At 60.9% G+C, this 56850-nt stretch carries 54 protein-coding genes and 1 pseudogene (2 of these 55 cut by a window edge); 30 read left to right on the top strand and 25 right to left on the bottom strand.

Annotated features, from left to right (window positions below; genetic code table 11):
* The 16 genes from MRY17_RS00535 to MRY17_RS00460 form a co-directional block, all read left to right on the top strand.
* A protein-coding gene (locus tag MRY17_RS00535; RefSeq protein ID WP_181285397.1) for an NAD(P)(+) transhydrogenase (Re/Si-specific) subunit beta crosses the window boundary here: on the top strand, positions 1–1419 show its 3' portion. Its footprint begins 18 nt before the window's first position; only the last 1419 of its 1437 coding nucleotides appear in the window; the start codon falls outside the window, past its left edge; it ends in the stop codon at positions 1417–1419.
* A gap of 234 nt (positions 1420–1653) precedes the next feature.
* Complete coding sequence (locus MRY17_RS00530; RefSeq protein WP_124356471.1) at positions 1654–3147, top strand: acetyl-CoA hydrolase/transferase family protein; 1494 nt, start codon at positions 1654–1656, stop codon at positions 3145–3147.
* A 318-nt stretch (positions 3148–3465) separates the two neighbouring features.
* Complete coding sequence (locus MRY17_RS00525) at positions 3466–3681, top strand: DUF1127 domain-containing protein (protein ID WP_003187413.1); 216 nt, start codon at positions 3466–3468, stop codon at positions 3679–3681.
* A 332-nt stretch (positions 3682–4013) separates the two neighbouring features.
* On the top strand, positions 4014–4334 hold the full coding sequence (locus MRY17_RS00520) for a DUF2388 domain-containing protein (RefSeq protein WP_181285396.1): 321 nt from the start codon (positions 4014–4016) through the stop codon (positions 4332–4334).
* 92 nt (positions 4335–4426) lie between these two features.
* Positions 4427–4735 (top strand): DUF2388 domain-containing protein, encoded by a 309-nt coding sequence (locus MRY17_RS00515; protein WP_181285395.1) that lies wholly within the window; start codon positions 4427–4429, stop codon positions 4733–4735.
* A 38-nt stretch (positions 4736–4773) separates the two neighbouring features.
* Positions 4774–5094: a DUF2388 domain-containing protein gene (locus MRY17_RS00510; RefSeq protein ID WP_243353102.1), complete on the top strand. Its 321-nt coding sequence runs from the start codon at positions 4774–4776 to the stop codon at positions 5092–5094.
* Positions 5091–7052 (top strand): DUF4105 domain-containing protein, encoded by a 1962-nt coding sequence (locus MRY17_RS00505; RefSeq protein WP_243353101.1) that lies wholly within the window; start codon positions 5091–5093, stop codon positions 7050–7052. The genes MRY17_RS00510 and MRY17_RS00505 overlap by 4 nt, the downstream gene beginning before the upstream one ends.
* Positions 7053–7420: 368 nt before the next feature.
* Complete coding sequence (locus MRY17_RS00500; protein WP_181285393.1) at positions 7421–8728, top strand: CitMHS family transporter; 1308 nt, start codon at positions 7421–7423, stop codon at positions 8726–8728.
* 67 nt (positions 8729–8795) lie between these two features.
* Positions 8796–9563: a TerC family protein gene (locus tag MRY17_RS00495; RefSeq protein ID WP_181285392.1), complete on the top strand. Its 768-nt coding sequence runs from the start codon at positions 8796–8798 to the stop codon at positions 9561–9563.
* Between the two features lie 278 nt (positions 9564–9841).
* The gene (locus MRY17_RS00490; RefSeq protein WP_243353100.1) at positions 9842–11500 is read left to right on the top strand and encodes a Na/Pi cotransporter family protein; all 1659 of its coding nucleotides are present in this window, start codon (positions 9842–9844) and stop codon (positions 11498–11500) included.
* A 58-nt stretch (positions 11501–11558) separates the two neighbouring features.
* Entirely contained in the window at positions 11559–12941 is a 1383-nt protein-coding gene (locus MRY17_RS00485) for a M16 family metallopeptidase (RefSeq protein WP_243353099.1), read from the top strand.
* 70 nt (positions 12942–13011) lie between these two features.
* Positions 13012–14043 carry a DUF5924 family protein gene (locus MRY17_RS00480; protein ID WP_181285389.1) on the top strand — a complete coding sequence of 344 codons (1032 nt, stop codon included), beginning with the start codon at positions 13012–13014 and terminating at the stop codon, positions 14041–14043.
* Positions 14044–14097: 54 nt separating this feature from the next.
* Positions 14098–15246, top strand: coding sequence for an ABC transporter permease (locus tag MRY17_RS00475; RefSeq protein WP_243353098.1), 1149 nt, complete (start codon positions 14098–14100; stop codon positions 15244–15246).
* A complete protein-coding gene (locus tag MRY17_RS00470; protein WP_181285387.1) occupies positions 15243–16046 on the top strand; it encodes an ABC transporter ATP-binding protein in 804 nt (267 codons plus the stop codon). Before MRY17_RS00475 ends, MRY17_RS00470 begins: the two co-directional genes overlap by 4 nt.
* Position 16047: 1 nt before the next feature.
* Positions 16048–16986: an MlaD family protein gene (locus MRY17_RS00465; RefSeq protein ID WP_191953630.1), complete on the top strand. Its 939-nt coding sequence runs from the start codon at positions 16048–16050 to the stop codon at positions 16984–16986.
* The gene (locus MRY17_RS00460; RefSeq protein ID WP_191953631.1) at positions 16983–17594 is read left to right on the top strand and encodes an ABC-type transport auxiliary lipoprotein family protein; all 612 of its coding nucleotides are present in this window, start codon (positions 16983–16985) and stop codon (positions 17592–17594) included. The genes MRY17_RS00465 and MRY17_RS00460 overlap by 4 nt, the downstream gene beginning before the upstream one ends.
* Before the next feature lie 93 nt (positions 17595–17687).
* On the opposite strand, the gene MRY17_RS00455 is transcribed toward MRY17_RS00460, so the two are convergent.
* The 5 genes from MRY17_RS00455 to MRY17_RS00435 all read right to left on the bottom strand — a co-directional run bounded on the left by MRY17_RS00455 (position 17688) and on the right by MRY17_RS00435 (position 22061).
* Positions 17688–18917, bottom strand: a complete 1230-nt coding sequence (locus MRY17_RS00455) for a nucleoside recognition domain-containing protein (RefSeq protein WP_124421863.1) — start codon at positions 18915–18917, stop codon at positions 17688–17690.
* 98 nt (positions 18918–19015) lie between these two features.
* Positions 19016–20347, bottom strand: coding sequence for a glutamate/aspartate:proton symporter GltP (gene gltP, locus MRY17_RS00450; RefSeq protein WP_181285384.1), 1332 nt, complete (start codon positions 20345–20347; stop codon positions 19016–19018).
* Positions 20348–21063: 716 nt separating this feature from the next.
* Positions 21064–21531 (bottom strand): inhibitor of vertebrate lysozyme family protein, encoded by a 468-nt coding sequence (locus MRY17_RS00445; RefSeq protein WP_181285383.1) that lies wholly within the window; start codon positions 21529–21531, stop codon positions 21064–21066.
* 2 nt (positions 21532–21533) lie between these two features.
* Positions 21534–21698 (bottom strand): DUF1328 domain-containing protein, encoded by a 165-nt coding sequence (locus MRY17_RS00440; RefSeq protein WP_003187386.1) that lies wholly within the window; start codon positions 21696–21698, stop codon positions 21534–21536.
* Between the two features lie 78 nt (positions 21699–21776).
* Positions 21777–22061, bottom strand: coding sequence for a hypothetical protein (locus MRY17_RS00435; RefSeq protein WP_191953633.1), 285 nt, complete (start codon positions 22059–22061; stop codon positions 21777–21779).
* A gap of 401 nt (positions 22062–22462) precedes the next feature.
* On the opposite strand from MRY17_RS00435, the gene algB reads away from it, so the two are divergent.
* Together algB and MRY17_RS00425 are read left to right on the top strand one after the other, a co-directional pair.
* Complete coding sequence (gene algB, locus MRY17_RS00430) at positions 22463–23809, top strand: sigma-54-dependent response regulator transcription factor AlgB (RefSeq protein WP_181285381.1); 1347 nt, start codon at positions 22463–22465, stop codon at positions 23807–23809.
* A gap of 10 nt (positions 23810–23819) precedes the next feature.
* Entirely contained in the window at positions 23820–25607 is a 1788-nt protein-coding gene (locus MRY17_RS00425; RefSeq protein ID WP_181285380.1) for an ATP-binding protein, read from the top strand.
* Positions 25608–25643: 36 nt separating this feature from the next.
* Here MRY17_RS00425 and MRY17_RS00420 read toward each other — a convergent pair whose 3' ends face one another.
* The 6 genes and pseudogenes from MRY17_RS00420 to MRY17_RS00395 form a co-directional block, all read right to left on the bottom strand.
* Positions 25644–26420 (bottom strand): N-acetylmuramoyl-L-alanine amidase, encoded by a 777-nt coding sequence (locus MRY17_RS00420; protein ID WP_191953634.1) that lies wholly within the window; start codon positions 26418–26420, stop codon positions 25644–25646.
* Positions 26421–26508: 88 nt separating this feature from the next.
* On the bottom strand, positions 26509–28575 hold the full coding sequence (locus MRY17_RS00415) for a diguanylate cyclase (RefSeq protein ID WP_181285378.1): 2067 nt from the start codon (positions 28573–28575) through the stop codon (positions 26509–26511).
* Complete coding sequence (locus MRY17_RS00410) at positions 28572–29450, bottom strand: endonuclease/exonuclease/phosphatase family protein (RefSeq protein WP_181285377.1); 879 nt, start codon at positions 29448–29450, stop codon at positions 28572–28574. Before MRY17_RS00410 ends, MRY17_RS00415 begins: the two co-directional genes overlap by 4 nt.
* 10 nt (positions 29451–29460) lie before the next feature.
* Positions 29461–30096: a thiol:disulfide interchange protein DsbA gene (gene dsbA, locus MRY17_RS00405; RefSeq protein ID WP_057725687.1), complete on the bottom strand. Its 636-nt coding sequence runs from the start codon at positions 30094–30096 to the stop codon at positions 29461–29463.
* 167 nt (positions 30097–30263) lie between these two features.
* Positions 30264–30875 (bottom strand): c-type cytochrome, encoded by a 612-nt coding sequence (locus MRY17_RS00400; protein ID WP_181285376.1) that lies wholly within the window; start codon positions 30873–30875, stop codon positions 30264–30266.
* Between the two features lie 33 nt (positions 30876–30908).
* A pseudogene (locus MRY17_RS00395) lies at positions 30909–31010 on the bottom strand (cytochrome); the annotation flags it as partial.
* Between the two features lie 211 nt (positions 31011–31221).
* Between MRY17_RS00395 and yihA the strand changes: the two are divergent.
* Positions 31222–31863: a ribosome biogenesis GTP-binding protein YihA/YsxC gene (gene yihA / locus MRY17_RS00390; protein WP_042943980.1), complete on the top strand. Its 642-nt coding sequence runs from the start codon at positions 31222–31224 to the stop codon at positions 31861–31863.
* A gap of 269 nt (positions 31864–32132) precedes the next feature.
* Here the strand turns inward: yihA and polA are convergent, their stop codons facing one another.
* Complete coding sequence (gene polA / locus MRY17_RS00385; RefSeq protein ID WP_243353097.1) at positions 32133–34928, bottom strand: DNA polymerase I; 2796 nt, start codon at positions 34926–34928, stop codon at positions 32133–32135.
* 74 nt (positions 34929–35002) lie between these two features.
* Between polA and MRY17_RS00380 the strand changes: the two genes are divergently transcribed.
* Both MRY17_RS00380 and MRY17_RS00375 read left to right on the top strand, forming a co-directional pair.
* On the top strand, positions 35003–35293 hold the full coding sequence (locus MRY17_RS00380) for a DUF2782 domain-containing protein (RefSeq protein ID WP_057725690.1): 291 nt from the start codon (positions 35003–35005) through the stop codon (positions 35291–35293).
* Positions 35294–35349: 56 nt separating this feature from the next.
* The gene (locus tag MRY17_RS00375) at positions 35350–36303 is read left to right on the top strand and encodes a homoserine kinase (RefSeq protein WP_191953637.1); all 954 of its coding nucleotides are present in this window, start codon (positions 35350–35352) and stop codon (positions 36301–36303) included.
* Positions 36304–36446: 143 nt separating this feature from the next.
* Here MRY17_RS00375 and MRY17_RS00370 read toward each other — a convergent pair whose 3' ends face one another.
* Positions 36447–37376 (bottom strand): zinc ABC transporter substrate-binding protein, encoded by a 930-nt coding sequence (locus MRY17_RS00370; protein ID WP_243353096.1) that lies wholly within the window; start codon positions 37374–37376, stop codon positions 36447–36449.
* A 58-nt stretch (positions 37377–37434) separates the two neighbouring features.
* On the opposite strand from MRY17_RS00370, the gene MRY17_RS00365 reads away from it, so the two are divergent.
* Genes MRY17_RS00365 through MRY17_RS00350 form a run of 4 tightly spaced genes read left to right on the top strand, consistent with a single transcriptional unit; the run spans position 37435 to position 40234 of the window.
* Entirely contained in the window at positions 37435–37917 is a 483-nt protein-coding gene (locus tag MRY17_RS00365) for a Fur family transcriptional regulator (protein ID WP_057725693.1), read from the top strand.
* Positions 37917–38696, top strand: coding sequence for a zinc ABC transporter ATP-binding protein ZnuC (gene znuC, locus MRY17_RS00360; RefSeq protein WP_181285425.1), 780 nt, complete (start codon positions 37917–37919; stop codon positions 38694–38696). Before MRY17_RS00365 ends, znuC begins: the two co-directional genes overlap by 1 nt.
* The gene (gene znuB / locus MRY17_RS00355) at positions 38689–39477 is read left to right on the top strand and encodes a zinc ABC transporter permease subunit ZnuB (RefSeq protein WP_181285424.1); all 789 of its coding nucleotides are present in this window, start codon (positions 38689–38691) and stop codon (positions 39475–39477) included. The genes znuC and znuB overlap by 8 nt, the downstream gene beginning before the upstream one ends.
* Positions 39478–39514: 37 nt before the next feature.
* The gene (locus MRY17_RS00350; protein ID WP_181285423.1) at positions 39515–40234 is read left to right on the top strand and encodes a PA5502 family lipoprotein; all 720 of its coding nucleotides are present in this window, start codon (positions 39515–39517) and stop codon (positions 40232–40234) included.
* 100 nt (positions 40235–40334) lie between these two features.
* Here MRY17_RS00350 and katE read toward each other — a convergent pair whose 3' ends face one another.
* Positions 40335–42476, bottom strand: a complete 2142-nt coding sequence (gene katE, locus MRY17_RS00345) for a catalase HPII (protein WP_181285422.1) — start codon at positions 42474–42476, stop codon at positions 40335–40337.
* Positions 42477–42741: 265 nt separating this feature from the next.
* On the opposite strand from katE, the gene MRY17_RS00340 reads away from it, so the two are divergent.
* From MRY17_RS00340 to MRY17_RS00330, 3 genes are read left to right on the top strand one after another with little or no spacing between them, the layout of a single operon-like run.
* Entirely contained in the window at positions 42742–43749 is a 1008-nt protein-coding gene (locus MRY17_RS00340; RefSeq protein ID WP_124356446.1) for a methionine ABC transporter ATP-binding protein, read from the top strand.
* Positions 43749–44441: a methionine ABC transporter permease gene (locus MRY17_RS00335; RefSeq protein WP_038851116.1), complete on the top strand. Its 693-nt coding sequence runs from the start codon at positions 43749–43751 to the stop codon at positions 44439–44441. Before MRY17_RS00340 ends, MRY17_RS00335 begins: the two co-directional genes overlap by 1 nt.
* A 51-nt stretch (positions 44442–44492) precedes the next feature.
* Positions 44493–45263 carry a MetQ/NlpA family ABC transporter substrate-binding protein gene (locus tag MRY17_RS00330; protein WP_243353095.1) on the top strand — a complete coding sequence of 257 codons (771 nt, stop codon included), beginning with the start codon at positions 44493–44495 and terminating at the stop codon, positions 45261–45263.
* 183 nt (positions 45264–45446) lie between these two features.
* Here MRY17_RS00330 and MRY17_RS00325 read toward each other — a convergent pair whose 3' ends face one another.
* Genes MRY17_RS00325 through MRY17_RS00305 form a run of 5 tightly spaced genes read right to left on the bottom strand, consistent with a single transcriptional unit; the run spans position 45447 to position 49370 of the window.
* A complete protein-coding gene (locus MRY17_RS00325) occupies positions 45447–46082 on the bottom strand; it encodes an SCO family protein (protein WP_181285420.1) in 636 nt (211 codons plus the stop codon).
* Positions 46079–46978, bottom strand: a complete 900-nt coding sequence (gene cyoE / locus MRY17_RS00320; protein WP_243353094.1) for a heme o synthase — start codon at positions 46976–46978, stop codon at positions 46079–46081. The genes MRY17_RS00325 and cyoE overlap by 4 nt, the downstream gene beginning before the upstream one ends.
* Positions 46966–48045: a COX15/CtaA family protein gene (locus tag MRY17_RS00315; RefSeq protein ID WP_243353093.1), complete on the bottom strand. Its 1080-nt coding sequence runs from the start codon at positions 48043–48045 to the stop codon at positions 46966–46968. The genes cyoE and MRY17_RS00315 overlap by 13 nt, the downstream gene beginning before the upstream one ends.
* Positions 48046–48055: 10 nt before the next feature.
* Entirely contained in the window at positions 48056–48640 is a 585-nt protein-coding gene (locus MRY17_RS00310) for a hypothetical protein (protein WP_243353092.1), read from the bottom strand.
* Complete coding sequence (locus tag MRY17_RS00305; RefSeq protein WP_243353091.1) at positions 48606–49370, bottom strand: SURF1 family protein; 765 nt, start codon at positions 49368–49370, stop codon at positions 48606–48608. The genes MRY17_RS00310 and MRY17_RS00305 overlap by 35 nt, the downstream gene beginning before the upstream one ends.
* Before the next feature lie 31 nt (positions 49371–49401).
* Between MRY17_RS00305 and MRY17_RS00300 the strand changes: the two genes are divergently transcribed.
* Positions 49402–49605, top strand: coding sequence for a twin transmembrane helix small protein (locus tag MRY17_RS00300; protein ID WP_124356439.1), 204 nt, complete (start codon positions 49402–49404; stop codon positions 49603–49605).
* A 6-nt stretch (positions 49606–49611) separates the two neighbouring features.
* Here the strand turns inward: MRY17_RS00300 and MRY17_RS00295 are convergent, their stop codons facing one another.
* The 4 genes from MRY17_RS00295 to coxB form a co-directional block, all read right to left on the bottom strand.
* Positions 49612–50499, bottom strand: a complete 888-nt coding sequence (locus MRY17_RS00295) for a cytochrome c oxidase subunit 3 (protein ID WP_065886763.1) — start codon at positions 50497–50499, stop codon at positions 49612–49614.
* Between the two features lie 35 nt (positions 50500–50534).
* Complete coding sequence (locus tag MRY17_RS00290) at positions 50535–51086, bottom strand: cytochrome c oxidase assembly protein (protein WP_065933599.1); 552 nt, start codon at positions 51084–51086, stop codon at positions 50535–50537.
* 126 nt (positions 51087–51212) lie between these two features.
* The gene (ctaD, locus tag MRY17_RS00285) at positions 51213–52799 is read right to left on the bottom strand and encodes a cytochrome c oxidase subunit I (RefSeq protein WP_191953703.1); all 1587 of its coding nucleotides are present in this window, start codon (positions 52797–52799) and stop codon (positions 51213–51215) included.
* A 58-nt stretch (positions 52800–52857) separates the two neighbouring features.
* Positions 52858–53985: a cytochrome c oxidase subunit II gene (gene coxB, locus MRY17_RS00280; RefSeq protein ID WP_181285413.1), complete on the bottom strand. Its 1128-nt coding sequence runs from the start codon at positions 53983–53985 to the stop codon at positions 52858–52860.
* Positions 53986–54353: 368 nt separating this feature from the next.
* Between coxB and MRY17_RS00275 the strand changes: the two genes are divergently transcribed.
* Positions 54354–55001 (top strand): hypothetical protein, encoded by a 648-nt coding sequence (locus MRY17_RS00275; RefSeq protein WP_181285412.1) that lies wholly within the window; start codon positions 54354–54356, stop codon positions 54999–55001.
* Positions 55002–55138: 137 nt separating this feature from the next.
* Here MRY17_RS00275 and MRY17_RS00270 read toward each other — a convergent pair whose 3' ends face one another.
* Positions 55139–56686 (bottom strand): SulP family inorganic anion transporter, encoded by a 1548-nt coding sequence (locus MRY17_RS00270; RefSeq protein WP_181285411.1) that lies wholly within the window; start codon positions 56684–56686, stop codon positions 55139–55141.
* Positions 56687–56771: 85 nt separating this feature from the next.
* Positions 56772–56850, bottom strand: partial view of a carbonic anhydrase gene (locus MRY17_RS00265; protein WP_065895266.1) — the 3' portion only. It continues 653 nt past the right edge of the window; 79 of the gene's 732 nt are visible here — the last part of the coding sequence; its start codon lies beyond the right edge, outside the window — the gene reads right to left on this strand; its stop codon occupies positions 56772–56774.

Raw genomic sequence — 56850 nt, 5'->3', positions numbered from 1 at the left:
ACGACGCTCTACCTGATTGCGTCGATCTGTTTCATCCAGGCCCTCAAAGGCCTCTCGCATCCGACCACCTCGCGGCGCGGCAACCTGTTCGGCATGCTCGGCATGGCGCTGGCGGTACTCACCACCGTGGGCCTGATCTATAAGCTCGGCGCCGAGCTGGCGACGGCCGGTATCGGCTATGTGATCGTCGGCCTGCTGGTCGGCGGCACCGCCGGTTCGATCATGGCCAAGCGCGTCGAAATGACCAAGATGCCGGAACTGGTGGCGTTCATGCACAGCATGATCGGCCTGGCCGCGGTATTCATCGCCATCGCGGCGGTCGTCGAGCCGCAATCCCTGGGCATCGTCAAACACTTGGGCGACGCCATTCCTGCGGGCAACCGCCTGGAACTGTTCCTCGGCGCCGCCATCGGTGCAATCACCTTCTCCGGTTCGGTGATCGCCTTCGGCAAGCTGTCCGGCAAATACAAGTTCCGCCTGTTCCAGGGCGCACCGGTACAGTTCGGTGGCCAGCACAAGCTCAACCTGGTGCTGGGCCTTCTGACACTGGGCCTGGGCCTGGCCTTCATGTTCACCGGCAACCTCACGGCCTTCGCCATGATGCTGGCCCTGGCCTTTGTACTGGGCGTGCTGATCATCATCCCGATCGGCGGCGCCGACATGCCGGTGGTTGTGTCGATGCTCAACAGCTACTCCGGCTGGGCAGCGGCGGGGATTGGCTTCTCGCTGAACAACTCGATGCTGATCATCGCCGGCTCCCTGGTGGGCTCCAGCGGCGCGATCCTGTCGTACATCATGTGCAAGGCCATGAACCGCTCCTTCTTCAACGTGCTGCTCGGCGGCTTCGGCAATGCGCCGGACGCCGGTGCTGCGGCAGGTTCCAAGGAAGCACGCCCAGTGAAATCCGGCTCGGCCGACGATGCCACCTTCCTGCTGACCAACGCCGACACGGTGATCATCGTGCCGGGCTACGGCCTGGCCGTCGCACGGGCGCAACACGCGCTCAAGGAACTGACCGAGAAGCTGACGCATCGCGGCGTAACGGTGAAGTACGCGATCCACCCCGTGGCCGGCCGCATGCCGGGACATATGAACGTACTGCTGGCCGAGGCCGAGGTGCCGTACGACCAGGTGTTCGAGATGGAAGACATCAACTCCGAGTTCGGCCAGGCCGACGTGGTGCTGGTGCTGGGCGCCAACGATGTGGTCAACCCGGCGGCCAAGAACGATCCGAACTCACCGATCGCCGGCATGCCGATCCTTGAGGCGTTCAAGGCCAAGACCATCATCGTCAACAAGCGCTCGATGGCCAGCGGCTATGCGGGCCTGGACAACGAGTTGTTCTACCTGGACAAGACCATGATGGTCTTCGGTGATGCCAAGAAGGTCATCGAAGATATGGTCAAGGCCGTCGAATAACACTGCGCCAGCGCAATACCCAAGACCCCGGCCTTCGATAGGCTGGGGTTTTTTCGTTCCCATGCTCTGCGTGGAAATGCAGCCAGGGAAGCTCTGCGTCCCGCTTTGCACGCTCCTATGAAACCCGACCAAAGGCTCTACATCGCGGCCGTGCATTCGACCATGGTAGCGCGCCGAAACTTTTTGAAATCACTACACTGCCCCACTTGCTTCCGTAGCCTGAGATAACCATTCATGTACCGTGATCGTATCCGCTTGCCTTCGTTGCTGAACAAGGTCATGAGCGCGGCAGACGCCGCTGCACTGATCGAGGACGGCATGACCGTCGGCATGAGCGGCTTCACCCGCGCCGGTGAAGCCAAGGCCGTCCCCCACGCCCTGGCCGAACGCGCCAAGACGTCACCGCTGAAAATCACCCTGATGACCGGCGCCAGCCTGGGTAACGACCTGGACAAGCAATTGACCGAAGCCGGGGTGCTGTCACGCCGTATGCCGTTCCAGGTCGATAGCACCTTGCGCAAGGCCATCAACGCCGGCGAAGTGATGTTTATCGATCAGCACCTGTCGGAAACCGTCGAGCAACTGCGCAATAACCAGCTCAAGCTGCCGGACATTGCCGTGATCGAGGCCGTTGCGATCACCGAACAAGGCCATATCGTGCCCACCACGTCCGTGGGCAACTCCGCCAGTTTCGCGATCTTCGCCAAGCAAGTGATCGTCGAGATCAACTTGGCGCACAACCCGAACCTGGAGGGGCTGCACGACATTTATATCCCGTCCTACCGGCCAACCCGCACGCCGATTCCGCTGGTCAAAGTTGACGACCGCATAGGCAGCCCGGCGATTCCCATCCCGCCCGAGAAGATCGTCGCCATCGTGATCACCAACCAAGCCGATTCCGCCTCCACGGTGACGCCACCCGACAGCGACACCCAAGGCATCGCCAATCACCTGATCAACTTTCTGAAACAGGAAGTTGATGCGGGGCGCATGACCAACAAGCTCGGCCCGCTGCAGGCCGGGATCGGTAACATTGCCAACGCGGTGATGTGCGGCTTGATCGACTCGCCGTTCGAAGACCTGACCATGTATTCGGAAGTGTTGCAGGACTCGACGTTCGACCTGATCGACGCCGGCAAGCTGAGCTTCGCCTCCGGCAGCTCGATTACCCTGTCGGAGCGGCGCAATGCCGATGTGTTCGGCAATCTTGCGCACTACAAGGACAAGCTGGTGCTGCGCCCGCAGGAAATCTCCAATCACCCCGAAGTGGTGCGTCGCCTGGGCATCATTGGTATCAACACCGCGCTGGAGTTCGATATCTACGGCAACGTCAACTCCACTCATATTTGCGGCACGCGGATGATGAACGGCATAGGCGGTTCCGGGGACTTTGCGCGCAATGCGCACCTGGCGATTTTCGTCACCAAATCGATTGCCAAAGGCGGCGCTATTTCCAGCGTAGTGCCGATGGTCAGCCATGTGGACCACACCGAGCATGACGTCGACATCCTGGTGACCGAAGTCGGCCTGGCCGACCTGCGCGGCCTGGCGCCACGGGAGCGGGCCCGAGTAATCATCGACAACTGTGTGCACCCGGCGTATCGCGACGCACTGAACAATTACTTCGTTGCCGCCTGTGCTATCGGCGGACATACCCCGCATATCCTGCGCGACGCACTGAGCTGGCACATCAACCTGGAAGAAACCGGACACATGCTCAAGGCTTGATGGCTATACAACCGGGTTGATACCAATACAGTTTTATCGGCCCGGTTGTTTGATCGATACTTCCAGCAAAAACTGTACTGCTGTACCGGTCATTTCCTACCGAAATATCCCACAATCTTAAGCAAAAAAGTCTATTTCGCACTCATTCAGTGCGAACAGGTACAGTTGCCCCAATTTCGTACCGTACAGCCTCTATAAACAGTTAACTGGACCCTCACAATACAAGTGAACTGTATCTAGAGAGTCTTGCGTGCGAGGAGGATCATTGGCATCAGTTAAACCACTACCTAATCCCGCCACAAGCGGAAGGATGTCATCATGGAACGTACACTCAGTTCCGAACTGTTCTTCGAAGAAAAAGCTGTCAACACCCAGGCTTCCCTGCCTCTGCGCGTTCTCGCCAACCTGATGTTGTGGCAGCGCCGCATCTCCAGCCGCCACCAATTGGCACGCCTGGATTCGCGTTTGCTGGCTGACGCCGGTATCAGCGAAGCTCAACGCTACGAAGAGCTGAGCAAGCCGTTCTGGCGCTGATTGGCGCTCGCTGGCCCTGACCCGCGCGGTCCATCGCCAGCACTCTGATTTGTCAAGCAAAGCCCGCCCCGGGTAACCGGAGGCGGGCTTTGTTGTATCTGGGTAAATGAACCTGAAAACGGCAGGTTCTGCGGAACAGGTACAGTTTTTATATTTTATAATACAACCATAACAGTTAACCTCAGGCTTCCGAATGATCAAGCGGTGACCTAATATCCAGTCACCACGTGGCGAACCTTGTAGAACGGGCGTCAGATGCCCAATTGCCCAACGTCCGTTTCACTGTGGCCGTTCTGTGCCACCTTAATTTGCTGATCTACAGGAGTTATCCCATGTCCCGTCTTCGCCTGCTGTGCACCGCCGCCCTGTTGGCCGTTGCTGCCAGCGCCAACGCGAGCAGCTTTATCGTCACCACCGATTCGATCGTTGGCGCACTGAAAGCCACCTCCGACGCCACGTCCGATGCCACATCCTCCCTGCGCGACAACAAGGTGGTGCGAGCCGCCCGTGACGACGCGGCCAGCTTTGTCGCCAGCGAAGGCGCCATTCGTGGCGTGAAACTGGAGAGCGCCCTGGCACAGATCCGCCAACAGGCGCCGCAATTGAACACCGCCACTGACGCTCAATTGGCCCAGGCGATCCTGGCGATCTAACGCCAGGAGCAGCGAGCAAGAGCCAGTCACTGCACTGGCTCTCACCCCGTCATTGCGCTAGCCTTGGCGCTCGTTTTCAGTTGTCGAGTGCCATGGCTTTTTCATACCGCCTGTTGATTGTCCCGTTACTGTTCTGTGCCTGCTGGGCACCGTTGGCTTCGGCCTTTGACGTCTCCGTTCAGAGCACCGTTGTCAGCGCGTATGCCACCAGCAAGGTGACGTCCGCGCCGTTTGATAACAAGTTGGTCCGGGTTGCCAGGGATGATGCTGCCGCTTTCATTGCCACTGACGGCCAATGGCGGGGCGCACGCCTGGAGTCCGCGCTGGATTACCTGCGCCGTACCCGGCCAAAACTTCATGCAAGCGACCTTGAACTGGCGCAAGCAATTCTCGTCCAATAATCATCTTTGTATGTCCCTCTTTGTCTTGGAGTCACCCCATGCGTAGCCCGTTGATCATCGCCGCCCTCGGCCTGCTGTTTCTGGCTGATGTCGCCCAGGCGCAAACCCTGAAAGCCACCAGTAACATCGTCGTTCGCGCTTCGGCGCGCACCATTGATTTCACCTCCGACACCACCACCTCGATCCGCGATTCCAAGATCGTGCGCGAAGCCCACGATGATGCCGCCAGTTTCGTCGCCACCAATGGCGAGATCCGTGGCGCGCAACTCGAAGCCGCCTTTGACACCCTGCGCACCCGCGTACCAGAAGCCCGTGATGCCAGCGACCAGACGCTCGCCGAAGCTATCCTCGCTCTGTGAGGCGCGTCAAAGCCTGGCTCCTGGCCGGGGCTATGCTGCTGTGTGCCGGTGCGGCCCAGGCCAGCCTGCAACTGCAGCTCAAGACCGATGGCCTGAGCCCGACTGAACAGCAGGCCAGCCAGGCATTGCTCGATGAAGCGATGGGCGCCCTGCCGCCGCGCTTCATCGAGCAACTGGACCGTCGCATCGAAGTCGGCTGGACCGACAAGATGCCTGCAAACGCTTACGGCCAGGCCTCCCTGGTGTCCGAACTGGACCTCAACCGAAACCTGCTGGCCAGCCTGACCGACGGCAGCGCCGCGACTCGTAAGACCAACCGCCCCCACGGCACCGTGCGTCAGGAAATGCTCGCCACCGTGCTGCATGAACTGACCCACATCTATGACCGTGCGCGCCTGTGGTCCAAAGACGAGCGCGCCCTGATCCAGCGCTGCAGCCGCCAGAACAACATCACCGGCCTGATCGGCCTGCCCGACCAATGCCGTGGCCAGAACAACCGTCGCTTCACCCTGAGTGACGACCCTCGCCTGCTGGACCTCGCCGGCTGGCCGCAATACGTCGGCCGTCGCGGCGAACGCGAACAGCACAACAACCAGGTCGTTCGCAGCCCGGACATCTACGAAACCACCAGCCCGCTGGAGTTCGTCGCGGTCAACATGGAGTACTTCCTCCTCGACCCCAGCTATGCCTGTCGCCGTCCCGCGCTGGCGCGCTATTACACGGAACACTTCGGCTGGGCGCCGCCCGGGCAGGACAAGTGCGGCAATACCTATGCTTTTCTGAACGCCGGCAACGATTTCGCCAAGACACCGTTGGGCCATATCGACCCGGAGCGCGTCTATGAAATCGACTACCTGCTCGCCGAAGCCAACCAGAATCTGGTGAGCCGCTGGGGCCATAGCATGCTGCGCCTGGTGATCTGTGCGCCCGGCCGTCCTCGCGGGCCGGATTGCCGGCTGGACCTGGATCAGCACCTGGTGTTGTCCTACCGCGCTTTCGTCGGCGACGTACAGCTGTCGAGCTGGGATGGCCTGGTGGGCAAATACCCGTCACGTCTTTTCGTGCTGCCGCTGGCACAAGTCATCGACGAATACACCAAGACCGAATTGCGCGGCCTGGCGTCGGTGCCGCTCAAGCTCAACCGCCAGGAAATCAACGACACGGTCGAACATGCCGCCGAGATGCACTGGAGCTACGACGGCAACTACTTCTTCATTTCCAACAACTGCGCGGTGGAAAGCTTGAAGCTGCTGCGCAGTGGCAGCGCGAATCCACAACTGACCGGCCTGGACAACATCACTCCCAATGGCTTGCTGGAAGTACTCAGCGCGCGTGGGCTGGCCGACACCAGCGTACTGGATGACAAGCGCGAAGCGTTGCGCCTGGGCTATCACTTCGACTCGTTCCGCGAGCGCTACCAGGCGATGTTCGATGTACTGCGCAAACGTCTGCCGATCAAGCAGACCCAGGTCGAAGACTGGCTGTCGCTGGATGCGCAGGAGCGCCGCCAATGGTTCAGCCAGGCTGACTTGCGAACCAGCGCCGCATTGCTGTTGCTGGAACAGGCCAGCTTTCGCAAACAATTGATGCTCGCCCAGGACGAAGTCAAACAACGCTACCTCAATGCCCGGGAGCTGAAAAACGGCGGCATGGAACACGCCAACAACACATTGCAGCAAATCCTCGCCAACAGCGGTTTCCTCAGTCGCCCGGCCGAGTTGCTCGACAGCGGTGGCTATGGCCTGCCACAACCTTCGGAGGCCAAGCGGCTGGAATCGGAAAGTGCCGAGCGCCAGAAACAACTGCAATCGCTGACTGGCGAGCTGGATAAACAGGTGAGGGCGCTGCTTGATCCGGCCCGCGCTGCCGAGATTGCCGCCTGCGAGGCCAATCTCAAGCAGATGGGTGAGCACCTGCGGGCGTTGCATAAAGCGGCCGGTGGCCTCGAACTGCCGTAAACACTCAGCGAATCAAGTGATCCCAATGTGGGAGGGGGCTTGCCCCCGATAGCGGTAGGTCAGCTAGCCATAAGCTGCCTGATCCACTGCAATCGGGGGCAAGCCCCCTCCCACATTTTTTATCCGCATAGGCCTTAGGACCGAGTGTCATCTGTTTTCCCGGCGAAAGCTGGCTGAAAGCTTACCCGTCTAGGATCACCTCCACTGTCGGCAATAGACCGACTGTTAACAACAACAATGGTGATTCCCGATGTCCGCCCGTACCCGTCTGTTTACCCCAACTCCCCCCGTACGCCTCGTGCCTTTCGTTCTGCGCTGACCCCACCCGGTTCGCCATTCCCTAGCCGCGCTACGCCTGGAGTATTCCTATGCTGACTTTCCTTGGCTTTGCCATGGTCATCACGTTCATGTTCCTGATCATGACCAAGCGCCTGTCTGCGCTGATCGCCTTGATCATCGTGCCTATCCTGTTCGCGCTGTTCGGCGGCTTTGCGCCGAAGATCGGCCCGATGATGCTCGAAGGCATTACCAAACTCGCGCCGACCGGCGTGATGCTGATGTTCGCCATCCTCTACTTTGCCCTGATGATCGACTCCGGCCTGTTCGACCCGGCCGTGCGCAAGATTCTCAAGATGGTCAAGGGCGACCCGTTGAAAGTCTCGGTCGGCACCGCCGTGCTGGCCCTGGTGGTGTCCCTCGACGGTGACGGCGCCACCACCTACATGATCTGCGTCGCCGCGATGTTACCGCTGTACCAGCGCATCGGCATGAGCCCGCGCATCATGGCCGGCTTGATCATTCTTGCCGGCGGCGTGATGAACATGACCCCCTGGGGCGGCCCGACGGCCCGCGCCGCCAGTGCGCTGCATGTGGACCCATCGGACATCTTCGTGCCGATGATCCCGGCCATGGCAGCCGGCGTGGTGGCGATCCTGGCGATTGCCTATATGTACGGCAAGCGCGAGCGCGCACGCCTGGGTGAGCTGCACCTGCAAGGCGACGAGATCGACCACAGCGAAATCAGCGTGTCGCAGTTCCCCGATGCTCGCCGTCCGAAGCTGATCTGGTTCAACGGCGCGCTGACGCTGGCCCTGATGTGCACGCTGATCGCCGGTCTGCTGCCGCTGCCCGTGCTGTTCATGGTGGCATTCAGTATCGCGATGATCGTCAACTATCCGTGCCTGCAACAGCAGAAAGACCGCGTCGCCGCCCACGCCGGCAGCGTATTGGCGGTGGTCGGGCTGATCTTCGCCGCCGGCATCTTCACGGGCATCCTGTCGGGTACCGGCATGGTGGATGCCATGTCCAAGAGCCTGCTGGCGGTCATCCCTGAAGCCCTGGGCCCGTACCTGGCGGTCATCACCGCGCTGGTGAGCATGCCGTTTACCTTCTTCATGTCCAACGATGCGTTCTACTACGGCGTACTGCCGGTGCTGGCCGAGGCCGCCAGCCACTACGGCATCACTGCGGTGGAAATGGCGCGTGCGTCAATCGTCGGGCAACCGGTGCATCTGCTCAGCCCGCTGGTACCCTCGACCTACTTGCTGGTCGCCCTGGCAGGTATCGAGTTTGGCGATCACCAGCGCTTCACCTTGAAGTGGGCAGTGCTGGTATGCCTGTGCATAATGTTCGCCGCGCTGCTGATGGGGATTTTTCCGCTGTTCAGCACTCTATAATCGTACCGACTCACCCACCGCGCGGCGCTGCAGCTTGCGCGGTTAACATTTGCTCAAAGGAATACACATGGAATGGCTGACCAATCCGGAAATCTGGATTGCCTTCTTCACCCTGACGGCGCTCGAGATCGTCCTGGGCATCGATAACATCATCATGATTTCGATCCTGGTCAGCCGCATGCCCAAGCACATGCAGGCGCGCACCCGGATCTTCGGCCTTGCCCTGGCGATGGTCACGCGCATCCTGTTGCTGCTGTCGATCACCTGGGTCATGCAACTGACCGCCGACCTGTTCGTGGTCCTCGGCCAGGGCATCTCCGGTCGCGACCTGATCCTGTTCTTCGGTGGCTTGTTCCTGCTGTGGAAAAGCTCCCAGGAGATGTACCACGCTCTGGAAGGTGAGGACGAAAGCCACGACGAGCCCAAGGGCGGCGGTGGCAAGTTCATCTACACCATTATCCAGATTGCGATCATCGATATCGTGTTCTCCCTGGACTCGGTCATCACCGCCGTCGGCATGGTTTCCCATGTGCCGGTCATGGTCGCCGCCATCGTGGTTGCCGTATTGGTGATGATGCTGGCCGCCGGCACCATCAGCGAATTCATCGACAAGCACCCGTCGCTGAAGATGCTGGCGCTGTCGTTCCTGCTGGTGGTGGGTACCGTGCTGATCGCCGAATCCTTCGACGTTCATGTGCCCAAAGGCTACGTCTACTTCGCCATGGCGTTCTCGCTGGCGGTGGAAGCGGTGAACATCAAGATGCGCACCGCCATCGCGAAAAAGAAGAAGCAGCAGGATCCGGTGAAACTGCGCAAGGATATTCCGGGTCAGTAAATTTGATCCGCTGTCGATCATTCCCACGCTCCGCGTGGGAATGCCGCCTCGGACGCTCCGCGTCCTGCCGCAAGACACTGACGCAGAGCGTCACGGGATACATTCCCCCGCAGAGCGTGGGAACGATCTTCATGACAGTTTTGTTTCAATCCCGCGATCAGCTATGCGATGCTGGCGCAGAGCCCATTCGCCAACTACAGCTTAAGTACAAGACGTAGAACGGCACGCGGCAACTTTCCTTCGCTCCTGCTGGAGCTCACCTACACGGGGGGCCGAGCATGCTGACCTTGCTCAATCTGCTTTCCGCCGTGACCCTGCTGATCTGGGGCACGCACATCGTCCGTACCGGCATCCTGCGGGTCTACGGCTCCAACTTGCGCCAAGTCATCGGGCAGAACATGTCCAAACGCTGGCTGGCGTTTGTCGCCGGTATCCTGGTGACGGCCATGGTGCAGAGCAGCAATGCCACGGCGATGCTGGTGACGTCCTTTGTCGGCCAGGGGCTGATGAGCCTTACGCCCGCCCTGGCCACCATGCTCGGCGCCGACGTCGGTACCGCGTTGATGGCGCGGGTGCTGACCTTTGACCTGTCGTGGTTGTCGCCGCTGTTGATCTTCCTCGGGGTGATTTTTTTCCTCTCGCGCAAACAGACGCGGGCAGGGCAGCTGGGCCGAGTCGGGATCGGCCTCGGGCTGATCATTCTGGCCCTGCAATTGATCGTCGAAGCCGCCGGGCCGATTACCCATGCCCAGGGCGTAAAAGTCATCTTCGCTTCGCTGACCGGCGATATCTTGCTCGACGCCCTGGTCGGCGCGCTGTTCGCGATGATTTCCTACTCCAGCCTCGCCGCAGTGCTGCTGACGGCAACCCTGGCCGGTGCCGGCGTGATCGGTTTGCACGTGGCCATCGGCCTGGTGATCGGCGCCAACATCGGCAGCGGCATACTGGCCTTTCTCAGCACCAGCATGCAGAACACCGCCGGGCGGCAAGTCGCCCTGGGCAGCCTGTTGTACAAATTGATCGGCCTGCTGCTGATCATCCCAGTACTCGACCCACTCGTCCGCTGGATGGACGGCCTGGACTACAGCACCCAAGGCATGGTCATCACCTTTCACCTGCTCTACAACGTCAGCCGCTGCCTGATCCTGTTGCCCACTATCGGCCCGATGGCGCGGCTGTGCGAATGGCTGCTGCCGGAGCGTCCCGAGACCAACGGCAAAGCCAAGCCGCGCCATCTGGACCTGGCCTCGCTGAACACGCCGAGCCTGGCGCTGGCCAACGCCGCCCGCGAAACCCTGCGGCTCGGCGACCTGATCGACAACATGCTCACCTCGATGCAGGAAGTGCTGCGCGGTAACCAAACCGCCATTACCCAGCAAATGCGCAGCCTCAGCGATGACGTCGAGGCGCTTTATAGCGCGATCAAACTTTACCTGGCGCAAATGCCCCGTGAAGACCTGAGTGAGCAGGACAATCGACGCTGGGCAGAAATCATCGAACTGTCGATCAACCTGAAGCTGGCAGGCGACCTGATCGAGCGCATGCTGCGCAAAGTGCAGCAGCAGAAGACGTCCCAGCGCCGGCAATTTTCCGATGTCGGCCTGGAAGAACTCAGCGGCCTGCACAGCCAGTTGATCGCCAACCTGCGCCTGGGCCTGTCGGTATTCCTCAGCGGCGACCCGGAAAGCGCCCGCCAATTACTGCGCGAGAAACGCCGCTTTCGCGCCCAGGAGCGTCGCCTGGCGCACGCCCACGTCAGCCGCTTGCAACGCAAGATTGTGCAAAGCCTGGAGACCAGCTCCCTGCACCTGGAGCTGATCGCCGACATGAAGCGCTTGAACTCGTTGTTTTGCAGCAGTGCTTATGTAGTGTTGGAAACGTCCGACACCGGCGCACTCTCCACCGATGATATTGCCGACATCACCCATTCGCCCTGAACGTACGCCAGCGAGCGAAGTCAGTTAACAACGGACCTCATTCGCCAGGAAGCTTGTTATGCGTCGCCTGTTACTCGCCTGCCTGCTCATGGGCTCGGCACACACCTTTGCCTTTGACCGCCTGCAAGTCGAAGGCTACACCTTGCCCAACGGCCTGCAATTGCTGCTAAAACCGGGCACCGAGCGCGGGCATGTGGCCATCCGCCTGGTGGTCGGCGTGGGCCTGGACGATTTCAGCTGCGATCAGAAAGAACTGCCGCATTTGTTCGAGCACCTGCTGTTCAGCGGCATCGACGGCGGTGATGAAGGCGACCTCGAAGACCGCATGCAGGCCCTGGGCGGCGAGTGGAACGCCTACACCAGCAACGCCGATACCACCTTTGTCATCGAAGCGCCCGCGCAGAACCAGCGCAAGGTATTGGACCTGCTGCTGGCTATCATTACCCGCACCCAGCTGACCGACGCCAATATCAACGCCGCCAAGCAGGTGGTCGAGCGCGAGGACGGTGGTCATTACTCCCACTTGCAACGCCTGCTGGACCGCCAGGATCTCGGCCACAACGCCAGCAACCAGTTGGCCGTCGAGTTGGGCCTCAAGTGCACCGAACGCGCCGAGGTCAACCACCTGACCCGCGACCAGCTGGAGGCGCTGCGCAAAAACTGGTACGCACCGAACAACATGACCCTGATCGTCGTCGGCGACCTGGACAAACTGCTGCCGGCCTACCTGGAACGCACCTATGGCCAACTCGACCCGGTAGAGCCGAGCGAACATCGGCCGTTGCCGCAAATCCAGCAGGCCGCCGCCAGCCACCGTGACCTGATCCACGGCTGGGTCGGCGACAATGCCAAGCTGCATTGGCTGTTCCCGGAGCCGATGCTGGACGACCAGCACGATGAAACCTACGACCTGCTCAAGGACTACCTCGACTGGGCGCTGTACCGCCAATTGCGCCTCAGGCACGGCCTGTCCTACGGGCCGTGGAGCGAACGCGAAGTGCTCGGCGGCGTCGGCTTCCTGAGCCTGAACGCCGACCTCGAACGGGACAACCTCGAGGAAGCCGAGCAGGTATTGCAAGACCTCAAGACCCGTCTGCTCAAGGACGGCCTCGATCCGGCGGTGTTCGCGCGCCTGCAGCAAGCCGCCATCGCACGTCAGGCCTGGGCCGTGCAGGGCAACAGCGCGCTGGCCGACTATTATTGGAGCGCTGCCGGGGAATATGCCAACGGGCGCTTCAGCGACCCTGCCAAACGTATCAAGGCCGTGAGCCTGGCGCAGACCAATCAGGCCATGCGCCAGGTTCTGGAGCAGCCGGGCTACTGGCGCATCGAAAAACCGCTGTTGAGCTATAACGCCCTGAGCTGGATAGGCGCGGGCGTGCTGGGACTGATCGTTCTTGTGTGGGTCGTCCTACGGCTTTATCGCAAACGGATCGCGTAACGAGGCACCGAACAGCGGACTAAAACGTTATTCTGTCTAAGATTTTTCCCACACACAGTGCGAACCGCCCATGCCGAATCTGCCGCCCCTTGTCCAGCGCGTTATAGAACTGATCAAGCGCTACCCTGGGGTGATCGCACTCGGCGGCTTCATCTCGGGTGTCGGCAGCTTCATCCTGGTGGACCGCCAGCAGGGCATGGCCAGTTGGATCGCCGTGATCATGCTGGTGAGCTGGTTGTGGCTGATGCTGGAAAACAGCTTCACGCAACTGTTCACCAAGCTGTTCAACCGCGAAATACCGGAACCGCTGCTGCGCTACGCCACGCAGATGATCCATCAGGAAAGCCTGTTTTTCGTGTTGCCGTTCTTTTTCGTGACCACCGCCTGGAACAGCGGCCAATCGGTGTTTACCGGCCTGCTCGGCGCGGCGGCGCTGGTGTCGATCATCGACCCGCTGTATTACAAATGGCTGGCGCCCAAGCGCTCGCTGTTCCTCGCCTTGCATACGCTGACACTGTTCGCCGCACTGCTGACCGCACTGCCGATCATCCTGCACCTGACCACTGCCGAAAGTTACAAGCTGGCCCTGGGCGTCGCCATGGCGCTGTCGATTCCGAGCCTGGCCGTGAGCCTGCCGCTGCGCAGCGTCAAAGGCTGGGTAATGCTGCTGGGGGTGACGGCCGCTATTGGCTGCGCCGGCTGGCTGCTGCGTAGCTGGGTACCACCGGCCACCCTGTGGATGACTGAAGTGGCCATCAGCACCCAGCTTCAGGACCGCACCCCGGGCGACGACCTTAAGCAAGTCAGCGCCGCCCAACTGCGCAGCGGCGGGCTGTACGCCTACACCGCGATCAACGCGCCGCGCGGCCTCGATGAGCGGATCTACCATGTGTGGAAATTCAACGGCAAGGAAGTCGACCGCATTGCCCTGGATATCCATGGCGGCCGCAAGGAGGGCTACCGCGCCTGGACCCACAAGCAGAACTTCCCGCCGGATGCGGTAGGCCGCTGGCAGGTACGGGTGCTCACCGAAGACGGGCAAGTCATTGGCGTGCTGCGCTTTAACGTCACCGACTCAGCACAAACGGACAACCCGCAGTAGTCCCGATCATGCTATTACGTAGCAATTGTGGATAGCCAAACAAGCTCGGAGCTTATGACCACTCCCCCGACGGCCGGTGCGGCCCAACTCGATACGTCCAGCACACCGCCGTTGCTGCGCATTTCCGGTGACTGGACGCTTGCCCACTACGCGAAGCTGAAGAAGCTGTCGAACACCCTCGACGGCCAATACGATGCCGGCGCGCACATCGACCTTAACGGCCTTGGCGCCCTGGATACCGCCGGCGCGTCGCTGCTGGTGGAGTTGCTGGGGCCCGAGCGTATCGAGCGCTCCGCCGAGCAGACCGATTGCAGCCTGTCCGCCGCCGACCGCGCACTGCTCAAGACGGTCTACCGCTCGCTCAACGATTTCTGTGTACCACTCAAGGAGCCGGAAGAGGGCGCCGGCATCCAACTGTTGGCGCGCATCGGCCGCGCCGTGGACACCGTCTGGCAAGACGGGATGAAACTGTTGGGCTTCATCGGCCTGATCCTCGAAACCTTCGTGCGCGGCATCCTGCGGCCCAAGCGCTGGCGCCTGACACCGGTGGTCGCGCATATTGAACAGACCGGCCTGGATGCCGCGCCGATCGTCGCGCTGCTGACCTTTCTGGTCGGCGCCGTGGTGGCTTTCCTCGGCGCCACGGTGCTCAAGAGCTTCGGCGCGACGATCTTCACCGTGGACCTGGTGGCGTTCTCATTCCTGCGCGAATTCGGCGTGTTGCTCACCGCCATCCTGATCGCCGGTCGCACGGCCAGTGCGTTTACCGCACAAATCGGTTCGATGAAGGCCAATGAAGAAATCGACGCGATCCGCACCCTGGGCCTGGACCCGATGGAGCTGCTGGTGCTGCCGCGGGTCCTGGCATTGCTGGTGGCGCTGCCGATGCTGACATTCCTGGCGATGCTCTCGGGGATTGTCGGCGGCGGCGTGGTGTGTGCGGTGGCCCTGGATATTTCGCCGGCGATGTTTCTGTCACTGCTGCAATCGGACATCGGTGTGCAGCATTTTCTGGTGGGCATGGTGAAAGCACCGATTTTCGCGTTCCTGATCGCCGCGATCGGTTGTCTGGAAGGCTTCAAGGTCAGCGGCAGTGCCGAGTCGGTCGGTGCACACACCACCTCAAGCGTGGTGCAGTCGATCTTCGTGGTGATCGTGCTGGACGCGGTCGCCGCGATGTTTTTCATGGAGATGGGCTGGTGAGTCGTGTACATCGAGCGCCCACTGAGGCGGTGATTGAGGTTCGCGGCCTGTGCAACCGCTTTGGCAACCAGAGCGTGCACGAGCATCTCGATCTGGATTTGTACAAGGGCGAGATCCTGGCGGTGGTCGGCGGCTCCGGCAGCGGCAAGTCGGTGTTGCTGCGCAGCATTGTCGGCCTGCGGCGGCCCAGCGAGGGGCAAGTGCGGGTATTCGGCAAGAACCTGCCGAGTCTGTCCGAGCATGAACGCTCCCTGGTGGAGCGACGTTTCGGCGTGCTGTTTCAGAAGGGCGCCTTGTTTTCCTCGCTGACCGTCACCGAGAACGTCGCCTTGCCGTTGATCGAGCACGCCGGGCTCAGCCGCGCCGATGCCGAGCATCTGGCCGCAGTCAAACTGGCCCTCGCCGGGCTGCCGTTGTCGGCGGCCGACAAGTATCCGGCCTCGCTGTCCGGCGGCATGATCAAGCGCGCCGCCCTGGCGCGTGCGCTGGCCCTGGACCCGGACATCCTGTTTCTCGACGAGCCCACCGCCGGCCTTGACCCGATTGGCGCGGCGCAATTCGACCAACTGATCCTGACCCTGCGCGATGCGCTGGGCTTGAGCGTGTTCCTGGTCACCCACGACCTCGACACGCTGTACACCATCACCGACCGCGTGGCGGTACTGGCGCAGAAGAAAGTCCTGGTGGCGGACGCCATCGATGTCGTCTCGGAAACCGACGACGCCTGGATCCACGAATATTTCCACGGCCCCCGAGGCCGCGCGGCATTGGATGCCGCTCAATCGCTCAACGAGGTATGACATGGAAACCCGAGCCCATCATGTGATGATCGGATTGTTCAGCGTAATGGTGGTGGTCGGCGCGATGCTGTTCGGCCTGTGGCTGGCCAAGTCCAGCGTCGACAGCGCCTTCCAGGATTATGAGGTGGTGTTCAACGAGGCGGTCAGCGGGCTGTCCCAGGGCAGTTCGGTGCAGTACAGCGGGATCAAGGTGGGCGACGTCACCAGCCTGCGCCTGGACCCCAAGGACCCGCGCCGCGTGCTGGCGCGCATCCGCCTGGCCGGGCAAACGCCGATCAAGGAAGACACCCAGGCCAAACTGGCACTGACCGGCATCACCGGTACCTCGATCATCCAGCTCAGCGGCGGCACCCCGCAGAGCCCTGAACTCAAGGGCAAGGATGGCAACCTGCCGGAAATCATCGCATCGCCATCGCCCATCGCCCGTCTGCTCAACAACAGCAACGACCTGATGACCAGCATCAACCTGCTGTTGCATAACGCCAACCAGCTGTTCTCCCGGGAAAACGTCGAACGCTTGAGCGCCACCCTGGACAACCTGCAGCAAACCACCGGCGCCATCGCGGAACAGCGCGGCGAGATCAAAGTGGTGATGCAGCAATTGATGCAAGTGAGCAAACAGGCCGGCGGCGCGCTGGAACAGACCACCGTGCTGATGCGCAACGCCAACGGCTTGCTCAACGACCAGGGCAAGCAAGCCTTTGGCAGTGCCGAGCAGGCGATGAAATCCCTTGAGCAAAGCACCGCCACCATCAATACGTTGCTGGCTAACAACAAGGACTCGGTGAATAGCGGCATGCAGGGCCTTAATGAGCTGGCGCCAGCCGTGCGCGAACTGCGCGAAACCCTCGGTTCGCTACGCGCCATCTCACGCCGTCTGGAAGCCAACCCCAGCGGTTACCTGCTGGGCAGTGACAAGAACAAGGAGTTCACGCCATGAAGCGTGCTTACCGAATGATCGCACCCTTGGCCTTTGCGTTGATGAGCGCCTGCTCGATCCTGCCCAAGGCGGACCCGTCCGACGTGTACCGCCTGGCGTCGGCCCAGCCCGTCAGCCAAGGCGCGCCGGTGAGCTGGTCATTGCGCGTGACCAAGCCGCAGACCAGTGAGTTTCTCGACAGCCCACGCATCGCGGTGGTGCCCAATGGCGATCTGATCAGCAGCTATGCCAATTCGCGCTGGAGCGATCCGGCGCCGGTGCTGTTGCGCAATCGCCTGCTGGATGGCTTCCAGCGTGACGGGCGGGTGACGCTGCTGAGTACCGACGAGACCAATCTGCAAGCCGACTATGAGTTGGGCGGGCAATTGCAGGCGTTTCAGAGCGAATACCATGGCACAGCAGTGGAAGTGGTGATTCGCCTGGATGCTCGGCTGGTGCGCGGCAGTGATCAAAGGATCATTACCAGTCGGCGGTTTGAGGTGAGGCAGCAGGTGGGGGATACCAAGGTGCCGGCGGTGGTGGCTGCTTTTGGGCAAGCCGGCGATCAGCTGAATAAGCAGGTAGTGGATTGGGTCGTGGCGCAAGGCAACACTACACCTAAAGGTTGAGGGCCTCATCGGGGGCAAGCCCCCTCCCACAATTTGAATGCATTCACAGATCTAAATGTGGGAGGGGGCTTGCCCCCGATAGCAATCTAAGCCTTAACCAAAGAACCAGTAGCACACCGCAATAGCCGCCACGACCCCGGCAAACTCCGCCAACAACGCACACCCCACCGCATGCCGCGCCCGCTGGATGCCCACCGACCCGAAGTACACCGCCAACACATAAAACGTGGTCTCGGTGCTGCCCTGGATCGTCGCCGCCACCAACGCCGGGAAGCTGTCCACACCCTGGGTCTGCATGGTCTCGATCAGCATCGCCCGCGCCGCGCTGCCGGAGAACGGCTTGACCATTGCGGTCGGCAGCGCGTCGACAAACCGCGTGTCCATACCGGTCCAGGCCACCACATGGCGAATCCCTTCCAGGCCGAAGTCCAGGGCGCCGGAGGCACGCAACACGCCCACCGCACAGAGCATCGCCACCAGGTAGGGCAGCAGGTTTTTGGCAACGTCAAAGCCTTCCTTGGCCCCTTCGACAAAGGCCTCATACACCTTGACCTTGCGCAAGGCGCCGATCACCAGGAACAGCATGATCAAGCCAAACAGCGTGAGGTTGCCAAGGATCGACGACAACCCGGCCAACGCCGTGGCGGACAGGGTCGCCAGCAACGCCATGAAGCCTCCCAGCACCAACGCGCCGGGAATCAGGTAGGCCAGCACGACAGGGTCCCACAAGCGCAGGCGCTGCATCACCGCCACCGACAGCAGGCCCACCAGCGTCGACGCGCTGGTGGCCAGCAGGATCGGCAGGAACACCAGCGTCGGGTCGGCAGCGCCTTGCTGGGCGCGGTACATGAAGATGGTCACCGGCAACAGCGTCAGCGAGGACGCATTGAGCACCAGGAACAGGATTTGTGCGTTACTCGCCGTATTGGGGATGGGGTTGAGTTCCTGCAGCGCCTTCATGGCTTTGAGGCCGATGGGCGTGGCGGCGTTGTCCAGGCCCAGGCCGTTGGCGGCGAAGTTGAGGGTGATCAAGCCGATGGCCGGGTGGCCGGCCGGCACTTCCGGCATCAGGCGACGAAACAGCGGGCCCAACGCCCTGGCCAGCCAATCGACGATCCCGGCTTTTTCGGCGATACGCAGAAAACCCAGCCACAGTGTCAGGGTGCCGAACAGCAACACCATGACCTCTACCGACAATTTGGCCATGGCGAAAATGCTTTCCACCATCGCTGCAAAAATCCCGGCGTTACCGCCCACCAGCCATTGCGCCAGTGCTGACACCATTGCCACGACAAAGAAGCCAAGCCACAGGCCATTGAGCATCAGTTAAATCCCCCGAAAGATGGGGCGAATGATAACGGGGCTGGCAGAAACGACAAACCCCGGAGTTATCCGGGGTTTGTGTCAGCGCAATCGAGCGATCAGCCGCGAGTGATCTCGCCGGCCGGCAGCGCTTCTTTGCTGCGCCAGTGCGGCAGCGAATTCCAGTAGCGCTCGCCCTTGGCGTCGTCGTACATGCCTTCCCAGCGCGAGATAACCAGTACGGCCAAGGCGTTGCCGATCACGTTCAGCGCGGTACGCGCCATGTCCATTACACGGTCGACACCCGCGATAAACGCCAGGCCTTCCAGTGGAATGCCCACGCTGCCCAGGGTCGCCAGCAGCACTACGAAGGACACGCCCGGCACACCGGCAATGCCTTTGGAGGTGACCATCAGCGTCAGCACCAGCATCAATTGCTGGCCGATCGACAGGTCGATGCCGTACAGCTGGGCAATGAAGATCGCGGCGATGCTCTGGTACAGGGTCGAACCGTCGAGGTTGAACGAGTAACCCGTCGGCACCACGAAGCTGCAGATCGCCTTTGGCGCACCGTAGGCTTCCATCTTCTCGATCACGCGCGGCAGCACGGTTTCGGAGCTGGCGGTGGAGTAGGCAAGCACCAGCTCATCTTTGAAGATGCGCATCAGCTTGAGAATCGAGAACCCGAACAGGCGGGCGATCAGGCCCAGCACCGCAAAGGCGAAGAACAGAATCGCGACGTAAACCAGGATCACCAGCTTGGCCAGTGGCAGCAGCGAGGCAAAGCCGAAGTTGGCGACCGTCACCGCGATCAGGGCAAATACACCGATAGGGGCGTACTTCATGATCATGTGAGTGACTTTGAACATGCTCTCGGACACGCCCTGGAACATGGTCACCAGAGGTTCGCGCAGTTCCGGCTTGAGGCTCGACAAGCCCAGGCCGAACAGCACGGAGAAGAAGATGATCGGCAGCATATCGCCACGGGCGACGGCCGCAAAGATGTTCGACGGGATCAGGTTGAGAATGGTCTCGATGAACGCATGCTCATGCTGCACTTCGGCCGCGGTGGCCTGGTACTTGGAGATATCGACGGTACCCAGGGTACTCATGTCGATGCCCGCGCCCGGGTGGAACAGGTTGGCCAGCAACAAACCGACCACGATGGCGATGGTGGTGACGACTTCAAAGTAGAGAATGGTTTTGACGCCGATGCGACCCAGTTTTTTCGCGTCTCCCACACCGGCAATACCGACGATCAGCGAGGAAATCACGATTGGGATAACGATCATCTTGATCAGGCGGATAAAGATATCGCCCGCCGGCTGCAGCACGTTGCTGATCCACCAGGCCTTTTCAGCACTGAAATGGTTGAGCACTGCACCGATTGCGATCCCCAACACCAAACCGATGAGGATCTGCCAGGCGAGGCTTAGCTTTGCCTTCTTCATGTCATTACCCTTACTTCAAGTGAACTTAAGGCAAATGCGCCAGCTGGACCGCTCGAAAGCGAAAAAGTGTGAGCATCTGCCTCCATGGAAGGTCACCGCAGCGTGGCCGAAATGGCTTACTGGCAGGCGAAAAAAGGCGCAACTATTCCCATGCAAGGCAGCGACGTCTAATGCCGTAAACGCCTACCCTATGCCGAATCGGCATGGCTTTTTTTGAAAATAATTGTCTGAACGGTCAGTTCGAATGCGCCATACAAGCGGGCGAACCTGCCGTGAAGCTGCCAATTACGGCTTGCGCAGAGGTATCGGAGGACTTGGGGTATTGGGTAGAAATGCCTGGAAAATCCGCAGCCTGCCTGCCGAAAACGGCCTGTGGCGTCAGGAGAAATTTCTAGATGGATGGTCGCATCGACATACTACGTAATAATTAGCGAGAGGCAGAAACGAAGAATGCCAGCTATGGGCGGCATGACGCACCGGCCATCAGAGTCATAAGCCCGCCGCAAGTTCAGCAAGCTTGAGGACTTGTGAACTTGCGTCGCAGCTTTTCACCTGACCCGGCCCTTGCGCAGGCACTCCCTGTACCCGTAGGTCGCGCCGATCTTCTCGATCAGAGCAACCCAGCCCCCTGGTCATGCATCGCCCTTGGCGAGCAATGCAAACAGAAAGAAGCAAAGTGGCTTCTTTCTATGGACGCCAGCTCCGTAAGACGGAACCTAGTACCAATTCGGATCTTTCTTGAGCTGCTCCATCAGCAGCTTCTTCATGCCTTCGTCCGGCTTACCGAGAAAGCGGTAATCGGCGTGCCGCGTCGGGGATTTGTCCGCCGGCAGACCGGCCGGGACTTCCACCAACATGGCGAAGGCGTCTTCCTTGTCGAAGCTGAAGGCGACGATCAGGCGCTTGTTCAGGCAGGTATCTGCCGTTTCACACAGCGGCCCTACCAGATACTTGTCGCCATCCTCTTCGACAGCGTTCATCTGCTCGGCCGTACCCGACAGGTTCATCACCCATTCGGGCAGGCGCTCTTCTTTCTTCACCACGCCTTGCCAGGTTTCACGGTATTGCGGGTCCGCGCTGAGCAATTCATTGGCCCGTGATTGGCCGTCGTTGGCGGCCATCACCAAGCCGCTGCCGCCCAACAACAAGGCGGCGGCAATGGCTTTAAAAGACAGAGTGGTCATATTCAGCCTCGGCCTTTACGACCAAAGAAGAACGAAGCGATGAACATCACCAGGAAGACCACGAACAGAATCTTGGCGATACCCGTAGCCGTACCGGCGATACCACCGAAGCCCAGGACTGCAGCCACAATGGCGATGATCAGAAACGTGATTGCCCAACTCAACATGGTGATTCTCCTTAAGCTTTCATAGGGGATACAGCGGTGATGCCATGCGGCCGCTCGGCATGAGCGACGTTGTATTGCCTAGAACACCCAGCGTTCCTGAACCGGCAGTTCGCTCAGGGTGGAATCCTGGTCTGCCACTCTCAATTGCGGGGCGGTTGCATCGGCAGTCGTGCTGGCGACGGAACGGAAATGGGTCTGGGTCATGACGGGACGCTCGAACTGCGGGGCCTGCTGCTGACTCTGCTGCCAATGCTGCATCTGCTGGCCGACGATCAGCGTGACCATCAACGCCAGGCTGGCGAACAGACCTTGCTGCAGATGCAACGGCGATACACGCAATTGGCTGAGGCTTTGGCGAGTCATACTGCTTTCTCCCGCATTCTGATTATTCGTTCATGACGCTTTATGCAGTACCTATTGCAGAGCGCATGCCAGCTTTTTTACAAAATAAAACTCAATAAAATCAATTAGTTACAAATTAAACAGCGGAGCACGGCACAGCATCCTGCACGATGCCCGGTCCAGGGCCGTGCGAAATGCACGATGGTCAGTGGTCGGATCGAGGGATCGAAAGCGAAAAGGCGATTGCCGAAGCGGCGGGAAGATATGAAAACGCCACTAGCTCGGGCCTTTTACCTGGGTGTGTAGGAAGATATGCAGATAGCTACGCGATGCTTCCTTTTATCGATCAGAATAAACCATGCAACTTGCCCGATTATTCCGGGACTAAACACCAACATTCATAGTTAAGGAGCGCGGGACAGATGGAATCAGCCAAGGAACTTCAAGGCCGCATTCTTTTAGTGGATGACGAGTCCGCGATCCTCCGTACCTTCCGCTATTGCCTGGAAGATGAAGGCTACACCGTTGCCACCGCCAACAGCGCAGCCCAGGCCGATGCCTTGATGCAACGCCAAGTGTTCGACCTGTGCTTTCTAGACTTGCGCCTGGGCGAGGACAACGGCCTGGATGTATTGGCGCATATGCGTATTCAAGCGCCATGGATGCGTGTCGTGATCGTTACTGCCCATTCGGCGGTGGACACAGCGGTAGATGCCATTCAGGCCGGCGCCGCAGACTACCTGGTCAAACCCTGCAGCCCGGACCAGTTGCGCCTGGCCACCGCCAAGCAGCTGGAAGTACGCCAGCTCTCGGCACGCCTGGAAGCCCTGGAAGGCGCGGTGCGCCAGCCCAAGGACGGGCTCGACTCCCACAGCCCGGCCATGATGGTGGTATTGGAAACCGCACGGCAGGTAGCCGGTACCGATGCCAATATCCTGATCCTCGGCGAGTCGGGTACCGGTAAAGGTGAGCTGGCGCGGGCCATTCACGGCTGGAGCAAACGCTCGAAGAAATCCTGTGTGACCATCAACTGCCCATCGTTGACCGCCGAACTGATGGAGAGCGAACTGTTCGGCCACAGCCGCGGCGCATTTACCGGCGCCAGCGAAAGCACATTGGGCCGCGTCAACCAGGCAGACGGCGGCACGCTGTTTCTCGACGAGATCGGCGACTTTCCCCTCACCCTGCAACCCAAACTGCTGCGCTTTATTCAGGATAAGGAATACGAGCGGGTGGGCGACCCGGTTACCCGCCGCGCAGATGTGCGCATTCTTGCCGCTACCAACCTGAATCTGGAAGACATGGTGCGCGACGGCCGCTTCCGTGAAGACTTGCTGTATCGCCTCAACGTCATCACGCTGCACCTGCCGCCGCTGCGCGAACGCAGCGAAGACATCCTGACCCTGGCCGACCGCTTCCTGGCGCGCTTCGTCAAGGAGTATGCCCGTCCGGCGCGGGGCTTCAGCGATCAGGCGCGCGAAGCGCTGCTCAATTATCGTTGGCCCGGCAACATCCGTGAGCTGCGCAACGTGGTGGAACGCGCCAGCATCATCTGCCCTCAGGAGAAGGTCGAGATCAGTCACCTCGGCATGGCGGAGCAACCCACCAACAACGCACCACGCGTTGGTGCGGCGCTGAGCCTGGACGAACTCGAAAAAGCCCACATCGGCGCGGTGCTTGCCACCAGCGACACGTTGGATCAAGCCGCTCGTACTCTCGGCATCGACGCGTCGACCCTGTATCGCAAACGCAAACAGTACAACTTATGAGCTGTACCTCATGAAGCTTGCGATGAAACTGCGCACCCGGTTATTCCTGAGCATCTCGGCGTTGATCACCGTAGCGCTGCTGGGGCTGATCCTGGGCCTGGTCAGCGTCATGCAGATGGCCAAGACCCAGGAGTCGTTGATTCGCAGCAATTTCGTCACCCTCGACCTGGGCGTGAAGTTGCGCCAGAGCCTGGGCGATCAACTGATCATGATGCTCGAAAAGCGTCCTGATCCGGCTGCCCTGGAGGCCTCCAAACAGCGCTACTTTGACCTGTTGGACCAGGGTATAGCCCATGAACAGCGTGACGGCCATACCCACGGTTTCGATCAGGCACGCAAGGACTACCAGAACCTGCTGCAGGCATTTGACGAATCCCAGCAGAACCCGTCTCTACCGGGCAGCAAGGAAAAGCTCACTGAAACCTTCAATACCCTGCGCAACGGGCTGATCGTCCACCACAAACTGGCGCTGGAAAATATCAGCACGAGCGAGCATAAATCCCGAGAGCGTGCGCTGTTAATCGCCAGCTTGCTCGGGCTGGTGGGCCTTGCGGTGTTGATCATCGGTTTTGTGACCGCCCATGGCATCGCCCGGCGATTCGGCGCGCCCATCGAAGCGCTGGCCAAGGCTGCCGATAAAATCGGGCAAGGCGATTTCGAAGTGACATTGCCGATATCGACGGCGGCGGAAATGAACCAACTGACCCGTCGCTTCGGCATCATGGCCGAGGCCTTGCGCCAACATCAGGCCACCAATGTCGATGAGTTGCTTGCGGGGCAGCAGCGGCTGCAAGCGGTGCTCGACAGCATCGACGATGGCTTGCTGATGATTGACCGCGAAGGCCACCTTGAACACCTCAACCCCGTCGCGCAACGCCAGCTGGGCTGGGACGAAGAGCGCCTCGGCCAGGGCCTGGGCGAAGCACTGGGCCGCCCGGAAATGGATGAGCAACTGCATCTGGTGCTGCGCGGCGGCAACCTTGAGCGGGCACCGGAGGACCTGGAGGTGGAAGTCGAAGGCGAGCTGCGCCTGCTGACGTACAGCCTCACTCCCGTCAGCCACACACAGGGGCATATCCTGGGCGCGGTGATGGTGCTGCATGACGTCACCGAGCAGCGTGCCTTTGAGCGGGTGCGCAGCGAGTTCGTATTACGCGCCTCCCACGAGTTGCGTACACCGGTGACCGGCATGCACATGGCGTTCGGGCTCTTCCGCGAACGCGCCAAGTTCCCGGCGGAATCACGCGAAGCGGACTTGCTGGATACGGTCAACGAAGAAATGCAGCGGTTGATGCAGTTGATCAACGATTTGCTCAACTTCTCGCGTTATCAGAACGGCCTGCAGAAACTCACGCTGGGGCCGTGCGATGTCAATGATCTGCTGGAACATGCCCAGGCCCGGTTTGTTGAACCTGCGAACGCGCAACGTGTTGAACTGGTGATCGAGGCCCAGCCCGACCTGCCACGCCTGTACGCCGACCAGGCGCAACTGGAGCGCGTGCTCGATAATTTGCTGGGTAACGCCCTGCGACACACGGCGCAGGGCGGGCAGATCCGCTTGCAGGCACGACGTCATGGCGAACGGGTGATTATCAGCGTCGAGGACAACGGCGAAGGTATAGCCTACGGCCAGCAAGGGCGCATCTTCGAGCCTTTCGTGCAGGTAGGGCGCAAGAAAGGCGGCGCCGGCCTCGGGCTGGCGCTGTGCAAGGAGATCGTGCAATTGCACGGCGGCCGCATGGGGGTGTATTCACGACCGGGGCAGGGAACGCAATTCTATATGGCCTTGCCTTTGTAAGAACCAGCTCCCTGGCCACAAAGGGCTCGCTACCCTTCAGCGCTGGTTCAAGGCGCGCAGGATCGCCGCACTTTGCGCATCAGGCGTTCCGTCGAACAGCGATGGACGGAAATGCATCTGGAACGCGGCGATCACATGGCGCGTGGCCACATCCAGCTCACCGGTTTGCGGTGTCGGGTAGCCCAGGCGCGCGAGTTCTTCCTGGAACCAGGTGATGCTCGGCAGTTGCGCGGCGTACTGCTGCTGGAGTCGAGCCACTGCCTGGGCATCCGGCCAGACCCCCAGGCCCTCATCGGCCAGACGCTTCCAGGGAAACAACGGGCCCGGGTCCAATTTGCGCAGCGGCGCGATGTCGCTGTGCCCGATGATGTTCCTGGGTTCGATACCGTTACGCTTGCTGATGTCCTTGAGCAACACCACCAGTGATTGCACCTGCGCTTCGGAGTACGGGTACCACACCCGGCCAGTCGGGGTATCGCTATAGCCAGGGTTGACGATCTCGATGCCGATGGAGCTGGAGTTGAGCCAGGTGCGCCCCATCCATTCGCTTTCCCCGGCATGCCAGGCGCGCCGGCTTTCATCAACCAGCTTGTAGATCGTGCCCGAAGCATCGTCGCCGATCAGGTAATGACTGCTGACCTGACCATGAGTCAGCAGCGCCAGTGAGCGCTCAAGATTGGCCGAGGTGTAATGCACCACAACGAACTGCACGCGGTTGTCGTGGTTCACCGAAGGATGGCTGGTATTAAGGCGCGGACCGCTGGAACAGCCGGCGAGCAGAACAACTGCAACGGCAATGAAGAAAGATTTCATAGGAGAAGGCATTACACAAAGGACGATAATGCAACAGTGTAACGTAACGCTGATGGGCAGGCGCTCAAATTACATAATCAGAACATCTTTACCCCGCCTGCACCTGATTACGCCCCGCTGCCTTGGCCCTGTAGAGCGCTTCATCGGCACGCTTGAGTGCCAGGTCACTGCGCTCGCCCGGCTGGAACTGCGCGATACCCATCGATACCGTGACGGTCACCGGCTCGCCCTTGAAATGGAAGGGGCAAGCCTCGACAGCCATTCGCAGCACCTCACCCAAGGCCAGAGCATCCGACAAGGCCGAGTCGGGCATCAACAGCACAAATTCTTCGCCGCCGAAACGCGCAATGAAATCGGTCGGGCGCAGGCGCTTGCGCAACACATTGGCGATGATCTTCAGTACTTTGTCGCCGGCCAAGTGACCGTAGCCGTCGTTGATGCGCTTGAAGTGGTCCAGGTCCAGCATGGCCAGTGAAAGGGCGTTGCCCTGCTGATGCCAGGCATTGACCTCATGGTCCAGGCGTTCACTCCAGGCCGCGCGATTGTGCAGGCCGGTGAGCGGATCAAGCAGCGCCTTCTGGCGCTGGATCTCCAAATGCTCACGATAGCCCTGGGCTTCCTGCTCCATGTTCGCCACCCGCTCGGCCAGGCCCTGGAGGCGCGCCGCCACTTCGCATTCGCGCTGGTCGCGCTGTTGCTGGTGTTGGTCCATGGTGCCGAGCAAGCCTTCAAGGTGGCTTTCCAGCACCTGCTTGAGGCTGTCCAGATCGGCCGCGTCCTGCACGCTGCTTTGCAGGCCGTCCACTTGTTCGCGAATCTGCGTGTCCAGCTCCCGAGCGGCGGAGCGGCTGTCGGCGTGCTCGTCGCTGGCAAACTGCAAATGGCCCTTGAATGCCTCAAGGCGCTCGTTGAGCTGTTTAAGGTAAGCCTCGAACTCATGCTGACCGCTATCGGTGAGGGCCAACATCAGCACCGCCAAATCGTCGAGGATCGGCAGCAGTTCGTACCAATTCAGACCATGGGCCAGACGCTCGCGCATGGCTTCGGCCTGAGGCCAATAGCGCTCGGGCAGGGACAGTTCTTCGAGCAGGCCGAGCAAAGTGTCTTCAATATGCTTGGCCACCGAGCTGTAGGAAGGCTCCGGCGAATCGGGCAGGGCGTAGAGACCGTCCTGTTGCAGCGCGTCGGGGTCGGGCTCTGCGGTATCCAATACGGGCGGGAGTGAAAGGCTGCCGATCAGCGTTTCCTCAGGCGCATCGACGGGATCTTGTGGCGCTTCTATAAAAGCCGCGAGTGCGCTTTCGGGAGCGGCTTCTTCGGCTGGTGTTTCAGGCGCCTCGGGGTCGAGGGTTTCGTCAGGCTTGGGTGTGGACGTGGCCGCGGGTGACGCTTGAGCAGGCGCTTCGAACTCGAATGTTACGCTGGCCGGCGCCTCTTTGACGGGGGCCGCAGGCTCAGGCATAGAGGCGGCCGTGGTAGGCGGTAACGGCGCAAAAGCCCGCAATGCCTGGGTCAGCTCCTCGGATTGCGCGGGCTCTGGAGATTCAGGCGCAGCAGGTGAGGACGCGACGGGTTTTGACGCAGCGGGCGTCTCGGGCGCGGGCGCCGGCGCTTCGTTCGAGTGCTCCTTGGCACCAAACAAGCGCTGCAATAACCCAGGCCCCGAGCGCGGCGTTTCGCCATCCGGCTCCAGGTTATGCAGCGCCTGCTCCTGCAGGCTGCTCAACTCGCTGAGCAGCAGCGGTATTTCCCGTGCCTGCCCGACTCGACCGTCAAGCTGCTTGGCAAACGTCTTCAGCGGGCGCGCCACTTCACGGGGTAGCGGAAGTTTCTGCAACTGCGCGACCAGGGCGGTGAGGGCGGTACTGATCTGGTCGACCCGGGTTTCGCGGCGCTGCTCGGAGTCGAGTACAGCCTTTTCCAGACGCGGCAGCAGGGCGGCGAGGGCAGCGTCCATGTCGTCGGTGCGCACGACATCGCGCATTTCCTTCATGCATTGATCGACTGCGCGGTCAGTGCCTTCAGCCGCCAGCGTGCTGCGCACCAGCCCTCGGCGCAACAGGTCGAGGCGGGCGGCCCAGCGGCGCTCGAGCTGGTCTTGTTGCTCAACGCTTTTAAGGTACTTTTCTTTCCAGCGCTGGGCGTCGTCGCTCATGCAAGGGGTCCGCCGGGGTCTGGGCTCAACGCAGGGAACGCATCAGCCGTCAGCGAACCCGGCAGACGAATCTCTACCGCGACCGGCAGGTGATCTGAAATGGGCTGCGCCAGGACTTGCACACTTTCCAGTGTGAGGGTCGGGCTGAGCAGGATATGGTCCAGGCAGCGCTGCGGGCGCCAACTGGGAAACGTGGCTTCGACCTGCGGCGCCAGTAAGCCGAGGTCACGCAGCGGGGAATTCTGCAGCAGGTCGTTGGCGTGGGTGTTCATGTCACCCATCAACACCTGATGCTTGTAGTTGCCAATCAAGTCGCGCACATAGGCCAACTGAAGATTGCGTGTACGCCCGCCGAGCGCCAGGTGCATCATCACCACCACCAGGGCTTCCGGGCCTTCGCCAAAACGCACCAGGATCGCGCCACGCCCCTTGGGGCCTGGCAACGGGTGATCCTCGATGACGGTCGGCTTCAAGCGACTGAGCACACCATTGCTGTGCTGCGCCAGACGCCCGAGGTTGCGATTGAGTTGCTGGTACCAGTAGGGGAAGGCACCGAGCTGGGCAAGGTGCTCCACCTGGTTGATGTAGCCGGAGCGCAGGCTGCCACCATCGGCTTCCTGCAGGGCGACGAGGTCGAAGTCGCTGAGCAGGTCGCCGATTTTCTGCAGGTTGCCGGTACGCCCCTTGTGCGGCAGCAAGTGCTGCCAGCCACGCGTGAGGTAGTGCCGATATTTCTCGGTACTGTTACCCACCTGAATATTGAAACTGAGCAGGCGCAAGCGGCTGTCTGCCGGCAGGCCTGTGGACTCCAGGTGATGTTCGTTGACCTGCGGGTCATGCAGGCCTACGACACGTTCGGTACCCCAACGACGCATGGCGAGCCCCTTACTTGGCCGCGCGCTCTTTGGCGATCAGCTGGTCGGCAACATTGAGGGTCGCTTCAGGACCACCGGTAGTACCCAGGTCGAAACGGTATTTGCCGTTGACGATCATGGTGGGTACGCCCTGCACACCGTACTTCTGCGCGAGTTCCTTGGCCTGCTTGATCTGGCCCTGGATGGCAAAGGAGTTGAACGTGGCCAGGAACTTGTCTTTGTCGACACCCTGGGTGGCGACGAAGTCAGCCATTTCGTCCGGCTTGGTCAGGCGCTTGCCTTCTTTCTGGATCGCGTTGAATACCGCGTTATGGACCTTGTGCTCCACACCCATGGCTTCCAGGGTCAGGAACAGTTGGCCATGGGCATCCCATGGGCCGCCGAACATGGCCGGAATGCGCTTGAAGTTCACGTCCTTGGGCAGTTTTTCAACCCAAGGGTTGATGGTCGGTTCAAAGGCGTAGCAATGCGGGCAGCCGTACCAGAACAGCTCCACCACTTCGATCTTGCCGGGCACCGAAACCGGGACCGGGTTAGTCAATTCAACGTAGGTTTTACCGGCTTCAAGCGGCACGTCGGCGGCTTGCGCGGTCATGCCGAAGAGACTGGCAGTGACGAGAGCGGCGCTGAGGATCAGATTACGCATGCTTTACTCCTGGACAAATAAAGTCGCCTCACGCGACCTTTGTTGTGACAGGTCTACGCGGACATGAGTTCGTTAGTGTAACGGCAGCGGCCACAAAAAAGGGCGGCCCTGGCCACCCTTTTTATGCTTGCATCGACGGATTAATCGAGCGTTAACGTTGCGGGCTGTCAGTGCAAGCCCTGGATGTAACTGGAGATTGCCGCAATGTCTTCATCGCTCAATTTGCGGGCGATGGTGCGCATGGTCATTGCGTCGCCATCGTTGGCCCGACCGGATTCTTCCTTGCGGAAGTCGGTCAGCTGTTTGGCGATATAGCCAGCGTGCTGGCCGCTCAGGTGCGGGAAGCCAGCGGCGGCATTGCCAACGCCATTGGGCGAATGGCAGCCGGTACAGGCGGGCAGGCCCTTGTCCAGGTCGCCGCCACGAAACAGTTTCTCGCCACGGGCGACCAGTTTCGGATCGGCAGCTCCCACACTGCCTTTCTGACTGGCAAAATACGCCGCGATATCCGCCATGTCCTGATCGCTGGTATTGCTCAGCAAGCCCGTCATTTCCAGGACTGTGCGCTTGCCGCTCTTGATGTCCTGCATCTGCTTGACCAGGTAACGCTCACCCTGGCCGGCCAGTTTGGGGAAGTTCGGCGCCGGGCTGTTACCGTCCGGTCCGTGGCAAGCACCACACACGGCGGCTTTCGCCTGCCCCGCGGTAGCGTCGCCTGCAGCATGGGCAACACCGGTGATGCCCAAGGTCAACAGCAGACTCACGATCAGTTTGTTCATCAGCTAATCCAACTACGGCTAAGGGTTTAAGAGTTATCTACCGGGTTTACTCACCATCAATTCATTGATGGCCTGGTAATCCTCAGTACTGCAGTCCATGCACAAACCACGCGGCGGCATTGCCTTGAAACCCCGGGGCAATCAATTGATCATGTGTCGATCAATTAAGGGTTTGAGAGCGTTTTGCGTTCTAATGCGCAATAAAGGTCTTTTCGCTCCCGTGAACTTCATCCTTCGCTGGGACAAAGCACACACAAAATCTGCGGCATTATATACTGGCGCTACTGAAACGGAAACGACACCGCTTGCCGCACCCTTATTCGGCACCGCCCACATCGGAAAACTCATGCAACTCAAGAATCCCATCCTCGGCCTGTGCCAACAGTCCACCTTCATGCTCAGCGCCGCCAAAGTGGACCAATGCCCCGATGACGAAGGCTTTGAAGTCGCCTTTGCCGGCCGTTCCAACGCCGGCAAGTCCAGCGCACTGAACACCCTGACCCACGCGAGCCTGGCGCGCACCTCAAAAACCCCGGGCCGCACGCAACTGCTCAATTTCTTCAAGCTAGACGATGATCGGCGTCTGGTCGACCTGCCGGGCTACGGTTATGCAAAAGTCCCTATCCCGTTGAAGCTGCACTGGCAGCGTCACCTGGAGGCTTACCTGGGTGGCCGGGAGAGTTTGAAGGGTTTGATCCTGATGATGGACATCCGCCATCCAATGACCGATTTCGACCTGTTGATGCTCGATTGGGCGGTCGCCAGCGGCATGCCGATGCATATCCTGCTGACCAAGGCCGACAAGCTGACCTACGGCGCAGCCAAGAACACCCTGCTCAAAGTGCAGTCCGAAATCCGCAAGGGTTGGGGCGATGCAATCACCATTCAATTGTTCTCCGCGCCAAAGCGCATGGGCCTGGAAGACGCCTACACCGTACTGGCCGGCTGGATGGAATTGGCGGACAAGGGCGCGGAAATCGCCGAATAACTTTTCTGCGGGCAAAAAAAACCCCGGACTTCGTATGGGGAGGGGAAGTTCGGGGTCCAAGTTCCGGACCGCTAGGGCGGAGTCCGGATATCTGCCAACACTTAACACAACATAGGAGCATTGAAGGGCTTCACCACCCATTCAGTAACTCTGAGTGGCAGTTCACAGGTTAAGTTCCGGCAGATTAAAAAAACACTTGGAAATAACTGACGGCGGTTTCCGATCTAAAGCGCTTCGCCATCACGTGTTGGGATGGCGAAGCCGCAGAATCAATGAGCCTCGTCCCAGTTATCACCTACGCCCACGTCCACTACCAGGGGCACGTCCAGCTGCGCGGCAGCGCTCATGTGCTCGCGGACCCTCTCACTGACCTCGGCGACCAGATCCTCACGGACCTCCAGTACCAGTTCGTCGTGCACCTGCAGGATGACCTTGGCGTCCAGGCCTGACTCGGCCAGCCAGTTGTCCACCTTGACCATGGCTTTTTTGATGATGTCCGCCGCGGTGCCCTGCATCGGCGCGTTGATCGCGGTGCGTTCTGCCGCCGCGCGCTCCTGAGGCTTGTTGGAGTTGATATCCGGCAAGTACAGGCGCCGCCCGAAGAAGGTTTCTACGTAGCCCTGGTCCGCCGCCTGGGCACGGGTGCGCTCCATGTACTCGCGCACCCCGGGATAGCGGGCGAAGTACACATCGATATAGGCCTTGGCGGTCTTGGTGTCGACGCCAATGTCCTTGCCCAGCTTCTGGGCGCCCATGCCGTAGATCAGGCCGAAGTTGATCGCCTTGGCGCTGCGGCGCTGGTTGGATGTGACCTCGGTCAATTCAACCTTGAACACTTCGGCAGCCGTGGCGGTGTGCACGTCCAGATCGTTGCGAAAGGCATTCATCAATCCTTCGTCCTTCGACAGGTGCGCCATGATCCGCAGTTCGATCTGCGAATAGTCCGCCGCCAGCAGCTTGTAACCATTGGGCGCGATAAACGCCTGGCGAATGCGCCGCCCCTCGGCGGTACGCACCGGGATGTTCTGCAGGTTCGGATCGCTGGAGGACAAGCGCCCGGTCGCAGCCACCGCCTGGTGGTAGGACGTATGAATACGCCCGGTGCGGGGGTTGATCTGTTCCGGCAGGCGGTCGGTATAGGTACTTTTCAGTTTGCTCATGCTGCGGTACTGCATGAGGACCTTGGGCAACGGAAAATCATCCTCCGCCAGTTTGGCCAGCACTTCTTCGGCGGTGGAGGCCTGCCCCTTGCCGGTCTTCTTCAACACCGGCATGCCGAGCTTCTCGTAAAGAATCGCCCCGAGCTGCTTGGGCGAACCCAGGTTGAATGCCTCGCCGGCGATTTCGAAGGCCTGGCGCTCCAGCTCGATCATCTTGTTGCCCAGCTCGATGCTCTGGATGCCCAGCAGGTCCTTGTCCACCAAAGCGCCCTGGCGCTCGATACGTGCCAGCACCGGCACCAACGGTATCTCGATATCCGTCAGTACGCTGGCCAGGCTCGGGATCGCGGTCAGCTTCGCGTGCAGTTCCTGATGCAGGCGCAAGGTCACGTCGGCATCTTCGGCCGCGTAGGGGCCGGCTTGCTCAAGGGCGATCTGGTCGAAGGTCAGCTGTTTGGCGCCCCTGCCGGCGATGTCCTGGAAGCTGACGGTGTCGTGGTCCAGGTACTTCTTCGCCAGGCTGTCCATGTCATGGCGGGTCGCGGTGGAGTTCAGCACGTAGGATTCGAGCATGGTATCGAAGGCGATGCCGCGCACAGTGATGCCCTGCGCCGGGTCGCCGCCGATGGCGCAGTTGGCCAGGATGTTCATGTCGAACTTGGCGTGCTGGCCGACCTTGAGCCTGGCCGGATCTTCCAATACCGGTTTCAAGGCCAGCAGTACGGTGTCACGGTCCAATTGCTCCGGCGCGCCCGCGTAGGCATGCGTCAGCGGGATATAGGCGGCTTCGTGGGCCTGTACCGCAAACGACAGCCCGACCAATTGGGCTTGCTGGGCATCGATCCCAGTGGTCTCGGTATCGAAGGCAAACAATGGCGCATCATTGAGTTTCTTCAGCCACAGATCGAATGTGGCCTGGTCAAGAATGGTGGTGTAAACCGTCTCCACCGGCACCGCGATAACCGCCTCGGCAGGCGCCTCGGTAACCGGCACAACCTCATTGGCCGCCTTGAGCTCGACCCGCTTGGTATCGCGCTGGATCTCGTCGTACCAGCTCTTGAATTCCAGCAGCGTGTACAACTCCAGCAGCTTTTCGCGATCCGGCTCGATCAGGTGCAAGTCGTCCAGGCCGATGTCCAGGGGTACGTCGATTTTGATCGTCGCCAGCCGATAGGACAGGAACGCCATCTCCTTGTGCTCTTCCAGCTTGGCCGGCAGCGTCTTGGCGCCACGGATCGGCAGGGTCGGCACAATATCCAGCTGCTCATACAGCTCTTTCAGGCCGCCATTGACCCCCACCAGCAAACCGGAGGCGGTCTTCGGACCAATGCCGGGAACGCCAGGAATGTTGTCGGAGGAATCGCCCATCAATGCCAGATAATCAATGATCTGCTCCGGAGCGACGCCGAATTTCTCCTTTACGCCCTCAACGTCCATCGAACTACCGGTCATGGTGTTGACCAAGGTAATGTGCCCGTCCACCAGTTGCGCCATGTCCTTGTCGCCGGTGGAGATCACCACCGGGCGGTCAGCGGCGGCGCTGCTGCGGGCCAGGGTGCCGATCACGTCATCGGCCTCGACGCCTTCGACGCACAGCAGCGGGAAGCCCAGGGCGATCACGCTCTGGTGCAGGGGCTCGATCTGCAGGCGCATATCATCGGGCATGCTCGGGCGATTGGCCTTGTAGTCGGCGAACATTTCATCGCGAAAGGTCCCGCCCTTGGCGTCGAATACCACGGCGAACGGGCTGTCCGGGTATTGCCTGCGCAGGCTCTTGAGCATGTTCAACACGCCCTTGACCGCGCCGGTCGGCAGGCCTTTGGAGGTGGTCAGCGGTGGCAGCGCATGGAAGGCGCGGTACAGATAAGAAGAACCGTCCACCAGGACGAGGGGCGCTTGGCTCATGAGCAGGATCAACCTTTTCGGCGGGTCAGGCGCTAGAATAGCCGGACCAATGAAAACAAAGGGACAAGGTTATCATGCGTACATTCAATCGCCTGCTGTTCACTGGCTTGATTGCACTCGCTCCGATGGCTGCCATGGCGGCCGACGATGCCCCTTCGGGCGACCCGGAGGTGACCATTCGCACGGAAGGCGACAAGACTATTCAGGAATACCGCCAAAACGGCTTTTTGTACGCCATCAAGGTCACGCCAAAAGGCGCTCCACCGTATTTCCTGGTACGCGCCGATGGAACCGACGCGAACTTCATCCGTTCTGACCAGCCGGATATGCTGATCCCGTCATGGAAGATCTTCGAATGGAAATGATTCCCTAATTTCAACCGGCGCCGCCCTGAGCGGCGCCCGTAACGGCAGTTTTAACCATGTCTGTGTTCACCCCCCTGGCTCGGCCCGAGCTGGAAACCTTTCTTGCCCCTTACGGGCTCGGCCGCCTGCTTGATTTCCAGGGGATTGCCGCCGGTAGCGAAAACACCAACTTCTTTATCAGCCTGGAACAAGGCGAATTCGTCCTGACCCTGGTTGAACGCGGCCCCGTGGCAGAAATGCCGTTCTTTATCGAACTGCTCGACGTGCTCCACGACGCCGACCTGCCGGTGCCGTACGCCCTGCGCACCACCGACGGTATCGCTTTGCGCGAACTCAAGGGCAAACCCGCCTTGCTGCAACCGCGCCTGGCCGGCAAGCACATCAAGGACGCCAATGCCCAGCATTGCGCCCAGGTCGGCGAACTGCTCGGGCATCTGCACCTGGCAACCCAGGGCGACAAGGTGCTGGAGCGCAAGACCGACCGCGGGCTGGACTGGATGCTCAGTGAAGGCGCGCAGTTGATTTCGCACCTCAACGACGCACAACAGCGCCTGCTGCAGGACGCGTTGAGCGAGATCGAAACCCACAAGGCGCAGATCCTCGCCCTGCCGCGCGCCAACGTTCACGCCGACCTGTTCCGCGATAACGCGATGTTCGAAGGCACGCACCTGACCGGCCTGATCGACTTCTACAATGCCTGCTCGGGGCCGATGCTGTACGACGTCGCCATCGCCTTGAACGACTGGTGTTCGGATGCCGAGGGCGTGATTGACGGGCAACGCGCCCGGGCACTGCTGGGTGCCTATGCAGGGTTGCGGCCGTTTACCGCGAAGGAAGCCGAGCTATGGCCGACCCTGCTGCGCGTGGCGTGCGTGCGGTTCTGGCTGTCGCGGCTGATCGCGGCCGAGTCGTTTGCCGGGCAGGATGTGTTGATTCACGACCCTGCCGAATTCGAGCATCGCCTGCTGCAGCGCCAACAGGTGGCTGTGCATCTGCCGTTCGCGCTCTGAAGATCTGCTCAGTCCAAATGTAGGAGCGAGCTTGCTCGCGAAAAACGTCAACGATAACGCGTGCTTTCTGAATGAACGCGGTGCCTGTGAGTTTTTCGCGAGCAAGCTCGCTCCTACAACAAGCCTTAACGCTTGCCCCACATTTAGAGTGACTCCAGGCATCCGGCCAGATCATTGCCGAGCTTTTCCAGCACCTGCTCATAACCCTGAGCAGTGGCCGGGGTGTAGCCACCCAGCGCATCCAGCTCCGCCAATTTCACCGGCAACCCGGCAACCAATGTCTCGGCCAATCGCGGCCGCAACGGTGGCTCGCTGAACACGCAAGTCTTGCCCACCTCCTGCAAACGCGTACGCATCGCCGCCACATGCTGGGCGCCGGGCTGCACTTCGGCGGCCACGCTGAACACGCCGGCGTGCTTCAAGCCGTAAGCGTCTTCGAAGTAATCAAAGGCCTCGTGGAACACAAAGTAAGGCTTGCCCTCTACGCTTGCCAGACGCTTCTTCAGACGTATGTCCAGCGCATCCAGGCGGCCCTCGAAGGCTTTGGCGTTGCTTTGATAACGCTCGGCGTTGGCCGGATCGGCCGTACTCAGGTCAGCCGCCATACGCGCAGCGATCACCCGCGCGTTTACCGTCGACAACCACAAATGCGCATCGACGCTGCCGGGGCGATGATCGTGATCATGCTCGTCGGCTTCGTCGGCGTGGGAGTGGCTATCTTCGCCGAAAATGCGAAGTTTCATGCCTGGCAGATCCTGTACCGCCACAGTTGTCGCCGTACGGCCGTTCAACACGCGCGGCAAAAACGTTTCCATGTCCGGACCAATCCAGTACAGCAGGTCGACCGACTGCACGCGCCGTACGTCGGATGGGCGCAAGGCGAAGTTATGCGGCGACGCACCCGGCGGCAGCAGCACTTCCGGGACGGCCACGCCGTCCTGCACGGCAGCGGCAATCAGTTGCAGCGGCTTGATGCTGGTCAGCACCTTGACCTCGGCCTGAGCGGCGCCAGCCATGAACAAACTGGTGACAAATACGACAAAAACGGGAAAAAGTCGGGACACGATGACCACTCAATGGCGTAGGAACAGGTAACATAATAACGTCTCTATCAAATATCTGTCGCCGCTCATGCCTATAACACCGCTTGCCAGCCGTCCCCATGACCACTCTCACTGCGTGCACAGCGCGCTGTCGGAGGCCGACACCCTATGCGCGCAGAAGGGTTTGCGCCTGACCGCGCTGCGTCGACGCGTGCTGGAGCTGGTGTGGCAAAGCCACAAGCCGCTGGGCGCGTACGACATCCTCGGCGTACTCAGCGAGCAGGACGGCCGCCGCGCCGCACCGCCCACGGTTTACCGTGCGCTGGATTTCCTGCTGGAAAACGGCCTGGTGCACCGCATCGCCTCGCTCAACGCCTTTGTCGGCTGCAACCACCCGGAACACGCGCATCAGGGCCAGTTCCTGATTTGCCGCCAGTGCCATGCCGCCATCGAGCTTGAACAGAAAAGCATCAGCGATGCCATCATCAAAAGCGCCGCCGAAGTCGGCTTCAGCGTCGAAGGGCAAACGGTCGAAGTGGTCGGCCTGTGCTCGGGCTGTCAGGGGGCTTGATGAGCAACGCGTTAATCCGCCTGGAGCAGGTCGGGGTCACGTTCGCCGGGCAACAGGTGCTGGACAACATTGCGTTGAGCGTGGAGCCGGGGCAGATCGTGACCCTGATCGGCCCCAACGGCGCCGGCAAGACCACCCTGGTGCGCGCCGTGCTGGGCCTGCTCAAGCCCGATCGCGGCAGTGTATGGCGCAAGCCCAGGCTGCGCGTGGGCTATATGCCGCAGAAGCTGCACGTAGACCCCACGCTGCCGCTGTCGGTATTACGCTTTCTGCGCCTGGTGCCGGGGGTAGACCGCGCGCGCGCCCAGGCGGCGCTCAAGGAAGTCGGCGCCGAACAGGTGATCGACAGCCCGGTGCAGAGCATTTCCGGCGGCGAAATGCAGCGTGTGCTGCTGGCCCGCGCCCTGTTGCGCGAGCCGCAGTTGCTGGTGCTCGATGAACCGGTGCAAGGCGTCGATGTCGCGGGTCAAGCCGAGCTGTACAGCCTGATCACCCGTCTGCGCGATCGCCATGGCTGTGGTGTGCTGATGGTCTCCCACGACTTGCACCTGGTGATGAGCACCACCGACCAGGTGGTGTGCCTGAACCGTCACGTGTGCTGCTCCGGCCACCCGGAACAGGTCAGCGGCGACCCGGCGTTCGTCGAGCTGTTCGGCAAGAACGCCCAGAGCCTAGCGATTTATCACCACCATCACGACCACGCCCACGATCTGCATGGCGCCGTTGTCGATGACGCTTCTACCCCCCACGTTCATGGAGATAGCTGCAAGCATGGCTGATTTTCTGCTCTACGCCCTGCTGGCAGGCTTGGCTTTGGCGTTGGTGGCGGGCCCGTTGGGTTCGTTCGTGGTCTGGCGGCGCATGGCGTACTTTGGCGACACCTTGTCCCATGCGGCGTTGCTGGGCGTGGCCATGGGCTTCCTGCTGGATGTGAGTCCGACCATCGCCGTCACCGTCGGCTGCCTGCTGTTGGCGGTGTTGCTGGTGACGCTGCAACAGCGCCAGCCACTGGCCTCCGATACGCTGCTGGGCATCCTGGCGCCGAGTACCTTGTCCCTGGGCCTGGTGGTGCTGAGCTTCATGCATGAAGTGCGCATCGACCTGATGGCCTACCTGTTTGGCGATCTGCTGGCGATCAGCCCGACCGATCTGACGTGGATCCTCGGCGGCAGCGCGGCGGTGCTGGTGCTGCTGGTGAGCCTGTGGCGCCCACTGCTGGCGATCACCGTGCATGAAGAACTCGCCACGGTGGAAGGTTTGCCCGTGCCGGCCCTGCGCCTGGCGCTGATGTTGCTGATCGCGGTGGTGATCGCTGTCGCGATGAAGATTGTCGGCGTATTGTTGATCACCTCACTGCTGATCATTCCAGCCGCCGCCGCTCAGCGCCATGCCCGTTCGCCGGAGCAAATGGCAGTCGGCGCCAGTCTGTTAGGCATGCTCGCAGTGTGTGGGGGCCTGGCGTTGTCATGGTTCAAGGACACGCCGGCCGGGCCGTCGATTGTGGTATCGGCCGCCGCCCTGTTTCTGCTGAGTTTTGTCCTGCCCCGTCGAGGGGTGTAGACTTGCTCGCTTTTTGCGCAAATAGAGAGTCGCAGGAATGAAGCCGTTCGCCTCCCGTTATCTGCTCCTTGCCGCATTTTCCCTGCTGCTGGGCGCCTGTCAAAGCACACCGCCCGCCGCTTCCGGAGCGCCGGACCCGCGCGCTGCGGCCATCGCGCAGCTGGAGCAAAACCTGGCCAGCAGCGAATTGGCCACCGCCGAAGACCAGCTCGCCACCTTGCAGGCCCAATCGCCCAATGACCCGGCACTTGAGGCTTACCAGCGGCAGTTGGCCGAAGCCTACCTTCAGCGCAGCCAGATCGTGCTGCAAAAGGGTGACGTCAACGCCGCCGCTACAGCATTGAGCCGGGCGCGTGCGCTGATGCCCAAGGCCCCCGCCTTGACCGGAGGCGTCAACAGCGCCATCAGCCATGCGCGCAAAGCCGAGCTGGATCAGGCCGAGGCCGCCTTGAAAGCGGCCGAAGCCAAGCCCGCCGCCAAGGTCATCGACCCGGCGGCGCCGAGCACCACCGTGGCGCTGAACCTGGTGGATGTCGAAGCCATGCGCCATCAGCTGGATGCCATCGCCACCGACGTGGTGAATTACCAGTGCGACGTCAGCATCCAGGTGCCACGCACCGAGGATTACCCGTGGCTGGCCACATTGCTGACCAAACGGGTGAAACGGATTGATTCGGGGTATGAGCTGAAGATTCACCGGCAGATTCTGAAGCACATTCCGGCGCAGGTTGTGCTGATTCCGCGTAAGGCGGACTAAAAGCATCGGGGGCAAGCCCCCTCCCACACTTGAATGTATTCACAATTCAAATGTGGGAGGGGGCTTGCCCCCGATGACGATCTAACAAACAACCAGCAAATTAAGCCGGAATCGCCTTAGCCTTCGGCTCCCGCTCCCAAACCCGGTGCTGAGCAATCGCGGCAAAGAACGCCTTGAACGCCTTGGCATCCGCCCCCACGATCAACCCCGCGTCCGCTTCCAGCTTCAACAGATCGAGCAATGGCTTCACGTCACTGGCGACCGCAATCGCCTTCAAGTGCTTGTACGCTTCCAGTACGTAATGCAATGCCACGCCGTCGCCGCTCAGGGCCTTGACCGACTCCTTGCCGCCCGGGATAAACACCGCGTCAAACGCAATGGACGGCATGCCTTCCATCGACGCATCCACCGGCAGCGACTTGCCATCGGCGGTGGTCACAGGCGCCGACGTCGGCCCGAGCAGCTTGGCATGTGCACCTTCAGCTTCAAGGGCTGCCTTGAGTGCGTCAATCGCGGCACCGTCCACGCCGTTCGCCGCCAGAATCGCCACTTTGCGCGTCTTGATGTCGCCCGACAGCAGGTTCACCTGGCTCAACGCCGGCGATGCTTTCAGCGACGTTTCACGCACAGGCACCGTGCCTTTGGTCGGCGCGGGCAAGCCCAGATTCTGGGCAACGCGCTTGGCCAGTTCCAGGTCGATGTTGGCCAGAATCTCATTCACCTGGCGGGCGCGGATATGTTCGCGCTCGACCTTGCCCAACTCGAAGCTGTAGGCGGCGATGATGTGCTCTTTCTCGTGATGGCTCATGCTGTTGAAGAACAGCGTGGCCTGGGAGAAGTGATCGCCGAACGATTCACTGCGCTCGCGGACCTTATTCGCATCGATCCGCTCGTAGTAGGTCTCAAAACCGCCATCGATCGGACCGGCAGGCGTTTCCTTCGGCCATCCGCTGTCGATAGAGTTCGGCTCGTAGGCGGCACGCCCCTTGTCGATCACGCTGCGATGCTGGGCATCGCGCTGGTTGTTGTGGTTCGGCGCAACCGGGCGGTTGATCGGAATCTCGTGGAAGTTCGGGCCGCCGAGACGGCTGATCTGAGTGTCGGTGTAGGAAAACAGACGACCTTGCAGCAGTGGGTCGTTGGTGAAGTCGATACCCGGCACGATATGGCCTGGGCAGAACGCAACCTGCTCGACCTCGGCAAAGAAGTTGTCAGGGTTGCGGTTCAACACCATCTTGCCCAGCGGGGTGATCGGTACCAATTCCTCCGGGATGATCTTGGTCGGGTCCAGCAGGTCGAAGTCGAACTTATGCTCGTCTTCTTCTGCAACGATCTGAACACCCAGTTCCCACTCGGGGTAATCGCCGCTTTCGATCGATTCCCACAGGTCGCGACGGTGGTAGTCGGTATCTTTACCGGCCAGCTTTTGCGCTTCGTCCCATACCAGTGAGCAAGTACCGACTTTCGGCCGCCAGTGAAACTTCACAAAGCTCGATTTGCCTTCGGTGTTGATCAAACGGAACGTATGGACGCCAAAGCCCTGCATGGCACGCAGGCTTTTTGGAATGGCGCGGTCAGACATCGCCCACACCACCATATGCGCCGACTCCGGCACCAGCGAGACAAAATCCCAGAACGTATCGTGGGCCGACCCGCCGGTAGGAATTTCGTTGTGCGGTTCAGGCTTAACGGCGTGTACGAAATCGGGAAACTTGATGGCGTCCTGAATGAAGAACACCGGCATGTTGTTGCCCACCAGGTCGAAGTTGCCTTCGTCGGTGAAGAACTTCACGGCGAAACCGCGCACATCACGTACGGTATCACCGGAGCCACGCGGGCCCTGTACCGTGGAAAAACGCGCGAACACCGGCGTTTTATGCTCTGGAGTCCGTAGGAAACCAGCCTTGGTCAGCGCCGAATGGTCGCCGTAGCTCTGGAAATAACCATGGGCGCCAGTACCACGGGCATGCACGATGCGCTCCGGAATACGCTCATGGTCAAAGTGCGTGATCTTTTCACGCATGATGAAGTCTTCCAGCAGCGACGGGCCACGGGCGCCGACCTTCAGGGTGTTCTGGTTGTCAGAGATCTTCACGCCCTGGTTGGTGCGCAGGGCCTGACCTGTTGCATCGGAACGGAATTCTTCCAGCGCCTGCAGTTTGGCGTTGGTATTGCCTCGGTCCAGGGTATCAGTGCCCGCGAGTTCACTCTTCGGCGGGGTGGCTGGCTTCTTGGTACTCATCAGTCAAAACTCCTTAGTCAAAGTGGCCAGAGCGGTCCCCGGCTCGTTTGAGCGAAATCCCGGGCACGGCACCCGCGATATCGAATTGCCTAGGTAGTGACTGATAGGGTTTTGCGCCGTTCCCTTTTTATGACCTTTGGTCTCGTTATTGCCAAATCGCTGGATGGATACGAAATAAATGCTAAGAAACGCTGGATGGACAGGCTAAAATGCGCGCCCGGCTAACCGCTGATCCCTTTTCCATGCGCCCCACAAGGTTCGCTACGTGATCGAGTTTCAAAACGTCCATAAAACCTACCGCGTCGCCGGTAAGGATATTCCCGCCCTGCACCCCACCAGCCTGCGCGTCGAAAACGGCCAGGTGTTTGGCCTTATTGGCCACTCGGGTGCGGGAAAAAGTACCCTGCTGCGCCTGATCAACCGCCTCGAAGAACCCAGTGGCGGGCAGATCACGGTGGATGGTGAAGAAGTCACCGCGCTGGATGCCAATGGCCTGCGCCGTTTCCGCCAACAGGTCGGGATGATCTTCCAGCACTTCAACCTGCTGGCGTCCAAGACCGTTGCAGACAACGTGGCGCTGCCGCTGACATTGGCCGGCGAATTGTCGCGCAAGGACATCGACCTGCGCGTGGCTGAACTGCTCGCCCGCGTCGGCCTGTCGGACCACGCCAGGAAGTACCCGGCGCAATTGTCCGGCGGCCAGAAGCAGCGCGTCGGCATCGCCCGCGCCCTGGCCACCAAACCCAAGATCCTGCTGTGCGACGAGGCCACCAGCGCCCTCGACCCGCAGACCACCGCCTCGGTCCTGCAACTGCTGGCCGAGATCAACCGCGAACTCAAGCTGACCATCGTGTTGATCACCCATGAAATGGACGTGATTCGCCGCGTCTGCGACCAGGTGGCCGTGATGGACGCCGGCGTGATTGTCGAGCAGGGCTCGGTGGCCGACGTGTTCCTGCATCCCGAGCATCCGACCACCAAGCGCTTCGTCCAGGAGGCCGAACAGGTCGACGAAGGCGAGCAACGCGACGACTTCGCCCACGTGCCGGGCCGTATCGTACGCCTGACCTTCCAGGGGGACGCGACCTACGCGCCATTGCTGGGCACCGTCGCCCGTGAAACGGGGGTGGACTACAGCATCCTGGCCGGTCGTATCGACCGCATCAAAGACATTCCCTACGGGCAATTGACCCTCGCCGTCACCGGCGGTGACATGGACGCCGCGTTTGCGCGCTTCACCGCCGCCGACGTTCACATGGAGGTGCTGCGCTAATGGACCTGTTCCTGAATTTCTTCGCCGACATCGATTGGTCAGAAATCTGGCTCGCCACCGGCGACACCATGACCATGCTATTCGGTTCGCTGTTCTTCACGGTCGTGCTGGGCCTGCCCATAGGTGTGCTGCTGTTCTTGACCAGCCCACGCCAGCTGTTCGAGCAGAAAGGCTTGTACGCCTTTCTGTCGCTGATCGTAAACATCCTGCGTTCGCTGCCGTTCATCATCCTGCTGATCGTGATGATTCCATTAACCAAACTGATCACTGGCATATACATGGACGAGCCCACCTCGCTGGGCGTTGCGGGCGCGATTCCGCCGCTGGTTATCGGCGCCACACCGTTCTTTGCACGCCTGGTGGAAACCGCCCTGCGTGAAGTGGACCGTGGCATCATCGAGGCCACGCAGTCGATGGGGGCCAGCACGCGCCAGATCATCACCAACGCCTTGCTGCCCGAAGCACGCCCCGGCATTTTTGCGGCAATTACCGTAACGGCGATTACACTGGTTTCCTACACAGCGATGGCCGGCGTGGTCGGTGCCGGTGGCCTGGGCGACCTGGCGATCCGTTTCGGTTACCAGCGTTTCCAAGACAATGTAATGGTAGTCACCGTGGTGATGCTGGTGATCCTGGTGCAAATTCTGCAAACCGTCGGCGACAAGCTGGTGGTGCACTTTTCTCGAAAATAACGGCCATTGCCGGCCTTGTGCCGGCAGATGCCCGAACAAGGAGCTTGCTGGATGAAAAAACTACTGGTTGCTTTCGCCGCCGTTGCCGCGTTTTCGGCCCATGCCGAGACCCTCAAGGTCGCTGCTTCGCCGGTGCCGCACGCGGAAATCCTCGAATTCGTGAAACCTGCGCTGGCCAAAGAAGGCGTGGACCTGCAGGTCAAAGTCTTCACCGATTATGTGCAGCCGAACGTACAGGTGGCTGAAAAGCGCCTGGACGCCAACTTCTTCCAGCACCAGCCGTACCTGGATGAGTTCAACAAGGCCAAGGGCACTCACTTGGTGAGCGTCGGCGGCGTGCACCTGGAACCGCTGGGCGCGTACTCGAGCAAATACAAGACGCTGGCCGACCTGCCTGACGGCGCCAACGTGGTGATCCCGAACGACGCCACCAACGGGGGCCGCGCCCTGTTGCTGCTGGCCAACAATGGCCTGATCACCCTGAAGGACCCGACCAACATCCTGTCGACCATCAAGGACATCACCGGTAACACCAAAAACCTGAAATTCCGCGAACTGGAAGCCGCCACCCTGCCGCGCGTACTGACCCAGGTCGACCTGGCGCTGATCAACACCAACTACGCGCTGGAAGCCAAGCTGGACCCGTCCAAGGACGCCCTGGTGATCGAAGGCAGCGACTCGCCTTACGTCAACATCCTGGTGACCCGCGAAGACAACAAGGATTCGGACGCCGTGAAGAAGCTGGTTGCAGCCCTGCACACGCCTGAAGTGAAGCAATTCATCGAAGACAAGTACAAAGGCGCGATCAAGCCGGCGTTCTGATTCAAAGCGTCCAGGGCGGCATTCCCACGCAGAGCGTGGGAACGATCACCCTCTCCAGATCCATGGAGATCAAAATGTGGGAGGGGGCTTGCCCCCGATAGCAGTGGGTCAGTCAACATCTTCATCGACTGATCCGCCGCCATCGGGGGCAAGCCCCCTCCCACATTTGTATTGTGTTGTGCGTTATTTACGCTGCAGCAGCACTGGCAACTGCGCCACCAGCTTCTGGTTGTTCAACGGCGCGCGGATAAACCCGCGCTGGGTGCCATCCGGGCCGATCAGCGCCAGGTTGCCGCTGTGGTCGACGGTGTAGTTCGGCTTGCTGGTGTCCGCAGGAATGAAGGGAATGCTCACGGCATTGGAGACCTTCTGTACATCCTGCACATTTGCGCCGGTCAACCCCTGAAATTGCGGATCGAAATAGCCCAGGTACTGCTTGAGCTGGGCCGGGGTGTCGCGGTTCGGGTCGACGCTGACCAGGATCACCTGCAACTTATCCACCGCCTCTTTGGGCAACTCGCTCTTGATCTGGCGCAGTTGGGCGAGGGTGGTTGGGCAGATGTCCGGGCAGAAGGTATAGCCGAAGAACAGCAGGCTCCATTTGCCCTGCAGCTCATTGACCAGCACCGGCTGGCCGTCCTGGTTGGTCATGCTCACAGCAGGCAACTGGCGGCTTTGCGGCAGCAGGATAATGCCGGCGTCGATCAGCGCGGTCGGGTCGCCCTGGCCTTTGCCCGAGAGTACTTTGTTGACGGTCAGGCCCATGATCAACGCCACCAGGGCCACCAGAATGAAGACAGTTTTTTGAGTTCGAGTCATAGGTTCAACAGTAGGTAGTGGTCTACGAGCAGGGCGATAAACAACAACAGCAGGTACCAGACAGAATACTTGAAGGTGTTGATCGCCGCGTGCGGCTGGCTGCCACGGTACAGCACCCAGGCCCATTGCAGAAAGCGCCCGCCCAGTAACAGCGCGCACGCCAGGTACAGCAGCCCGCTCATACGGATGACATAAGGCATCAGGCTCACCGCCAGCAGGACGAAGGTGTAGAGCAGGATATGCACCTTGGTGTAGTGCTCGCCATGGGTCACCGGCAGCATCGGGATGTCGGCCTTGGCGTACTCCTCCTTGCGATGGATGGCCAGCGCCCAGAAGTGCGGCGGCGTCCAGGCGAAGATGATCAGTACCAGCAGCAGGGGCTCGGCGCTGATATGCCCGGTCACGGCGACCCAGCCCAGCAACGGCGGCGCGGCGCCGGCCAGGCCGCCGATGACGATGTTCTGCGGCGTTGCGCGCTTGAGAAACCCGGTATAGATCACCGCGTAGCCCAGCAACGAAGCCAGGGTCAGCCAGGCCGCCAGGGGATTGGTGAACGCCAGTAACAGCGCCAGGCCCGTCACCGCCAGCACCAACGCAAAGACCAGCGCCGCAACGGCCGAGACCCGCCCCTCGGCCAGTGGCCGTTTGTGAGTGCGCGCCATCAGCGCATCAATACGCCGATCCACCACATGGTTGACCGCCGCCGCCGCACCCGCACACAGGGCAATGCCCAGGTTGCCGAACACCAGCGCCGTCCACGGCACCCCGGCGCGGGTGGCGAGGAACATGCCCACCAGCGAGGTGATCAACATCAGCACCACCACTTTCGGCTTGGTCAGCTCCAGATAGTCACGCCAGAGGGCCTGGCCGTGACGCGCGCCGATCAAGGACGCCATGGCATATCTCCTTTAAGGGTTATCAGGCCCGACACCTGTTTGCGCGGGCTAAAGCGCCAGGCGATCAGACGTGGGTGGCGCACTCGAACCAGGCTGGTGCGCGCGTGATAATTGACCAGCACCAGGGTCAGCAACAGGGCTGCGCCCCCGGCGTTGTGCGCCACTGCTACCGGCAGCGGCAAGCCGAACGCCACATTGCTCAGGCCCAGGCTGACTTGCGCCGCCAGGGCGATCAACAGCAGGCCCGCCAGGCGCGTCATGCCCACCGCGCGCAACTGCCAGGCCAAGCCCAGCAACACCAGCGTGACCAGCACCGCACCCACGCGATGAGTGAGGTGAATGGCCGTGCGTGCATCGCTGTCCAGTTGGCCGCCCAGGTAATTAGGACCGATATGCTGGGTCAGGTGAAAGCCATTGGCGAAGTCCGCCGCCGGCCACCATTGACCGTGACACGTCGGCAAATCGACACAGGCCACCGCCGCATAGTTGGAACTGACCCAACCGCCCAACGCAATCTGCCCGATCACCAGCACCAGCCCCGCCGTTGCCCAATATTGCAGGCGCCTGGGCACGATCAGCGCGGGCAGCACGCCGGACAGGCGCAGGGTCAGCAGGAACAGCAGGCTCAACGTGGCAAAGCCGCCCAACAGGTGGCCCGTCACCACCTGCGGCCAGAGCTTCAGCGTCACCGTCCACATGCCAAACGCCGCCTGGGCGCACACCACTATCAATACGAACAGCGGCAACTTCACCGGCTGGCCCGGGTCACGCCGGTGGTTCCACGCCCGCGCCGCCAGCAGCGCGATGAGGATGGCGAGGGTGCCGGCAAAGTAGCGGTGGGTCATCTCGGCCCAGCCCTTGTCGGCCTCCACGGGCGTATCAGGAAAGTGCAGTTCGGCATGGGCCAGTTGGGCTGCACTTTGCGGCACGCTGATAAAGCCGTAGCACCCCGGCCAGTCCGGGCACCCGAGGCCGGCATGGGTCAGGCGGGTATAGGCGCCGAGCAACACGACGATCAGCGCGAGCAAGGTGGCAAACAACGCGAGGCGAAATCCAGGCTTGGCCATGACGATGCCCTTATCCGATGTTCGACAGTTTCAGCAGCAGGCGCAGGTCGTTGAGCAAGTCCTTGCCGTTGACCTTGGCGTCATAGCGCAGCACCAGGTTGCCGTGGGGGTCGACGACCCACAGTTGCGCATCGCCAGGCGCAGCGGGATTGCGGTTGAAGGTCGAGAGGTCCAGTGAATAGCGCTGCAATTGCGGATATTCGGCCTTGAGCCTGGTCTCGTATTCGCTCCCCACCGCCTGCGCACTGGCCAGTGCGTGGCTGGCGCGGGATGCATCGCGACCCAGGCCGATCTGCAGCTGGCGCGCCAGGTACACGAGTTGCCGACACTCGGCGGCGCAGGGGGCGGGGGCGGTGACCAGCAGTTGCCAGCGCGCCTCATCGGCCTGCACGCCAATATCGGCGCGGGTCTGGCCGTTACCGATGAGTTCCCCGTGATAACTGCGACTGTCCGGCACCCAGAATTGCAGCTTGTACATCAAGGTCGCCAGCACCATCGGGCCTACCACCATCAGCAGGATCAGGATCAACTGCCAGCGGCCCTTACGCCGGTCCGGCACTTCAGACAGGTTGAGTGGATTCATGGCGGCTCCCATGGCGCTGCTCCTTTGCGTTGTGCAATCCGAGGTAGAGGTAGAGCGCCAGCAGCGCCAGCGACATGGCAAACCACTGCACCGCATACCCCAGGTGTTTTTCCGGACCCATGGCGACCACAGGCCAGGTGGTGTCGTACGTACCGGGGCCGGCTTCGGCGCGCAGTTCAAACGCGAACCCGCTGCGGCCCAACTCGGCCCAGAGGGCGGCGGGATGCAACGCGGTCAATAGGCGCGGCCATTGCGCGGTCGCGGGGTCGACATGCAACTGGAAGGTTTCGCCGGGAGCGACGTACACCCAGGCCACCAGGTTCACCGGCTGATCCGGCGTGGCGAACGCCGGTGGCGTACGGCGGTCGGGCCAGGGCAGCCAGCCGCGATTGAGCAACACCCAAAGGCCGCTGGCCTGGTCATGAAAGGGTTGCAGCAACTCCACACCGGCCTTGCCGTCGCGCATACGGTTGTCGAGCAACACGCTGTGTTCGGCGTCGAAGTTGCCGCGCAGATGAACCCGGCGAAAGGCTGGATCGGCGCTCGTTCCAAGTTGCTCGCTGCCGATAGGCTCGGCGGCACGCCGCTCTGCGTAGGTGTCGACCCACTGCTGTTTTTCATGGCCGCGTGACAGCTGCCAGAACCCCAGGCCGATCATCAACGGCAGCAGCATCAGCACCACCAACGTCGGCGCGATACCGGGCCGAAAGCGCTGCCTGGCACTGGCTATACTGGATTTCATTGCCCCTCTCCCTACAGCCCGGAGCCAGACCATGCTCAAAGCCGCCATTGCCCTGATGCTGATCGCGACCGTTGCGAGCCTGTTCAGTGGCTTGTTCTTTCTGGTCAAGGACGCGGGACATTCCAACCGCCTCGTCACTGCCCTGACCGTACGTGTGGTGTTGGCCGCAATCACCGTGGGGCTGATCGCCTGGGGCTTTTTCAGCGGCCAGTTGGTCTCGCATGCGCCGTGGTAGAACGGCTCACAGCACATACACAAAGAAAAACAGCCCGATCCACACCACATCCACGAAGTGCCAATACCAACTGGCCGCCTCGAAACCGAACTGGTGCTCGGCATTGAAATGCCCCTTAAGGATGCGCATCAGCATCACAAACAGAATGATCGTGCCGATGGTCACGTGGGCGCCGTGAAACCCGGTGAGCATGAAAAACGTCGCGCCGTACACGCCCGACCCCAGCGTCAGGCCCAACTCTTTATAGGCGTGGATGTATTCCTCGGCCTGGAACCCGAGAAACGCCAGGCCCAGCAGCACGGTCAGCGCCAGCCAGAGCTTCAGCGCGCCGCGATGCCCTTTGCGCAGGGCATGGTGGGCAATGGTGATGGTCACGCTGGAGCTCACCAGCAGGATGGTGTTGACCAGCGGCAGGCCCCACGGGCTGATGGTGCCTTTGGGCGCCGGGTACAGCTTGGGGTCCGGGTTGTTCAGCAAAGGCCAGGCGAACTCGAAATTGGGCCACAGCATATGCGCGATGCCCTTGGGCCCCTCGCCCGCCAACCATGGCCCCGACCAGGTGCGCACGTAAAACAGCGCGCCGAAGAACGCGATGAAGAACATCACTTCGGAAAAAATGAACCAGCTCATGCCCCACCGGAACGAACGGTCCATTTGCGCACTGTATAAACCGGCACGGCTTTCCTTGATCACTGCGCCGAACCAGCCGAACAGCATGTAGGCCAGCAACAGACCGCCGACGAAAAAGATCCACGGGCCGTGGGATTCCGGGCGTAGCGCCTTGAGGTCGTTGAACCACACGGCCAGTCCATACACGGTGACCAACAGGCCAATCGTGGCAATTATCGGCCATTTGCTTTGCGCCGGTACGTAGTACGTATCATGAGTCGACATGTATTCGCTCTCCTGATTGAGCGGGCAAACAGTAGCTAGCCGCCGCTGCGGGCCGCCCCGGGCGGCTGGCGTGCGGTGATATCGAACAGCGTGTAGGCCAGGGTCAAGTGCTTCACATCCCTGGGCATCGCGCGATCGACGATAAAGCGCACCGGCATCTCGATACGCTCGCCCGGCTGCAGCACTTGCTGGGTGAAGCAAAAGCACTCGGTCTTGTGGAAATACATCGCCGCTTCGGCCGGGGAAATGCTTGGCACCGCCTGGGCGGTCATCGGTTTGTCGGTGGGGTTGTAGGCCACAAACAGCATCTCGGTCACAGCGCCCGGATTGACCACGACTTCGTCGGCCTTGGCATGGAAATCCCAGACCATATCGATGGCGTTGGTGGACAAAAACTGCACACGCACCTGGCGCGACGGGTCGACGACCTGCTCGCCCTCGTATTGCCCGCCGGTCTTGCCGTTGATACCGAACGCCTTGCACATCACGTCGTAAATCGGCACCAGGGCGAAGCCAAAGGCGAACATGGCCAGCACCAGAATGAGCAGGCGTGTGACCAGGCGTTTGAGAGGCACGGAGTCAGCCATGATGGCCACACACTAATGTGGGAGGGGGCTTGCCCCCGATGGCGGTGTACCAGTCGACACTGTCATTGGCTGTGAGATAGCTATCGGGGGCAAGCCCCCTCCCACAGTGGGTTTGCGCAAGGCTGTTCATTTGACCTCCGGCGGCGTGGTGAAGGTGTGGTACGGCGCGGGCGAGGGCACGCTCCATTCCAGGCCTTCGGCGCCATCCCACGGCTTGGCCGGTGCGGCGGGGCCGCCGCGAATGCACTTGATCACGATAAACAGGAAGAAGATCTGCGTGGCGCCGAACATGAAGGCACCAATCGAGGACACCATGTTGAAGTCGGCGAACTGCAGGTTGTAGTCCGGCACCCGGCGCGGCATGCCGGCCAGGCCCACGAAGTGCATCGGGAAGAACGCCATGTTCATGCCCACGAAGGACAGCCAGAAGTGCAGCTTGCCCAGGGTTTCGTCATACATGTGGCCGGTCCATTTCGGCAGCCAGTAGTAGGCCGAAGCGAAGATGCCGAAGATCGCGCCGGGTACCAGCACGTAATGGAAATGCGCCACCACGAAGTAGGTGTCGTGGTACTGGAAGTCCGCCGGCGCAATTGCCAGCATCAGCCCGGAAAAGCCGCCGATGGTGAACAGGATCACGAAGGCCACCGCAAACAACATTGGCGTCTCGAACGTCAGCGAGCCCTGCCACATGGTGCTGACCCAATTGAACACCTTGACCCCGGTAGGCACCGCAATCAGCAGGGTGGCATACATGAAGAACAGCTCGCCCACCAACGGAATACCGACCACAAACATGTGGTGCGCCCACACGATGAACGACAGGAACGCAATGCTCGCCGTGGCGTAGACCATCGAGGTGTAGCCAAACAACGGCTTGCGCGAAAAGGTCGGGATGATCGAGCTGACGGCCCCGAATGCCGGCAGGATCATGATGTACACCTCAGGGTGCCCGAAGAACCAGAACACATGCTGGAACAGCACCGGGTCACCACCGCCTGACGCACTGAAAAAGCTGGTGCCGAAGTGGATATCCATCAGCATCATGGTCACGCAACCGGCCAGTACGGGCATTACCGCAATCAGCAGGAACGCGGTGATCAGCCAGGTCCACACGAACAGCGGCATTTTCATCAGGGTCATGCCCGGTGCGCGCAGGTTGAGGATGGTGGCGACCACGTTGATCGCGCCCATGATCGAACTGATGCCCATCAGGTGGATCGCAAAGATGAAGAACGTCACGCTTTCCGGCGCATAGGTGGTGGAGAGCGGCGCGTAGAAGGTCCAGCCGAAATTCGGTCCGCCGCCGGGGCTGAACAGGGTCGACACCAGCAGCAGGAACGCCGCCGGCAGCAACCAGAAGCTGAAGTTGTTCATGCGCGGCAGGGCCATGTCCGGCGCGCCGATCATCAGCGGGATCATCCAGTTGGCCAGGCCGACAAAGGCCGGCATCACCGCGCCGAATACCATGATCAGGCCGTGCATGGTGGTCATCTGGTTGAAGAACGCCGGCTCCACGATCTGCAAGCCGGGCTGGAACAGCTCGGCGCGAATCACCATGGCGAAAGAACCGCCCAGCAGGAACATGGTGAAGGCAAACCACAGGTACATCGTGCCGATGTCCTTGTGGTTGGTGGTCAGCACCCAGCGCATCAGCCCTTTCGCGGGGCCGTGGACGTGGTCGGCGTGACCATGGTCATCGATCACAGTGCTCATGGCCGTTCTCCTGCAGGCGAGTGGGCGGGGCGATTCAGGGCATTTGCAATGAAGTTAGTCATTTGCTTTCCGCCTGTTTCAGAGCCAGCACGTCTTTGGGCGTGACCATGTCGCCCTTGTTATTGCCCCAGGCATTGCGCTCATAGGTCACCACGGCGGCGATGTCCACTTCCGAGAGTTGCTTGCCGAAGGCCGCCATCGCGGTGCCGGGCTTGCCGTGATAGACAATATTCAGGTGATCGGCGGCGGGGCCGGTGGCGATTTTCGAGCCTTTGAGCGCGGGGAACATCGGCGGCAGGCCCTGGCCTTCGGCCTGGTGACAGGCCACGCAGGTGGTGTGGTAGACCTTGTCGCCGCGCGCCACCAGCTCGTCCAGCGTCCACTCCTTGGAGGTCAGCTCCTTGAGCTTGGCTGCCTCTTGCTTGCGCTCACCGAGCCAGTTGTCGTAGTCGGCTTGGGATTTGACTTCGACCACGATGGGCATGAACCCGTGGTCCTTGCCGCACAACTCGGCGCACTGGCCGCGATAGATGCCGGGCTTCTCGACACGGGTCCAGGCTTCGTTGACGAAACCTGGGATGGCGTCGCGCTTGACCGCAAAGGCCGGCACCCACCACGAATGGATCACGTCGGCGGCGGTCACCAGAAAGCGCACCTTGGCGCCCACCGGCAGCACCAGCGGCTGGTCGACTTCCAGCAGGTAATGCTCGCCCTTGGTGGCCTGGTTATGGATCTGCTCGGCGGGCGTGGCCAGGTTGCTGAAGAACTCCACGTCCTGGCCCAGGTATTTGTAATGCCACTTCCACTGATAGCCGGTGACCTGGATATCGATATCCGACTCACTGCTGTCGTAGATGTTGATCAGGGTCTTGGTGGCTGGAATGGCCATAGCCACCAGGATCAGCAACGGCACCACGGTCCACAGAATTTCTACGGTGGTGCTCTCATGGAACTTGGCGGCTACCTGGCCCGTGGAACGGCGGTGCAGGATCATCGACCAGAACATCGCGCCAAACACAACGATGCCGATCACCACACAAATCCAGAAAATGGTCATGTGCAGGTCAAACACAGCGTGACTGACTTCAGTAGCCCCTGGCGCCATATTCGTTGTCCAGGCCGCGTGGGCCTGGCCGAATATTGACCACAACAGTAAGCCCATCCAAACGTGTGGATGTCGCGTCATTGCGGTTTCCCCTTTATGTTTCTTGTTATCCCGCCGGTTTGCACCTGCGGCGAAGGGAGCGGCTTCCAGACTGCTTACAACCGCCAAGCCTCGCCTGCGTCTGCAGTCGGGCGTCATCAGCTAATTGCGTACAAAGCGAGTATAGACAGCCGTAGCGACCCCGCAATGTGTAGGGACAAATGAGTGGAAACGCACGCTTGAGGCCTAATAAAATAGGCGGCGGAATCGTTTATCCGACGAGCGATGGCAAATCGATATAACGCCTACGTATAACCATGAAATAATTATGACAAATGCATCTTAGGCGCTCGTATAAACGAGCTACCTTATCCTCTCTCTTTTCCTACGCCTGCATGACTGGAGTCTTCATGAACACCGCCGCATTGCGCGAGCAGATTTCCCGTGCCCATCAACACGAAGCCACGACGGGCCAGCTTGCCCGGCAACTGGAAAGACAGTTGCCGCACTTGCATTCGGCTATTTCCCTGGCTGACGGAGATCGCAACATTGTCATGACCCGATTTGTCACCGCGTATATCGACCTCGTCCCCGAATTGCTGGACGCAGCCAATGACGTGGCTCGCGAAGCCGGGATCGAAAGCCAGATCAAGCCCGTGCTGAAGATTGCCGAGCATTTCTTCCTGCAGCCGCCAGCGATCCTGGCTGGCCACGAAGGTCTGGACGGCCTGCTGGACGAAGCCTACCTGGCCCATCGTCTGGTGGAGGAGGTTAACGATCTGTATATCAAGCATTTCGGCCAGCCGCTGATTCCGGCGGACACCACCGTCGCCAACCTGATTGCCCATCAACTGATTGGTGAAACCTTCGCCAATCAGCTGGATGAAGCGGTGCACCTGGCGGTGGATGAGATGCTGAACGAGGAGAGCTTTGCGCTGGAGTCGGTCGAGGCGTATCGCGAAACGCTCAAAAGCCCCGACACAGAGGCCGCGTGGAAGCGCTGGCCGTGCCTGTCGCGCCAGTTGGGCGTTGAGCTGGCGCTGGATCAGCCTGCCTGAATCTCGAATCCGATAAAACTCCAATGTGGGAGGGGGCTTGCCCCCGATAGCAGTGTGTCAGCCAAAGACATTTTGACTGGTCCACCGCTATCGGGGGCAAGCCCCCTCCCACAATTTTTATCCGGTTTCGTCAGGTATCAGGTAGTAGACGGCGCAGAGCCAATCCCCACCGTTGTCCTTACCCGACCTTCCAACCGACGCTTCAAACCACGCGCTTCGATCACCAGCTTCGAGCCCTTGGCCGCATTGGCCCGCCCCCATTCCTCCAGCAATTCCAGGCAGGAGTGGTCGATATAACTCAGGTTATTGAGCGGTACATGCACGGTGGTGCCCGACGGCACGGTCGACAGCACCTGCGTCAACGCCGGTACTTTGAGGAACGTCGCCGCACCGGTCAGGCGCAACTCCATCTCACCGTCCTGGGGCAAATCGATCAGGCTGACTTTCAGCCGTGATGCCTTGAAGGCCAGTTTGACCAGCGTCAGTCCGAAGCCCACCAGTACGCCCGTCAGCAGATCGGTGAAGATGATCGCCAACGCCGTGGCCGCATAGGTGAACATCGGCATCCGACCATAACGTCCCAAGGCCTTGAACGCCTTCACGTCCACCAGCTTGATCCCGGTATACACCAGCACGCCCGCCAGGCTCGCCACCGGGATGCTCTGCAGCACGCTCGACAGCAACAGCACGAAGCCCAGCAGCCACAGCCCATGGAACATCGCCGACAAACGCGTAGTGGCGCCCGCCTGGACGTTGGCCGAACTGCGCACAATCACGCCGGTCATCGGCAAGGCGCCGACCAATCCGCACAGCATGTTGCCCACACCCTGGGCGGACAATTCCTTATCGAAATCCGAGCGCTGCCCACTGTGCATGCGGTCGACTGCTGCGGCGGACAGCAGCGTCTCGGCGCTGGCGATAAACGCGACGGCGAATGCGGCGATCAGCAGCTGCGGGTCAGCCAGATTGAGCAGGTCGCTGGGACGCAGCCAATCGATGGCATCGGACAGGTTTTCCGGCACTTCCACACGCTTGACCTGCAATGCCAGCACCAGGCTGGTCACTGTCGCCAGGCCTACGCCCAGCAGAGCGCCTGGCACGAAGCGCAGCTTCTGCGGCCGAAATTTATCCCACAGGTACATCACCAGCATCGTCGACACACCGAGCAAGCCCGCCTGCCAGCCGAGCCCGCCGCCGAGGGTGGGAATCGCTTCGATCAATGCGGCCGGGAAGCCTGCCAGGTTATCCAGCCCCGACGGTTTGGGCGCACCGTCGAGCATCACATGGATCTGCGACAACACGATCAGCACGCCGATCCCCGCGAGCATGCCGTACACCACCGCCGGCGCCGTCACGCGGAACCAGCAGCCCAGGCGCAGGCGCCCGGCCACCAACTGCAGAAAACCCGCCAGCAGCAGGATAGGCCCCAGCATCAGCATGCCGTGCTGGCGCACCAGCTCGAACACCAACACCGCCAGGCCCGCTGCCGGACCGCTGACTTGCAGTGGAGAACCGGCCAACCAGCCCACCACCAGACCACCGATGATGCCGGTGATCAACCCCTTGGCCGGCGGCATGCCGGACGCGATTGCAATCCCCATGCACAAGGGCAGGGCGACCAGGAATACCACCACGGAGGCGAGCAGCTCCCGAGGCAGAACAGCTTTCAATTGAGCAGCACGCATGATGACTCTCCCGAGGCATTCGCCGGGCGCGGTAAAGCCTGGCTGCGTCCATGGCAGCCACCGCATTACCCGGCAGGGAAGTGTGTTAGAAGCGCGCTTTAGGCGTCGCGGATGGAATCGGGCCTTCGCCGCCCAACGGTCGGAACGCCGACTGATCCGCGTCG

Source organism: Pseudomonas orientalis (assembly GCF_022807995.1).
In the GTDB taxonomy this organism is placed as follows: Bacteria; Pseudomonadota; Gammaproteobacteria; order Pseudomonadales; family Pseudomonadaceae; genus Aquipseudomonas; species Aquipseudomonas orientalis_B.
This window is presented reverse-complemented; position numbering and strand designations above follow the sequence as displayed.

Excerpts from the sequence above, each read along its gene's own strand:
- MRY17_RS00530 (WP_124356471.1), top strand. The coding sequence starts at position 1,654 with ATGTACCGTGATCGTATCCGCTTGCCTTCGTTGCTGAACAAGGTCATG.
- MRY17_RS00525 (WP_003187413.1), top strand. The coding sequence starts at position 3,466 with ATGGAACGTACACTCAGTTCCGAACTGTTCTTCGAAGAAAAAGCTGTC.
- MRY17_RS00520 (WP_181285396.1), top strand. The coding sequence starts at position 4,014 with ATGTCCCGTCTTCGCCTGCTGTGCACCGCCGCCCTGTTGGCCGTTGCT.
- MRY17_RS00515 (WP_181285395.1), top strand. The coding sequence starts at position 4,427 with ATGGCTTTTTCATACCGCCTGTTGATTGTCCCGTTACTGTTCTGTGCC.
- MRY17_RS00510 (WP_243353102.1), top strand. The coding sequence starts at position 4,774 with ATGCGTAGCCCGTTGATCATCGCCGCCCTCGGCCTGCTGTTTCTGGCT.
- MRY17_RS00500 (WP_181285393.1), top strand. The coding sequence starts at position 7,421 with ATGCTGACTTTCCTTGGCTTTGCCATGGTCATCACGTTCATGTTCCTG.
- MRY17_RS00495 (WP_181285392.1), top strand. The coding sequence starts at position 8,796 with ATGGAATGGCTGACCAATCCGGAAATCTGGATTGCCTTCTTCACCCTG.
- MRY17_RS00490 (WP_243353100.1), top strand. The coding sequence starts at position 9,842 with ATGCTGACCTTGCTCAATCTGCTTTCCGCCGTGACCCTGCTGATCTGG.
- MRY17_RS00485 (WP_243353099.1), top strand. The coding sequence starts at position 11,559 with ATGCGTCGCCTGTTACTCGCCTGCCTGCTCATGGGCTCGGCACACACC.
- MRY17_RS00480 (WP_181285389.1), top strand. The coding sequence starts at position 13,012 with ATGCCGAATCTGCCGCCCCTTGTCCAGCGCGTTATAGAACTGATCAAG.
- MRY17_RS00475 (WP_243353098.1), top strand. The coding sequence starts at position 14,098 with ATGACCACTCCCCCGACGGCCGGTGCGGCCCAACTCGATACGTCCAGC.
- MRY17_RS00465 (WP_191953630.1), top strand. The coding sequence starts at position 16,048 with ATGGAAACCCGAGCCCATCATGTGATGATCGGATTGTTCAGCGTAATG.
- MRY17_RS00460 (WP_191953631.1), top strand. The coding sequence starts at position 16,983 with ATGAAGCGTGCTTACCGAATGATCGCACCCTTGGCCTTTGCGTTGATG.
- MRY17_RS00455 (WP_124421863.1), bottom strand. The coding sequence starts at position 18,917 with ATGCTCAATGGCCTGTGGCTTGGCTTCTTTGTCGTGGCAATGGTGTCA.
- gltP (WP_181285384.1), bottom strand. The coding sequence starts at position 20,347 with ATGAAGAAGGCAAAGCTAAGCCTCGCCTGGCAGATCCTCATCGGTTTG.
- MRY17_RS00445 (WP_181285383.1), bottom strand. The coding sequence starts at position 21,531 with ATGACCACTCTGTCTTTTAAAGCCATTGCCGCCGCCTTGTTGTTGGGC.
- MRY17_RS00440 (WP_003187386.1), bottom strand. The coding sequence starts at position 21,698 with ATGTTGAGTTGGGCAATCACGTTTCTGATCATCGCCATTGTGGCTGCA.
- MRY17_RS00435 (WP_191953633.1), bottom strand. The coding sequence starts at position 22,061 with ATGACTCGCCAAAGCCTCAGCCAATTGCGTGTATCGCCGTTGCATCTG.
- algB (WP_181285381.1), top strand. The coding sequence starts at position 22,463 with ATGGAATCAGCCAAGGAACTTCAAGGCCGCATTCTTTTAGTGGATGAC.
- MRY17_RS00425 (WP_181285380.1), top strand. The coding sequence starts at position 23,820 with ATGAAGCTTGCGATGAAACTGCGCACCCGGTTATTCCTGAGCATCTCG.
- MRY17_RS00420 (WP_191953634.1), bottom strand. The coding sequence starts at position 26,420 with ATGAAATCTTTCTTCATTGCCGTTGCAGTTGTTCTGCTCGCCGGCTGT.
- MRY17_RS00415 (WP_181285378.1), bottom strand. The coding sequence starts at position 28,575 with ATGAGCGACGACGCCCAGCGCTGGAAAGAAAAGTACCTTAAAAGCGTT.
- MRY17_RS00410 (WP_181285377.1), bottom strand. The coding sequence starts at position 29,450 with ATGCGTCGTTGGGGTACCGAACGTGTCGTAGGCCTGCATGACCCGCAG.
- dsbA (WP_057725687.1), bottom strand. The coding sequence starts at position 30,096 with ATGCGTAATCTGATCCTCAGCGCCGCTCTCGTCACTGCCAGTCTCTTC.
- MRY17_RS00400 (WP_181285376.1), bottom strand. The coding sequence starts at position 30,875 with ATGAACAAACTGATCGTGAGTCTGCTGTTGACCTTGGGCATCACCGGT.
- yihA (WP_042943980.1), top strand. The coding sequence starts at position 31,222 with ATGCAACTCAAGAATCCCATCCTCGGCCTGTGCCAACAGTCCACCTTC.
- polA (WP_243353097.1), bottom strand. The coding sequence starts at position 34,928 with ATGAGCCAAGCGCCCCTCGTCCTGGTGGACGGTTCTTCTTATCTGTAC.
- MRY17_RS00380 (WP_057725690.1), top strand. The coding sequence starts at position 35,003 with ATGCGTACATTCAATCGCCTGCTGTTCACTGGCTTGATTGCACTCGCT.
- MRY17_RS00375 (WP_191953637.1), top strand. The coding sequence starts at position 35,350 with ATGTCTGTGTTCACCCCCCTGGCTCGGCCCGAGCTGGAAACCTTTCTT.
- MRY17_RS00365 (WP_057725693.1), top strand. The coding sequence starts at position 37,435 with ATGCCTATAACACCGCTTGCCAGCCGTCCCCATGACCACTCTCACTGC.
- znuC (WP_181285425.1), top strand. The coding sequence starts at position 37,917 with ATGAGCAACGCGTTAATCCGCCTGGAGCAGGTCGGGGTCACGTTCGCC.
- znuB (WP_181285424.1), top strand. The coding sequence starts at position 38,689 with ATGGCTGATTTTCTGCTCTACGCCCTGCTGGCAGGCTTGGCTTTGGCG.
- MRY17_RS00350 (WP_181285423.1), top strand. The coding sequence starts at position 39,515 with ATGAAGCCGTTCGCCTCCCGTTATCTGCTCCTTGCCGCATTTTCCCTG.
- katE (WP_181285422.1), bottom strand. The coding sequence starts at position 42,476 with ATGAGTACCAAGAAGCCAGCCACCCCGCCGAAGAGTGAACTCGCGGGC.
- MRY17_RS00335 (WP_038851116.1), top strand. The coding sequence starts at position 43,749 with ATGGACCTGTTCCTGAATTTCTTCGCCGACATCGATTGGTCAGAAATC.
- MRY17_RS00330 (WP_243353095.1), top strand. The coding sequence starts at position 44,493 with ATGAAAAAACTACTGGTTGCTTTCGCCGCCGTTGCCGCGTTTTCGGCC.
- MRY17_RS00325 (WP_181285420.1), bottom strand. The coding sequence starts at position 46,082 with ATGACTCGAACTCAAAAAACTGTCTTCATTCTGGTGGCCCTGGTGGCG.
- cyoE (WP_243353094.1), bottom strand. The coding sequence starts at position 46,978 with ATGGCGTCCTTGATCGGCGCGCGTCACGGCCAGGCCCTCTGGCGTGAC.
- MRY17_RS00315 (WP_243353093.1), bottom strand. The coding sequence starts at position 48,045 with ATGGCCAAGCCTGGATTTCGCCTCGCGTTGTTTGCCACCTTGCTCGCG.
- MRY17_RS00310 (WP_243353092.1), bottom strand. The coding sequence starts at position 48,640 with ATGGGAGCCGCCATGAATCCACTCAACCTGTCTGAAGTGCCGGACCGG.
- MRY17_RS00305 (WP_243353091.1), bottom strand. The coding sequence starts at position 49,370 with ATGAAATCCAGTATAGCCAGTGCCAGGCAGCGCTTTCGGCCCGGTATC.
- MRY17_RS00300 (WP_124356439.1), top strand. The coding sequence starts at position 49,402 with ATGCTCAAAGCCGCCATTGCCCTGATGCTGATCGCGACCGTTGCGAGC.
- MRY17_RS00295 (WP_065886763.1), bottom strand. The coding sequence starts at position 50,499 with ATGTCGACTCATGATACGTACTACGTACCGGCGCAAAGCAAATGGCCG.
- MRY17_RS00290 (WP_065933599.1), bottom strand. The coding sequence starts at position 51,086 with ATGGCTGACTCCGTGCCTCTCAAACGCCTGGTCACACGCCTGCTCATT.
- ctaD (WP_191953703.1), bottom strand. The coding sequence starts at position 52,799 with ATGAGCACTGTGATCGATGACCATGGTCACGCCGACCACGTCCACGGC.
- coxB (WP_181285413.1), bottom strand. The coding sequence starts at position 53,985 with ATGACGCGACATCCACACGTTTGGATGGGCTTACTGTTGTGGTCAATA.
- MRY17_RS00275 (WP_181285412.1), top strand. The coding sequence starts at position 54,354 with ATGAACACCGCCGCATTGCGCGAGCAGATTTCCCGTGCCCATCAACAC.
- MRY17_RS00270 (WP_181285411.1), bottom strand. The coding sequence starts at position 56,686 with ATGCGTGCTGCTCAATTGAAAGCTGTTCTGCCTCGGGAGCTGCTCGCC.